This is a genomic window from Nonomuraea recticatena, assembly GCF_039533245.1.
In the GTDB taxonomy this organism is placed as follows: Bacteria; Actinomycetota; Actinomycetes; order Streptosporangiales; family Streptosporangiaceae; genus Nonomuraea; species Nonomuraea roseola.
Window position 1 is genome coordinate 54,708 of sequence record NZ_BAAATE010000005.1, and the last position, 54,702, is coordinate 109,409.

The 54,702-nt window shown below is 70.7% G+C and carries 57 protein-coding genes and 1 pseudogene (1 of these 58 cut by a window edge); 20 read left to right on the plus strand and 38 right to left on the minus strand.

Annotated elements, in window-relative coordinates:
- The first annotated feature begins 69 nt into the window (after positions 1-69).
- The 3 genes from ABFX50_RS11730 to ABFX50_RS11740 are packed head-to-tail and all read left to right on the plus strand — an operon-like array spanning position 70 to position 1,692.
- A complete protein-coding gene (locus ABFX50_RS11730; RefSeq protein ID WP_312895688.1) occupies positions 70-699 on the plus strand; it encodes an FMN-dependent NADH-azoreductase in 630 nt (209 codons plus the stop codon).
- Positions 696-1,010, plus strand: coding sequence for a DMT family transporter (locus ABFX50_RS11735; protein ID WP_346145806.1), 315 nt, complete (start codon positions 696-698; stop codon positions 1,008-1,010). The genes ABFX50_RS11730 and ABFX50_RS11735 overlap by 4 nt, the downstream gene beginning before the upstream one ends.
- Before the next feature lie 46 nt (positions 1,011-1,056).
- A complete protein-coding gene (locus ABFX50_RS11740) occupies positions 1,057-1,692 on the plus strand; it encodes a maleylpyruvate isomerase N-terminal domain-containing protein (RefSeq protein ID WP_346145808.1) in 636 nt (211 codons plus the stop codon).
- Positions 1,693-1,708: 16 nt separating this feature from the next.
- Here the strand turns inward: ABFX50_RS11740 and ABFX50_RS11745 are convergent, their stop codons facing one another.
- Together ABFX50_RS11745 and ABFX50_RS11750 are read right to left on the minus strand one after the other, a co-directional pair.
- Entirely contained in the window at positions 1,709-2,287 is a 579-nt protein-coding gene (locus ABFX50_RS11745) for a TetR/AcrR family transcriptional regulator (protein WP_346145809.1), read from the minus strand.
- A 9-nt stretch (positions 2,288-2,296) separates the two neighbouring features.
- A complete protein-coding gene (locus ABFX50_RS11750; protein WP_183651581.1) occupies positions 2,297-2,911 on the minus strand; it encodes a TetR/AcrR family transcriptional regulator C-terminal domain-containing protein in 615 nt (204 codons plus the stop codon).
- Positions 2,912-2,973: 62 nt separating this feature from the next.
- Between ABFX50_RS11750 and ABFX50_RS11755 the strand changes: the two genes are divergently transcribed.
- Entirely contained in the window at positions 2,974-4,386 is a 1,413-nt protein-coding gene (locus tag ABFX50_RS11755) for an APC family permease (protein WP_346145811.1), read from the plus strand.
- Complete coding sequence (locus ABFX50_RS11760; protein WP_346145813.1) at positions 4,379-5,953, plus strand: amidohydrolase; 1,575 nt, start codon at positions 4,379-4,381, stop codon at positions 5,951-5,953. The genes ABFX50_RS11755 and ABFX50_RS11760 overlap by 8 nt, the downstream gene beginning before the upstream one ends.
- 9 nt (positions 5,954-5,962) lie before the next feature.
- Here ABFX50_RS11760 and ABFX50_RS11765 read toward each other — a convergent pair whose 3' ends face one another.
- From ABFX50_RS11765 to ABFX50_RS11800, 8 genes are all read right to left on the minus strand, one after another.
- The gene (locus ABFX50_RS11765; protein ID WP_346145815.1) at positions 5,963-6,283 is read right to left on the minus strand and encodes a hypothetical protein; all 321 of its coding nucleotides are present in this window, start codon (positions 6,281-6,283) and stop codon (positions 5,963-5,965) included.
- 7 nt (positions 6,284-6,290) lie between these two features.
- Positions 6,291-7,136, minus strand: a complete 846-nt coding sequence (locus ABFX50_RS11770; RefSeq protein ID WP_346145817.1) for a CPBP family intramembrane glutamic endopeptidase — start codon at positions 7,134-7,136, stop codon at positions 6,291-6,293.
- A gap of 171 nt (positions 7,137-7,307) precedes the next feature.
- Positions 7,308-8,294, minus strand: a complete 987-nt coding sequence (locus tag ABFX50_RS11775; RefSeq protein ID WP_346145819.1) for an ABC transporter ATP-binding protein — start codon at positions 8,292-8,294, stop codon at positions 7,308-7,310.
- Complete coding sequence (locus ABFX50_RS11780; protein WP_379504845.1) at positions 8,291-9,466, minus strand: ABC transporter ATP-binding protein; 1,176 nt, start codon at positions 9,464-9,466, stop codon at positions 8,291-8,293. The genes ABFX50_RS11775 and ABFX50_RS11780 overlap by 4 nt, the downstream gene beginning before the upstream one ends.
- Positions 9,463-10,347, minus strand: a complete 885-nt coding sequence (locus ABFX50_RS11785; RefSeq protein ID WP_346145821.1) for an ABC transporter permease — start codon at positions 10,345-10,347, stop codon at positions 9,463-9,465. Before ABFX50_RS11785 ends, ABFX50_RS11780 begins: the two co-directional genes overlap by 4 nt.
- Positions 10,344-11,402, minus strand: a complete 1,059-nt coding sequence (locus tag ABFX50_RS11790; protein ID WP_379506609.1) for an ABC transporter permease — start codon at positions 11,400-11,402, stop codon at positions 10,344-10,346. The genes ABFX50_RS11785 and ABFX50_RS11790 overlap by 4 nt, the downstream gene beginning before the upstream one ends.
- Complete coding sequence (locus ABFX50_RS11795) at positions 11,399-13,228, minus strand: ABC transporter substrate-binding protein (RefSeq protein ID WP_346145824.1); 1,830 nt, start codon at positions 13,226-13,228, stop codon at positions 11,399-11,401. Before ABFX50_RS11795 ends, ABFX50_RS11790 begins: the two co-directional genes overlap by 4 nt.
- A 126-nt stretch (positions 13,229-13,354) precedes the next feature.
- Positions 13,355-14,992 carry an ABC-F family ATP-binding cassette domain-containing protein gene (locus tag ABFX50_RS11800; protein WP_346145826.1) on the minus strand — a complete coding sequence of 546 codons (1,638 nt, stop codon included), beginning with the start codon at positions 14,990-14,992 and terminating at the stop codon, positions 13,355-13,357.
- A 21-nt stretch (positions 14,993-15,013) separates the two neighbouring features.
- Here ABFX50_RS11800 and ABFX50_RS11805 point away from each other — a divergent pair, with 21 nt between their 5' ends.
- Positions 15,014-15,367, plus strand: coding sequence for a ribosomal maturation YjgA family protein (locus tag ABFX50_RS11805; protein WP_346145828.1), 354 nt, complete (start codon positions 15,014-15,016; stop codon positions 15,365-15,367).
- 71 nt (positions 15,368-15,438) lie between these two features.
- Here the strand turns inward: ABFX50_RS11805 and ABFX50_RS11810 are convergent, their stop codons facing one another.
- From ABFX50_RS11810 to ABFX50_RS11830, 5 genes are all read right to left on the minus strand, one after another.
- Positions 15,439-15,708 carry a heavy-metal-associated domain-containing protein gene (locus ABFX50_RS11810; RefSeq protein WP_192779385.1) on the minus strand — a complete coding sequence of 90 codons (270 nt, stop codon included), beginning with the start codon at positions 15,706-15,708 and terminating at the stop codon, positions 15,439-15,441.
- A gap of 125 nt (positions 15,709-15,833) precedes the next feature.
- Positions 15,834-17,018 carry an MFS transporter gene (locus ABFX50_RS11815; RefSeq protein WP_346145830.1) on the minus strand — a complete coding sequence of 395 codons (1,185 nt, stop codon included), beginning with the start codon at positions 17,016-17,018 and terminating at the stop codon, positions 15,834-15,836.
- 345 nt (positions 17,019-17,363) lie between these two features.
- The gene (locus ABFX50_RS11820) at positions 17,364-18,293 is read right to left on the minus strand and encodes a hypothetical protein (protein ID WP_346145831.1); all 930 of its coding nucleotides are present in this window, start codon (positions 18,291-18,293) and stop codon (positions 17,364-17,366) included.
- Positions 18,290-19,111 (minus strand): ATP-binding cassette domain-containing protein, encoded by an 822-nt coding sequence (locus ABFX50_RS11825; RefSeq protein ID WP_183651621.1) that lies wholly within the window; start codon positions 19,109-19,111, stop codon positions 18,290-18,292. Before ABFX50_RS11825 ends, ABFX50_RS11820 begins: the two co-directional genes overlap by 4 nt.
- Complete coding sequence (locus ABFX50_RS11830) at positions 19,108-19,515, minus strand: GntR family transcriptional regulator (protein WP_312895690.1); 408 nt, start codon at positions 19,513-19,515, stop codon at positions 19,108-19,110. Before ABFX50_RS11830 ends, ABFX50_RS11825 begins: the two co-directional genes overlap by 4 nt.
- A gap of 125 nt (positions 19,516-19,640) precedes the next feature.
- Between ABFX50_RS11830 and ABFX50_RS11835 the strand changes: the two genes are divergently transcribed.
- On the plus strand, positions 19,641-19,772 hold the full coding sequence (locus ABFX50_RS11835) for a hypothetical protein (protein WP_346145834.1): 132 nt from the start codon (positions 19,641-19,643) through the stop codon (positions 19,770-19,772).
- Here the strand turns inward: ABFX50_RS11835 and ABFX50_RS11840 are convergent.
- Positions 19,741-22,221 carry a GcvT family protein gene (locus ABFX50_RS11840; RefSeq protein WP_346145836.1) on the minus strand — a complete coding sequence of 827 codons (2,481 nt, stop codon included), beginning with the start codon at positions 22,219-22,221 and terminating at the stop codon, positions 19,741-19,743. The two genes, ABFX50_RS11835 and ABFX50_RS11840, sit on opposite strands and share 32 nt — an antisense overlap.
- A 57-nt stretch (positions 22,222-22,278) precedes the next feature.
- Between ABFX50_RS11840 and ABFX50_RS11845 the strand changes: the two genes are divergently transcribed.
- The 4 genes from ABFX50_RS11845 (at position 22,279) to ABFX50_RS11860 (ending at position 25,375) form a co-directional block, all read left to right on the plus strand.
- Positions 22,279-23,163, plus strand: coding sequence for a phosphotransferase (locus tag ABFX50_RS11845; protein ID WP_346145837.1), 885 nt, complete (start codon positions 22,279-22,281; stop codon positions 23,161-23,163).
- Between the two features lie 18 nt (positions 23,164-23,181).
- Positions 23,182-24,702 (plus strand): amino acid permease, encoded by a 1,521-nt coding sequence (locus tag ABFX50_RS11850; RefSeq protein WP_346145839.1) that lies wholly within the window; start codon positions 23,182-23,184, stop codon positions 24,700-24,702.
- Positions 24,703-24,764: 62 nt separating this feature from the next.
- The gene (locus tag ABFX50_RS11855) at positions 24,765-24,992 is read left to right on the plus strand and encodes a FitA-like ribbon-helix-helix domain-containing protein (RefSeq protein ID WP_183651633.1); all 228 of its coding nucleotides are present in this window, start codon (positions 24,765-24,767) and stop codon (positions 24,990-24,992) included.
- The gene (locus ABFX50_RS11860) at positions 24,989-25,375 is read left to right on the plus strand and encodes a type II toxin-antitoxin system VapC family toxin (RefSeq protein ID WP_346145841.1); all 387 of its coding nucleotides are present in this window, start codon (positions 24,989-24,991) and stop codon (positions 25,373-25,375) included. The genes ABFX50_RS11855 and ABFX50_RS11860 overlap by 4 nt, the downstream gene beginning before the upstream one ends.
- Here the strand turns inward: ABFX50_RS11860 and lipB are convergent.
- The 3 genes from lipB to ABFX50_RS11875 form a co-directional block, all read right to left on the minus strand.
- Positions 25,372-26,007 (minus strand): lipoyl(octanoyl) transferase LipB, encoded by a 636-nt coding sequence (gene lipB, locus ABFX50_RS11865; protein WP_346145843.1) that lies wholly within the window; start codon positions 26,005-26,007, stop codon positions 25,372-25,374. The two genes, ABFX50_RS11860 and lipB, sit on opposite strands and share 4 nt — an antisense overlap.
- Before the next feature lie 19 nt (positions 26,008-26,026).
- Positions 26,027-26,209, minus strand: a complete 183-nt coding sequence (locus ABFX50_RS11870; protein ID WP_183651642.1) for a PspC domain-containing protein — start codon at positions 26,207-26,209, stop codon at positions 26,027-26,029.
- Positions 26,210-26,270: 61 nt separating this feature from the next.
- Positions 26,271-26,780: an HAD domain-containing protein gene (locus tag ABFX50_RS11875; protein WP_183651645.1), complete on the minus strand. Its 510-nt coding sequence runs from the start codon at positions 26,778-26,780 to the stop codon at positions 26,271-26,273.
- 45 nt (positions 26,781-26,825) lie between these two features.
- Here ABFX50_RS11875 and ABFX50_RS11880 point away from each other — a divergent pair, with 45 nt between their 5' ends.
- Complete coding sequence (locus ABFX50_RS11880) at positions 26,826-27,392, plus strand: LURP-one-related family protein (RefSeq protein WP_346126601.1); 567 nt, start codon at positions 26,826-26,828, stop codon at positions 27,390-27,392.
- A gap of 84 nt (positions 27,393-27,476) precedes the next feature.
- Here the strand turns inward: ABFX50_RS11880 and ABFX50_RS11885 are convergent, their stop codons facing one another.
- The 6 genes from ABFX50_RS11885 to ABFX50_RS11910 are packed head-to-tail and all read right to left on the minus strand — an operon-like array spanning position 27,477 to position 33,704.
- Positions 27,477-28,265, minus strand: coding sequence for an ABC transporter ATP-binding protein (locus tag ABFX50_RS11885; RefSeq protein WP_346145846.1), 789 nt, complete (start codon positions 28,263-28,265; stop codon positions 27,477-27,479).
- The gene (locus ABFX50_RS11890; protein ID WP_346145848.1) at positions 28,259-29,218 is read right to left on the minus strand and encodes an ABC transporter ATP-binding protein; all 960 of its coding nucleotides are present in this window, start codon (positions 29,216-29,218) and stop codon (positions 28,259-28,261) included. Before ABFX50_RS11890 ends, ABFX50_RS11885 begins: the two co-directional genes overlap by 7 nt.
- A complete protein-coding gene (locus ABFX50_RS11895; protein ID WP_346145850.1) occupies positions 29,215-30,054 on the minus strand; it encodes an ABC transporter permease in 840 nt (279 codons plus the stop codon). The genes ABFX50_RS11890 and ABFX50_RS11895 overlap by 4 nt, the downstream gene beginning before the upstream one ends.
- Positions 30,051-30,977 carry an ABC transporter permease gene (locus ABFX50_RS11900; RefSeq protein ID WP_183651659.1) on the minus strand — a complete coding sequence of 309 codons (927 nt, stop codon included), beginning with the start codon at positions 30,975-30,977 and terminating at the stop codon, positions 30,051-30,053. Before ABFX50_RS11900 ends, ABFX50_RS11895 begins: the two co-directional genes overlap by 4 nt.
- A 1-nt stretch (position 30,978) precedes the next feature.
- Complete coding sequence (locus ABFX50_RS11905; RefSeq protein ID WP_346145852.1) at positions 30,979-32,586, minus strand: ABC transporter substrate-binding protein; 1,608 nt, start codon at positions 32,584-32,586, stop codon at positions 30,979-30,981.
- On the minus strand, positions 32,583-33,704 hold the full coding sequence (locus ABFX50_RS11910; protein ID WP_346145854.1) for a C45 family autoproteolytic acyltransferase/hydrolase: 1,122 nt from the start codon (positions 33,702-33,704) through the stop codon (positions 32,583-32,585). The genes ABFX50_RS11905 and ABFX50_RS11910 overlap by 4 nt, the downstream gene beginning before the upstream one ends.
- A 115-nt stretch (positions 33,705-33,819) precedes the next feature.
- Here ABFX50_RS11910 and ABFX50_RS11915 point away from each other — a divergent pair, with 115 nt between their 5' ends.
- Both ABFX50_RS11915 and ABFX50_RS11920 read left to right on the plus strand, forming a co-directional pair.
- Positions 33,820-34,704 carry a MurR/RpiR family transcriptional regulator gene (locus tag ABFX50_RS11915; RefSeq protein WP_346145856.1) on the plus strand — a complete coding sequence of 295 codons (885 nt, stop codon included), beginning with the start codon at positions 33,820-33,822 and terminating at the stop codon, positions 34,702-34,704.
- Positions 34,705-34,741: 37 nt separating this feature from the next.
- The gene (locus tag ABFX50_RS11920) at positions 34,742-35,566 is read left to right on the plus strand and encodes an undecaprenyl-diphosphate phosphatase (RefSeq protein ID WP_346145858.1); all 825 of its coding nucleotides are present in this window, start codon (positions 34,742-34,744) and stop codon (positions 35,564-35,566) included.
- On the opposite strand, the gene ABFX50_RS11925 is transcribed toward ABFX50_RS11920, so the two are convergent.
- Both ABFX50_RS11925 and ABFX50_RS11930 read right to left on the minus strand, forming a co-directional pair.
- A complete protein-coding gene (locus ABFX50_RS11925) occupies positions 35,529-35,885 on the minus strand; it encodes a hypothetical protein (RefSeq protein WP_346145860.1) in 357 nt (118 codons plus the stop codon). The two genes, ABFX50_RS11920 and ABFX50_RS11925, sit on opposite strands and share 38 nt — an antisense overlap.
- Positions 35,886-35,907: 22 nt before the next feature.
- A complete protein-coding gene (locus ABFX50_RS11930) occupies positions 35,908-37,053 on the minus strand; it encodes an MFS transporter (protein ID WP_183651669.1) in 1,146 nt (381 codons plus the stop codon).
- Between the two features lie 65 nt (positions 37,054-37,118).
- Between ABFX50_RS11930 and ABFX50_RS11935 the strand changes: the two genes are divergently transcribed.
- The 3 genes and pseudogenes from ABFX50_RS11935 to ABFX50_RS11945 form a co-directional block, all read left to right on the plus strand.
- Positions 37,119-37,427, plus strand: coding sequence for an ArsR/SmtB family transcription factor (locus tag ABFX50_RS11935; protein WP_183651672.1), 309 nt, complete (start codon positions 37,119-37,121; stop codon positions 37,425-37,427).
- On the plus strand, positions 37,427-39,916 hold the full coding sequence (locus ABFX50_RS11940) for an ATP-dependent RNA helicase (protein WP_346145862.1): 2,490 nt from the start codon (positions 37,427-37,429) through the stop codon (positions 39,914-39,916). The genes ABFX50_RS11935 and ABFX50_RS11940 overlap by 1 nt, the downstream gene beginning before the upstream one ends.
- Positions 39,917-39,925: 9 nt before the next feature.
- Positions 39,926-40,732, plus strand: a pseudogene (locus ABFX50_RS11945) (helix-turn-helix domain-containing protein); the annotation flags it as partial.
- A gap of 45 nt (positions 40,733-40,777) precedes the next feature.
- On the opposite strand, the gene ABFX50_RS11950 reads toward ABFX50_RS11945, so the two are convergent.
- The 8 genes from ABFX50_RS11950 to ABFX50_RS11985 all read right to left on the minus strand — a co-directional run bounded on the left by ABFX50_RS11950 (position 40,778) and on the right by ABFX50_RS11985 (position 48,993).
- Positions 40,778-42,166 (minus strand): MFS transporter, encoded by a 1,389-nt coding sequence (locus tag ABFX50_RS11950; protein WP_346145864.1) that lies wholly within the window; start codon positions 42,164-42,166, stop codon positions 40,778-40,780.
- 84 nt (positions 42,167-42,250) lie between these two features.
- On the minus strand, positions 42,251-43,330 hold the full coding sequence (locus ABFX50_RS11955; RefSeq protein ID WP_346145866.1) for an amidase family protein: 1,080 nt from the start codon (positions 43,328-43,330) through the stop codon (positions 42,251-42,253).
- A 55-nt stretch (positions 43,331-43,385) separates the two neighbouring features.
- Complete coding sequence (locus tag ABFX50_RS11960) at positions 43,386-43,541, minus strand: type II toxin-antitoxin system antitoxin (RefSeq protein ID WP_183651684.1); 156 nt, start codon at positions 43,539-43,541, stop codon at positions 43,386-43,388.
- The gene (locus tag ABFX50_RS11965) at positions 43,534-44,385 is read right to left on the minus strand and encodes an SPFH domain-containing protein (protein ID WP_346145868.1); all 852 of its coding nucleotides are present in this window, start codon (positions 44,383-44,385) and stop codon (positions 43,534-43,536) included. Before ABFX50_RS11965 ends, ABFX50_RS11960 begins: the two co-directional genes overlap by 8 nt.
- A 115-nt stretch (positions 44,386-44,500) precedes the next feature.
- Positions 44,501-45,346, minus strand: a complete 846-nt coding sequence (locus ABFX50_RS11970; protein WP_346145870.1) for an aldehyde dehydrogenase family protein — start codon at positions 45,344-45,346, stop codon at positions 44,501-44,503.
- A gap of 162 nt (positions 45,347-45,508) precedes the next feature.
- Positions 45,509-46,924, minus strand: a complete 1,416-nt coding sequence (locus ABFX50_RS11975) for an aldehyde dehydrogenase family protein (protein WP_346145871.1) — start codon at positions 46,922-46,924, stop codon at positions 45,509-45,511.
- A 5-nt stretch (positions 46,925-46,929) separates the two neighbouring features.
- On the minus strand, positions 46,930-47,871 hold the full coding sequence (gene deoC / locus ABFX50_RS11980; RefSeq protein WP_183651692.1) for a deoxyribose-phosphate aldolase: 942 nt from the start codon (positions 47,869-47,871) through the stop codon (positions 46,930-46,932).
- 81 nt (positions 47,872-47,952) lie between these two features.
- Positions 47,953-48,993 (minus strand): hypothetical protein, encoded by a 1,041-nt coding sequence (locus ABFX50_RS11985; protein ID WP_346145873.1) that lies wholly within the window; start codon positions 48,991-48,993, stop codon positions 47,953-47,955.
- A 164-nt stretch (positions 48,994-49,157) separates the two neighbouring features.
- Between ABFX50_RS11985 and ABFX50_RS11990 the strand changes: the two genes are divergently transcribed.
- Both ABFX50_RS11990 and ABFX50_RS11995 read left to right on the plus strand, forming a co-directional pair.
- Positions 49,158-49,310, plus strand: coding sequence for a hypothetical protein (locus tag ABFX50_RS11990; RefSeq protein WP_183651698.1), 153 nt, complete (start codon positions 49,158-49,160; stop codon positions 49,308-49,310).
- Between the two features lie 131 nt (positions 49,311-49,441).
- A complete protein-coding gene (locus tag ABFX50_RS11995; RefSeq protein ID WP_346145875.1) occupies positions 49,442-52,279 on the plus strand; it encodes an ATP-binding protein in 2,838 nt (945 codons plus the stop codon).
- Between the two features lie 7 nt (positions 52,280-52,286).
- Here ABFX50_RS11995 and ABFX50_RS12000 read toward each other — a convergent pair whose 3' ends face one another.
- Positions 52,287-52,853, minus strand: a complete 567-nt coding sequence (locus ABFX50_RS12000) for a TMEM165/GDT1 family protein (RefSeq protein WP_183651704.1) — start codon at positions 52,851-52,853, stop codon at positions 52,287-52,289.
- 187 nt (positions 52,854-53,040) lie between these two features.
- Here ABFX50_RS12000 and ABFX50_RS12005 point away from each other — a divergent pair, with 187 nt between their 5' ends.
- Entirely contained in the window at positions 53,041-53,421 is a 381-nt protein-coding gene (locus tag ABFX50_RS12005; RefSeq protein WP_346145877.1) for an ester cyclase, read from the plus strand.
- Here ABFX50_RS12005 and ABFX50_RS12010 read toward each other — a convergent pair.
- The gene (locus ABFX50_RS12010) at positions 53,418-54,437 is read right to left on the minus strand and encodes a UDP-N-acetylmuramate dehydrogenase (protein WP_346145879.1); all 1,020 of its coding nucleotides are present in this window, start codon (positions 54,435-54,437) and stop codon (positions 53,418-53,420) included. The genes ABFX50_RS12005 and ABFX50_RS12010 overlap by 4 nt on opposite strands.
- An 11-nt stretch (positions 54,438-54,448) precedes the next feature.
- Positions 54,449-54,702, minus strand: partial view of a glycosyltransferase family 2 protein gene (locus ABFX50_RS12015; RefSeq protein ID WP_346145881.1) — the end only. The gene runs 838 nt beyond the window's last position; 254 of the gene's 1,092 nt are visible here — the last part of the coding sequence; its start codon lies beyond the right edge, outside the window; its stop codon occupies positions 54,449-54,451.

Consider the following 54,702-nt stretch of genomic DNA (forward strand, 5'->3'; position numbering starts at 1 on the left):
TGGACATGGTGTCCGGTTATTGGGTACCTTCGCAAGTGGACACCGTGTCCGCTTAGTGAGGAGCCTCCCATGAACCTGTTGCACCTCGACGCCAGCGCCAGGCGCGCGTCCTTCTCCCGCGAGCTGTCCAGGATCTACGCCGACGCCTGGCGCGCCGCCAACCCCGACGGCGGCTACACCTACAGAGACCTGGCCGCCTCGCCCGTCCCCCACATCGACGAGGCCTGGACCGAGCTGTGCGACTACGTGCTCGCCCACGAGATCACCGAGATCGCGCGCTACCGCGAGGCGGTGCGCACCCCGGCGCAGGAGCGGGCATGGGCCGTCCTGGAGCCGCTGCTCGACGAGGTGGTCGCGGCCGACGTGATCCTCATCGGCACGCCGATGTACAACTACTCGATCCCCTCGTCCCTGAAGGCCTGGCTCGACCAGATCACCTTCCCGAAGATGTCGCTCAAGGGGCGCTCGTTCGTGGTGACCAGCGCGAGGGGCGGAGCGTACGGCCCCGGCACGCCCAAGGAGGCCGTGGACCACCAGGAGCGCTATCTGCGCGACTTCTTCCTCGGCCACTTCGCCGTGTCCGAGGTGAGCTTCGTCCACGCCGAGCTGGTGAACTCGCTGATCGATCCCGGGCTCGCGCACCTGCGTGAGCGGCACCTGGAGTCGGTCGCCAGGGCACGGAAGGAGGCGGGACGGTGAACTGGGTCTATCTCGCTCTCGCCGGCCTGGTCGAGGTGGCCTGGTCACAGAGCATCAAACCGACGCAGAACTTCACCAGGCCCGTGCCGACGGCGATCTCCCTGGTGCTGATGGCGGCGGCGGTGTGGCTGCTGTCCAAGGCGATGGACACCCTGCCCGTCGGCACCGCGTACGCCGTCTTCACCGGCATCGGCGCGGTGGGCGCGATCACGCTGGGCGTCGTGCTCAACGACGACCCCGTCACCGTGGGGCGCATGGCCGCGTTGTCGCTGATCGTGGGCGGCGTGGTCCTGGCCAGGGTCACCGCCTGACCCGTCCGAAGGGCGGCATTTCCGGCTGATGAGTAGGATCGCGGACGTGGCTGAAATCAGGGAGCTGTATCTGACTGCGGCGGCCTCGGCGGTGGCCCTGCTTCGCGACCAGGCGGTGGCGGCGGCCTGGGCCAAGCCCAGCGCGCTCACCGAGTTCAGCGTGGCGGGCCTGGCCGGCCACCTGGCTCAGCAGATCTTCAGAGTCGACCTCGCCCTGGACGCGGAGCCGAACGGCTCCGTCATCCCGCTCAGGGAGCACTTCGCCCGCTCCGCCTGGGTCACGGCCGGCCTCGAGCACGAGTCGAACGTCAGCATCAGGCGCGGCGGCGAGGACGCGGCGGCGGAGGGGCCAGGCTCGCTGGTGGCTCTCGCCCAGGCCGGCCTCGACAAGCTCACGGTCGCCCTGCGGGCCGAGCCCGCCGACAGGGTGCTCGGGCTGCCGTGGGCGCAGTGGTCGCTGACGCTCGACGACTTCCTGCTGACCAGGCTCATGGAGCTCGTCGTCCACTCCGACGACCTGGCCGCCAGCGTGGGCATCCCGACGCCCGAGCTGCCTCAGGACGTCATCGACCCGGTGGTCGACCTGCTGGCGCGCCTTGCCGTCCACCGGCACGGGCCGACGGCGGTGATCCGCGCGCTGAGCAGGACCGAGCGCGCGCCCGCGACGATAAGCGCCTTCTGAGCCCGCCGGAGGCCGATCAGGCGGAGGCCGAGTTCAGCAGGCGCATGGCCTCGGTCACGTCCTGAGCCGACGGCGCGGTGGCGGGATCGAGCAGCCACTGCGCCAGCAGTCCGGTGAGCATCGCCTGGTAGAAGGAGCCGAGCACGCGCGCCCGCTCTGGCTCGGCCTCGGGGTCGATCTCGCTGAAGATCTCCGCGAGCCCGAGCCGCGCGGACCGCACGCCCGCGGCGAGGTGCTCGCGCATCTCCGGCAGGTGGTCGATCTGCCCCAGGATCTCGAACTGCGTCGCCCACAGCGGCCTCAGCTGCTCGAAGGTGTCGATGACCCGCTTCCAGGCCGCCTCGAAGCGCCCCATGGGGCTCGCCTCGGGATCGAGGTCGCCCTTCAGCGCGATCTCCAGGGAGTCGCCCCACTCCTTCATCGACTCGAACAGCGCCTCGTTGAGCAGCGCCTCCTTCGACCCGAAGTGGTAGCCGATCCCCGCCAGGCTGACCCCTGAGGCGTTGGCGATGTCGCGTGCGGTGGTGCGCGTGTATCCCTTCTCGACCAGGCAGCGCTTGGCGCCCTTGAGCAGGTCTTCGCGATTTCCTCCCATCGTCCCAACCTAGCACAGTTGTCTAAGACGTTCATCCAAGCCGTGGACGAGCGCCGCCAGCCCCAGCTCGAAAGCGGCCATGGCCCGCGCGGGCGGCGCGTCCTTCAACGCCCCCGAGAGCAACGGGAGCTCCTGCGAGGAAGGATCGATCATGACACCGGGCGCGGCCAGGTCGAGCGCGGAGCCGATCGCGAACGACTCGATCGCGGTGAACACCGTGACCACCTGATCGCTCGGCCATCCCGCCCGCTCCAGCAGCGCCACCGCGCGCTCGTACATCGCCAGCGTGGCGGGCGACCTGATCGTGGTCGTGGACAGCAGCTTCGCGGTGTTGGGATGGCGGGCGAAGGCGGCCAGGTACGACCTGGCCCATACGGCGAGCGCCTCCTGCCACGGCTCCCCGTCCAGCGCGTCCACGTCCATCTCGGCCACGACCAGGTCGCGCACGCCCTCGACGATCTCCTCGCGGCCCGAGACGTGGTTGTAGAGCGAAGCGGCCTGCACGCCGAGCCTCCTGGCCAGACGCGTCACGGTCAGCGCCTCGGAACCGTCCTCGTCCACCAGCGCCAGAGCAGCGGCGAAGATGCCCTCTCTGCTCAGAATCGGCCGCCGCGGTCTTCCCATCACGTGCCCCCTTCGAGTACCGTCCCACCAACAAACTAACGCCTTTAGTTTCGGAGCCGGCCATGCCTCTGTCACGCAATGCCATCGGCACCGCTGACCTGGTCTTCTTCGTCGTGGCCGCGGCCGCTCCCCTCACCGTCATGGCAGGGGTGGCGCCGCTGGCGATCGGCATCGGCGGCGTCGCCGCTCCGCTCGGCTACCTGCTGTCGGGCGTGGTCGTCGGCCTGTTCGCGGCCGGGTTCACGGCGATGAGCGGGCACGTGCGCAACGCGGGAGCCTTCTACGCTTACATCGGCAGGGGCCTGGGCAAGGCGACGGGCCTCGGCTCGGCCTACGTCGCGGTCATCTCCTACAACCTCATCGGCATCGGGCTGATGGCCGCCTTCGGGGTGTTCGCCGCCTCGACGATGGCCGACGTCTTCGGGCTCGACGTGCCGTGGCAGGCCTGGACGCTGCTGTGCGTGGCGGCCGTGGGCGTGCTCGGCTACCTGAAGATCACGCTCAGCGCCAAGGTGCTGGGCGTGGCGCTCGCGCTCGAAGTGCTGATCCTGCTGGTCTTCGAGGTGTCGGTGCTGGTCAGCGGCGCGGAGTTGTCGCTCAGCCCGTTCAACCCCGCCGAGCTGTTCTCGGGCGGCGCGGGCGGCATGTTCGTGCTGTCGATCGGCGCGTTCATCGGCTTCGAGGCGACCGCGATCTACGCCGAGGAGGCCAGAGACCCTCAGCGGACGGTGCCGAAGGCGACCTACGCCGCCGTCGCCTTCCTCGCGCTCTTCTACACCTTCACCGTGTGGATGATCATCAACGCCTACGGTGCGGACAGGGCCGTCGAGGTGGCCAACGGAGAAGGCGGCGCGGACATGGTCTTCACCGCCACCGCCTCCTTCGCGGGCAAGTGGGCGGCGGACGCGATGCACCTGCTGATCGTGACGAGCTGCTTCGCCGCCGCCCTGGCCTTCCACAACGCCTCCACACGATACTTCTACGCCCTCGGCCGCGAGGGCGTGCTGCCCAGGCCGCTCGCCAGAATCTCGGCGCACAACGGCTCGCCGTACGTCGCGGTGATCACACAGGTCGTGCTCTCCGTGCTCATCATCGTGGCGGGCATCGTCGCGGGCTCCGACCCCTACACCGTGATCTTCCTGTGGACGAACGGCACCGGCATCATCGGGGTCATGGTCCTGCAGGCGCTGGCCGCGCTGTCGGTGGTGGCCTTCTTCAGGAAGGACCGCCGAGGCTTCAGCGCAGGACGCGTGCTCGTCGCGCCCTTCTCCGCCTTCGTCCTCCTCGCGGTGATCATCGTGCTCGTGGTGACCAACTTCGAGCTCATCACCGGGGCGACGGGCACCGTGAACGCCCTGCTCATCCTGCCCGTCCCCGTCGTCTTCGCGCTCGGCGCGCTGCTCGCCCTGCGCATCCGGCGCCACGACCCCGCCCGTTACGCCCGACTCACCACGGAGGAAGCCACCCGTGCCTGACCTGCACTTCACCAACGGCACCGTCTGGACGGGCACGGAGACGGCCACCTCGCTGGCCGTCTCCGGCGGAAGGATCGTCTCGCGACCCTCCCCCGACGCCACCGTGGTGGACCTGCAGGGCGGCCTGCTCATGCCGTCCTTCGGCGACGGGCACGCGCACCCGATGTTCGGCGGCCTCGAGGCGCAGGGTCCGCAGATCAAGGGTCTGACCACGGTGGCGGAGATCGTCGCGGAGGTGGGGCGCTACGCCGCGGAGCACCCGTCGCTGGAGTGGATCGTCGGGGGCAGCTACGACCCTTCCCTCGCCCCCTTCGGCGAGTTCGACGCGCGATGGCTGGACGAGGCGGTCGCCGACAGGCCCGTGGTGCTGCGCGCCTACGACTACCACACCGTCTGGTGCAACACCGCGGCGCTGGAGCGGGCGGGGATCGGCCCCTCGACGCCCGATCCCCGGCTGGGCTGGATCCTGCGCAGGCCCGACGGCAGCCCGCTCGGCACGCTCAGGGAGTGGCACGCCTGTGACCTCGTGCTCGACCTGGTGCCCGCCAAGTCCATGGACGAGCTGGTCGAGGGGCTGGCCGAGGCGGGCAGGACCATGGCCGCCGCAGGCATCACCTGGGTGCAGGACGCCTGGGTCGAGCCGTCCATGGTGGAGGCGTACCTGGAAGCCGCCAGGCGCGGCGCGCTGCGTTTCCGCGCCAACCTCGCCTTCCGCGCCGACCCCGACACCTGGACGGCACAGCGCCCCGCCTTCTCCTCCCTGCGCGAGACCGTCAAGCGCGCAGGGGAGGCGCTCGTCACCGCGAACACCGTCAAGTTCTTCGCCGACGGCGTCATCGAGGGCGGCACCGCGGCCATGCTGGAGCCGTACGTGGACGTGCCGCACTCCTGCGGCATGCCCGTCTGGGAGCCCGCCGCACTGGCCGAGGCCGTGGCCGCGTTCGACGCCGACGGCTTCCAGGTGCACATCCACGCGATCGGCGACGGCGGGATCAGGGCCGCGCTGGACGCCGTCGAGAGGGCGGCACGGGAGAACCCCGCATGGGACCGCCGACCCGTCATCGCGCACACCCAGCTCGTCGACCCCGCCGACCTGCCGCGCTTCGCCGAGCTCGGCGTGATCGCCAACTTCGAGCCGCTGTGGGCGCAGCTCGACCCGCTGCAGACCGAGCTGACCGTGCCCAGGCTCGGCCCTTCCCGCGCGGACCTGCAGTACCCGATGCGGACCCTGCGCGAGCTCGGCGTCGCGCTGTCGTTCGGCAGCGACTGGCCCGTCAGCTCGCACGAACCGCTGCTCGGCATCCAGATCGCGACGACCAGGCAGACCCTGGACGGCGCGGGCGAGGCGTGGACACCGGACGAACGGCTCTCGGTCGAGGACGCGCTCGCGGCCTACACCTCGGGAGTCGCCTACCAGGCCTTCGCCGAGGCCGACCGCGGAGCCCTGGACACCGGCAAGGCGGCCGACCTGGTGTGGCTGTCGGCCGACCCGCGCGCCGAGGACCCGCTGCGGCTCAGGCACATCAAGGTGCTCGGCACCTGGCTGGCGGGAGAGCGCACCTTCTGAGCGGCGGGGTCAGAGGATCCGGTCGGTGCGGTGGCGGTCGAGCGCCCTGCCGTACCGGCGGGAGACCTCCGGCATGATCGACTCACCGTCGGCGGCACGCGGCAGCCCGAAGACGCATCCGGGAAAGTCGAGCTCGCGCTGCACCGCCCAGATCCGTTCGTGCCGGTCGGGAGGGAACAGCTCGGCGGGGTCGCCCTCCGCGGTGAGAACCGCGCCGAACAGCACCCTGCAGCCGGGACCCACCCGGACGTCACCGCAGAGTGTGGCGGTCGGGGCGACGTAGGCCGTGGGATCGACGGCCGGGCTCAGACCCTGGTGTTCGAGCAGCATGCCTCCATCATGCGGACGGCCGGATCAGCATGTCCACGTAGACGAGGTTGACGACGACGTGGATGAGGATGATCACCCAGATGTTGCGGTAGCGGGCCCACAGATAGCCCTGCATCAGGCCGAACAGGCCCTGCGCGGCGACCACCGAGGCCAGGCCGATGCCGATCGCGTCGGGCCTGATGTGGCTGACGTGCATCGCGGCGAACAGCAGGGAGGTGACGAGGATGCCTGGCCAGGTGCCGTACAGGGCTTCCAGGCGGGTCTGCAGCCACCCCCTGTAGAAGATCTCCTCCAGCACGCTGGCGGTGAGCAGGGTGATCAGGGAGCCCACCGCGAGCGTGACGGGGTCGGGCAGCTGCTGGGTGAGCGGCGGCGAGAGCGGGCTGACCTCTGCCAGCAGGAACCAGGCCAGGACGGCGGGCAGCGGCGCCAGCCAGGTCACCGGCGCGGGCATGGACCTGGCGGCGGGGCCGCCCTTCCGCAGCAGCCTGAACCCCACCAGCGGCACCACCAGCAGGATGGCGACCTTGAACACAGGGTAGAGCAGGCCGCGTCCCACGAGCAGGACGGCGAGGGGGAAGACGAGCGCCGCGGCCACCAGCATCCGGCTCTCCGTGACCAGCCTGGGCCTCGGCAGCTCGGCCAGGGGCTGGGGCGGCGGCACGCGCGGCGGAACCAGGCGAGCCAGGATGATCGCTGCGAGCGGCGGCAGCAGCGTGGCCCAGAGGGTGACCCCCGCGGCGCCCGGATCGGCCGACATCCGGATCTCGGTGTTGCCGGTGAGGATCAGCGTCGCGTAGGCGACGACGAACGCCGCCAGGCCTACCCCCGTCACGATGGCGCTTCTGGACATGATGTTCATGATTGCCGGGCTTTCGCCCGCTTTCCTCCTGCGGGGGGACCAGGCGGATGTCATCCCTTAGATTTACTCGATCATGCCCATCTTCTGGTGGTCCCTGGCCACCGCCCTCCGGCTCGCCAGAGGGCGATCTCGTGTGGGACTGAGCTCCTGGCCCCGCGAGTCTCAGCGCACGACGGCCTCGTCCGCCGCCATCGTGTCCGCGTAGTAGCAGGCGGCCTGCGCCTCGGGTACGGCAGGCAGCACCTCCAGCAGCTCCGACCTGCACCGGGAGTCGACCCCTGCCAGGGCCGCCGCGCCCGAGGCCAGCACCTGGCAGCGGGCGTGGAAGCGGCAGCCACCGGGGATGCGCGTCGGGTCCGGCGGCTCGCCGCTCAGCACCACCCGCTCGGGCGACTCGGGCAGCACCGACAGCAGCGCCTGCGTGTAGGGATGCTTCGGCTCCTTCAGCACCTCCTCGACGGGCCCCGACTCCACGATCCTGCCGAGGTACATCACCGCCACCCTGTCGGCGATGTTCCAGGCCAGACCGAGGTCGTGGGTGACGACCAGGGCCGACAGGCCGAGCTCCTCGCGCAGCTTCAGCAGCAGGGCCAGGATCTCGCCCCTGACGCTGGCGTCGAGCGAGGCCACCGGCTCGTCGGCGACGAGCATGCGTGGGTTGAGCGCGAGCGCGCCGGCGATGACCACGCGCTGGCGCTGCCCTCCGGACAGCTGGTGCGGGTAGCGCAGGAAGAACCGCTCGGGAGGCCTGAGCCCCGCCCTGGACAGCGCCTCGGCGACGACCTGTTCCTCGTTGGCCATGCCGTGGATGCGCGGCCCCTCGGCGACCGCCTCGTAGACGGTGTGCCTGGGGTTCAGCGAACCCGTGGGGTCCTGGAGGACGAGCTGGGCCTCGCGGCGGTAGGCCTTGAGCGCCTTGCTGGTGTAGGTCAGGGGCTGCCCGCCGTACAGGACGGTGCCGCTGGTGGGGCGCTCCAGGCCGAGCAGGGTGCGCGCGAGCGTGGTCTTGCCGCAGCCGGACTCGCCGACCAGGGCCACGATCTCGCCCTCGCCCACAGCCAGGTTGACGCCGTCGACGGCTCGGGCGCGCCTGCCCCTGGAGGAGAACTCCACGTGCAGGTCGCGCGCTTGCAGGAGGGGGGTGCTCATGAGGTCTCCTTGGCGCGCTGGTCACGGGCGGCGGTCTCCAGCGAGGCCGCCGCGACCACCTCGCCCCTGCCCTGCCCGCGCTCACTGTCCGGGGAGGGCGCGGCCGGATCATCGCCGCCGGTCTCCGCGTCGGGTGAGGCGAGCTCGTCCGCGCCGGTCTCGGTGGCGGGCGAGCCGAGCTCGTCCGCGCCTGCCTTGAGGTCGGGGCGGACGTGCACGCAGGCGGCGGTGTGCGGTCCCTCGCCCTCGCGGCCCGCGGGCCACAGTTCCACGTCCAGCGACGAGCAGAGGTCCAGGGCGACGGGGCAGCGCGGATGGAACGAGCAGCCCGAGGGCAGGTCCATCGGGTCGGGCGGGTCCCCTCCGAGCCCCTTGGGCGCCATCCTGGAGACCGGGTCGCCGACCGTCGGGAAGGCCGCGGCCAGCGCGGCGCTGTAGGGGTGCCTGGCGGCGTGGAACACCTCGTGCGAGGGGCCGTTCTCGACCACCCTGCCCGCGTACATGACGGCCAGCCTGTCGCACATGTCCGCCAGGACCGACAGATCATGAGAAATCATGATCAGGGAGATGCCGTGCGAGGCGATCAGGTCCTTGATCAGGCTGAGGACCTGCGCCTGGACCATCACGTCGAGCGCGGTCGTCGGCTCGTCGGCGATGATCAGGCGGGGCGAGCAGGCCAGCGCCATCGCGATCATCACCCGCTGCCGCTGCCCTCCCGACAGCTCGTGCGGATAGCTGCGCGAGCGCCAGGCGGGCAGCCCCACCTGCTCCAGCAGTTCGGCCACGCGGGTGCGCGCCTGCGCGGGCTGGGCCAGGCCGTGCACGAGCAGCGGCTCGGCGATCTGCTCGCCGATGCGGCGCACGGGGTTGAGGCCGTGCTGGGCGCCCTGGAAGACGATGGAGGCCTCGGCCCAGCGCACCGCGCGCAGCCGTCCCCACTTCATGGCCAGGATGTCCTCGCCGTCGAGCACGATCCTGCCCTCGACGCGGGCGTCGCGGGGTAGCAGCCGCAGCAGCGCCATGGCCAGCGTCGACTTGCCCGAGCCCGACTCCCCCGCGATGCCGAGGGCCTCGCCAGGATCCAGCGTCAGCGAGACGTCGCGGACGGCCGGCACCTCGCCCGAGGCGATGGTGTACGTCACCGAGACGTCTTCGAGCGACAAGAGGTTCATCGGCTGACTCCCCGAAGGCGTGGGTTGAGCACGGCCTCCATCGCCCGTCCGCACAGCGTGAACGCCAGCACGACCGCGACGATGCAGAGACCGGGCGCGAGGATGTACCACCAGGCCCCGGCCGTGGCCGCGCCCCAGTCGTAGGACCCGCGCAGCAACTGGCCCCACGACGCCTGACCGGAGTCGGCGCCGAGGAAGGCGAGCGTCGACTCGGCGACGATCGCGCTGGCCACCTGCAGGGTGGTGTTGGCGAGCACCAGCGGCGCGACGTTCGGCAGCACGTGCCTGGTCATCACGTGCCAGTGCCCAGCGCCGAGGGCCTTGGACCTCTCGATGTACGGCCTGGCCTCGACCGCGAGAGTCTGGGCCCTGATCAGCCTGGCCGTGGAGGCCCACGAGGTGATGCCGATCGCCAGGATGATCGTCGAGGTGCTGCCGCCGAGGATCGCCGAGAGCACAAGCGCGAGCACCAGGGAGGGCAGCACCAGGAACCAGTCGGTGATCCGCATCAGCGTGGCGGAGGCCCATCCTCTGAAGTGTCCCGCCGCGATGCCGACGACGGTGCCGATCACCATGCTGAGCAGAGCGGACAGGAAGCCGATGAGCAGCGAGACGCGCGAGCCCCACAGGATCATCAGCAGGATGGAGCGGCCCGACTCGTCGGTGCCCAGCAGGAACTCCAGGCTGGGCGGGGCCATCTTCTCGCCGGTCGCCTTCGTGACGTCCATGCCGGTCCTGTCGGTGATCAGCGGAGTGATCACCGCGAGCACGACGAAGACCAGCAGGACGACGGCGCCGACCACGCCCGCGCGCTGGCGGCGGTACTGCTGCCAGAACCTGGCGAGCGCGGAGCGCTTGCGCGCCCACGTCACGGCGCTCATGCCGACCTCACCCTCGGGTCAAGGACGTGGTAGGCCACGTCGGCCAGCGTGTTCATGATGATCACCGCGACGCAGACGACCATGAACGTGCCCTGCATGACCGCGAAGTCAGGGCCCTTGATCGCCTCGTAGAACAGCAGGCCGAGGCCCGGCCAGGAGTAGACGGTCTCGACGGAGACCGCGCCGCCGACCACGAAGCCGATGTGGATGAAGACGAGCGTCACGGTGGGCAGCAGGGCGTTGGGGATGGCATGGCGTCGCCGGACCATGTCGTCGCGCAGGCCCTTGGCGCGCGCGGTCGTCACGTAGTCCTGGCCGATCTCGTCCAGCAGCGACGAGCGCATGACCAGCAGGTACTGCGCGTAGACCACCGCCACCAGCGTGAGGCAGGGCAGCACCATGTGGTGGGCGACGTCGAGCACGTAGCCGAAGCCGTCGGGCGCGTCGACGCTCTCCATGCCCCTGGTCGGGAAGAGCCCGGGGATCGGGCCGATGCCCGCGCCCAGCACCATGAGCAGCAGCAGGCCGAGCCAGAAGGTGGGAACCGACCACAGCACGAGCGAGACGCCGGTGGAGAAGCGGTCGAGGCGGCCGCCGTGGTGCCATGCGGCGCGGGTGCCCTGCCACAGGCCGAGGCTGACCGCGATGAACAGGCCGACGCCCGCGAGCAGCAGCGTGGGACCGACGCGCTCGCCGATGAGGTCGGTGACAGGCCGCTTGTACTCGTAGGAGGTGCCGAGGTCGAACTGGAGGGTCCTCAGCACGAAGTCGGCGAACTGCTGCAGGAGCGGCTTGTCCAGACCCATCTGCCTGCGCAGCAGCTCGATCTGGTCGGGGCTGAGCGGCACGTCACGCGTGTAGGCGATCACCGGGTCGCCGGGGATCAGGCGGAACAGGAAGAACGTCGCGACGATGACCATGCCGATGCTGAGCAGCGCCCCGCCGAGCTTGGTGAGGGCGTAGCGGAGCGTACCCCGGTAGGCGGGCCGGTCCTCGCCGGGGCCCGCCGCCGTCTGGACGGCGGCGGGCTCGGTTTCGAGCGGAGTGGCCATTATTCGCGTTCGTCCGAGGTGGTCTTACGCCGCCTGGCCAGGAGGAAACCACCGACACCGAGCACGACGACCGCGGCCGCCGCGATGCCGATGATCATGCCGGTGTTGGAGCCGCCACCCTCGGCCGAGGCGCCGGTGGCGACGGCGGGGGCGTCCAGGGTGATCATCGGGTAGCCGCTGGCGCCGCCGTACAGGATGCCCTCGCCCTGCTTGCCCGCCGGGATCGGGGTGATGCTGGTGATCCGATCCTTGCGGTACAGCTCGAGGTTGTTCGGGTAGTAGATCGCGATGACCGGCGCGTCGGTGTAGAGGCGCTGCTGCATCTGCTTGATCAGGTCGGCGCGCTTGGTGGCGTCGAGCTCCTTGAGCTGCGCCTGGTAGAGGTCCTCGTACTGCTTGTCGCAGTAGAAGGACTCGGTGCCGCCGCCCTCACCCGTCGGGGTCGGCCTGCGGCTGCACAGGTGCGTGGCCAGGACCTCTTCGGGGTCGGGGTTGACCGACCAGCCGCTGATCGCGATGTCGAACAGCGCGGTGCTGCCGGTCTCCTCGGTGAACTTGTTGGAGTCGAGCTTGCGCGTGGTCAGCGTGATGCCGATCTCCTTGAACCACCCGGTGAGGAACTGGGCCAGCTTGTCCTCGGTGGGGGTGTCGGTGTGGATGCTGAAGCGCATCTCGAGCTTCCGCTTGCCGTCAGGCATGGTGCGGACGCCGTCGTCGCCCTTCTTGTACCCGGCCTCGTCGAGGATCTGGTTGGCCTTGGCGAGGTCGAAGGAGATCTTGTCCGCGCCGGTGGCCTCCCAGAAGAAGTCGGTGTACATCGGCGGCACGATCGAGCCGTTGGCGGGGACCGCCAGGCCGTTCTGGACCTGGTCGACGAGGGCCTGCTTGTCGATCGCGTGGTGGATGGCCTGGCGCACCTTCAGGTCCTTCAGCGCCGGGTGCCCGTCGCCGATCGGCTTGTCGTCGGAGGTGGTGACGCCGTGGTTGATCTGCAGGTACGCGGCGCGGCGGCCGGGGGTGTTCCACTGCACGATGTTCGGGTCGCCCGCGCCGGCCTCGAACTGCGGCGCGGCCAGGCGGCCGATCAGGTCGATGTCGCCCTTCTTCAGGCCCGCGATGGCGGCCTCGGGGTTCTCGTAGAAGATGACCTGCAGCTCGTCGATCTTCGGCTTGCCCTGCCAGTAGTCAGGGTTGGCCTTGAGCTTGACGTAGTTGTCCTTCTTGTGCTCAATCGGGATGTAGGCGCCGTTGGTGACCGCAGGGTAGGTCTCGTTCTCGAACGTGGCCATGTCGCCGACCTTCTCCCAGATGTGCTTGGGCACGATCGGGATCGGGTTCGACAGCATCGACGCCTGCGGCGCCTTGGTCTTGATCACCAGAGTGCGGTCGTCCGTCGCGGTGACCGTCTCGAAGTTCTCCACGGCGGGACCGTTGCCGGTCTTGGCCGCGTCATCCGTCATGATCTTGTTGAACGTCCAGGCCGCGTCGTGCGCGGTGACCGGCTGACCGTCCGACCACTTGGCCTGCCGGATCTTGAAGGTCCAGGTCAGCCCGTCTTCCGACGACTCCCAGGACTCGGCCAGGTCGGGGCCAGGCTTCAGCGTCTTGGGGTCGGGCGCGGTGAGGAACATGTACGTCCATCGCTGGAGCTGGCCCGCGATCAGCCGTACCGCCAGGAACGGGTTCATCGAGTCGACCGACTGGATCGAGCCGATCCTGACGGTCTTCTTGCCCGTCGTAGCAGGGTCAGCGGCCTGGGCGGCGGTGACGGGTGCCGCCAGGACTAGAGCCACCCCGAGCGCCGTCAGGCGCGCGAGCCATTTACCCATTGTTGGTTGCCTCACTCTCAGGCAGGGGGAGACCTGTTAATAGAGAAAGGCACACCATCCCAACATCGCGTGTCAACGAGTGGCGGAAAATTGTTTCACTCTCGTTTCCATCCGCGATGTTATTTTTCACCCCTCTTCGGAAACTTGACCGTCCTTCACCCGCAACCTGCGATCTACCTGCACGGCTTCCAGCATCCTGCGGTCGTGCGTGACGAGCAGCAGCGTGCCGGGGTAGTGGGCCAGCGCCGACTCCAGCTGCTCGATCGCGGCCAGGTCGAGATGGTTGGTCGGCTCGTCGAGCACGAGCAGGTTGACCCCCTTGGCCTGCAGCAGCGCGAGGCCCGCCCGGGTCCGCTCGCCCGGCGAGAGCGTGGCGGCCGGCCGCAGCACGTGGTCGGCCCTCAGCCCGAACTTCGCCAGCAGCGTGCGCGCCTCGGCCTCGACCAGGCCTGACGCCTCGCCGAAGACGCCGAGCAGCGGCTCCTCGCCCTCGAACCGCCTGCGTGCCTGGTCCACCTCGCCGACCACGACGCCAGGGCCGAGCGCGGCGTGCCCCTCGTCGAGCGGCACCTTGCCGAGCATCGCGGCCAGCAGCGTCGTCTTGCCCGAGCCGTTCGCACCGGTGATCGCCACGCGCTCGGCCCAGCCGACCTCCAGGTCGACGGGGCCGAGGGTGAAGGACCCACGCCCGACCACCGCCTCACGCATCGTGGCCACGACGGCGCCGGCGCGTGGAGCCGCCGCGATCTCCATGCGCAGCTCCCACTCCTTGCGCGGCTCCTCGACCACCTCCATCCGCTCGATCAGCTTCTCGGTCTGGCGGGCCTTGGCGGCCTGCTTCTCCGTCGTCTCGACGCGGGCGTTGCGCCCGATCTTGTCGTTGTCCTTCTGCTTCCTGCGGGCGTTCTTGACGCCCTTCTCCATCCACGCGCGCTGCGTGCGGGCGCGCAGCTCCAGGTCGGCGCGGGTGTCGGCGTACTCCTCGTAGCGCTCGCGGGCGTGCCTGCGGGCGACCTCGCGCTCCTCCAGGTAGGCCTGGTAGCCGCCGCCGAACAGGCGGACCTGCTGCTGCACCAGATCGAGCTCGAGGACGGCCGTGGCGGTCCTGGCCAGGAACTCGCGGTCGTGGCTGACGACCACGGTGCCGGCGCGCAGCCCCTTGACGAACGCCTCGAGCCGGTCGAGGCCGTCGAGGTCGAGGTCGTTGGTGGGCTCGTCCAGCAGGAACAGGTCATAGCGGCTGAGCAGCAGCGACGCCAGGCCCGCACGGGCGGCCTGACCTCCCGACAGGGACGTCATCGCCTGGTCGAGGTCGATCATGAGGCCGAGGTCGGCGGCCACCTCCTCGGCGCGTTCCTCCAGGTCGGCGCCGCCGAGCGACAGCCAGCGCTCCAGCGCGAGGCTGTAGGCGTCGTCGGCCCCCTGCCGCGACTCGACGAGAGCCTGCGTCGCCTCGTCGAGGTCGCGCTGCGCGCCGGTGACACCGGTACGGCGGGCGAGGAACTCCCTGACCGTCTCGCCCTGCCGCCGCTCGGGCTCCTGCGGCAGATAGCCGACGACGGCCGAGGGCGGGTTGAGGCGGACCGAGCCGCCCTCCGGCTGGTCGATGCCCGCGAGCATTCTCAGCAGGGTGGACTTCCCCGCTCCGTTGACGCCGACGAGGCCGATGACATCGGAGGGAGCGACGACCAGGTCGAGCTCGGAGAACAGGACTCGCCCCCCATGACCTGCGGCAAGACCTTTTCCAACAAGAGTTGCACTCATATCAACCGCTAGCGTAATCGCATGCCGCGCTCCCGCATCGCGATTTTCGCCGCCGTAACGATCATCCTGGGGCTGGCGACGAGGCCGCTGTCGAAGTATGCGGGGGACGCCTTCTACACGGTGCTGCTGTACTGGGTCGTGCTGTTCGTCGCGCCGAGGGCGAGGCCGGCGGTGGCGGCCCTGATCGCTCTGGGCGCGAGCTGGGCGATCGAGTTCGCCCAGCTGCTGGACCTGCCGAGGGTCCTGGCGCCGGTGCTGGGCAGCACCTTCAACCCGCCTGACCTGTTCTGGTACGCCGTGGGCGCGGCGGGGGTCCTCGCCTTCGACCTCGCCCTGCGAAGCAGGTCAGGGCGGAAGTCCACGGCCGCGCCCTGAAGCGGCACGCGCGCGGTGCGCGAAGGGCCGCGCATCCCCTGGATGCGCGGCCCTTCGCGAAACGGCGACGGTCAGTGGCAGCCGCCGGAGCCGCAGCACGAACCGCCCGCCTGCGCCAGCATGACCCTGTCGGTACGGCCTGCCAGCTCGTAGCCCGCCTCGGTGACGGCGGCCAGCACCAGCGCGTCGTCCAACGGCGCCGCGCTGGTCACGGTGACGGCCTTGCTCGCCAGGTCCACCTGCACCTCACTGACCCCTGCCACCTTGCCGACCTCGGCGGTCACCGAGCTGACACAGTGGCCACAGGTCATACCCTCGACCTGGTACGTCGTGACGGTCATCAGTCTCTCCTCACAGCTCGGAAGCTCGTATCGCTCACTATATACCCCCCAGGGGTTTATGTGGCGCGGTGGACGACGACGTCCGGGTCGCCGACTTCGACGGGCTCGTGCCGCCTGGCGCGTCCTCAGCCCGCCAGGACCTCCGCGCGGGAGCCCGCGGCCCTGAGCAGGAGCAGGGCCGCGAGAGCGCCCGACGCGCCGAAGATCGCGATGGCGCCGCCGGCACCCGCGAACTCGGCCACCACCCCCGCCACCACCATCGCCAGGCCCTGTACGGCCGTCAGGGTGGCCGCGACGACGCCGATCGCGCCACCTCGCTGCTCGTCGGGGACCAGGGCGACGAACTCGGCGTTGGCCACGACCTGGTAGGCGGTGAGCGCCCCGCACACCACGAGCAGCGCCAGCATCACCGGCAGCGGCGGCACGAGGGCCGCGCCCATGAGGGGCAGGAAGCTCGCCAGCGCCATCGGCCCGAGCAGGCGTGGTCGCGCCTGCGGCCTGACCCGCCTGGTCAGCACGAAAGTGCCGGCCACGTATCCGGCGGGGATGGCGGCCATGAGCAGACTCGACAGATCCTCGTCGAGGCCGATCTGCCTGCCGTACGGGACGGCCAGCGCCAGCGGCGTCATGGAGAAGGCCGCCAGCATGGCCAGCATGGCCAGCCAGCGCAGGCGGGGCCTGGCCGTGATCGTCCTGACCCTGTCGCGCAGGCGGGCCTTGGCGGCCCGCTCGGGCTCGGCGGGAGCGTACGCGCCCAGCCTGGCGACGATGAGCGCGGAGACGAGGAAGGTCGCGGCGTCGATGGCGAAGGTGAGCCTCGGCCCCGTCGCCACGACGACGAGGCCGCCCACCAGGAAGCCCGCGACATAGGTGAACTGGTTGGTGACGTGGTAGGCGGCGACCCCGACGGTGTAACGCTCCCCCGCCAGCATCTGCGGCAGGATGGCGGCCCGCGCCGCGCGGGCGGGCGATTCGAGCGCCTGGACGGCGAAGAGCAGCAGGTAGAGCACGACGAGCGGCATCGCGGGAATCGCGAGGAGAAGCACGAGAATCGCGCGCAGCAGGTCCGCTGAGACCATCACGTTTCTGCGCGGATATCGGTCGGCGAGAACGGCCAGCAGCGAGCCTCCCATAATCGCGGGGAGATAGCTGATGGCGTAGGAGAGCGCGGTCAGCCAGGCCGAGGACGTGCGCTGGTAGACGAGGATGACGACGGCCACCCTGGCCAGCTGGTCGCCCAGCTCGGAGATGACGGTGGCGCTCCAGAGGCGGCGATATTCCGCGACGGCGAAGACGTCACGAAATCCCACGGACTGGTCGGTGCTCTCTGAGGGCTTCACCGTTCCGGCCATGGATCTTCGCCACCCGCGTCCATAGATCGCAAAACGGTTGCAACGTAACAAGATCCCCTGATGAGATCAAGGCTTGAAATACCGCAAACAATTTCAGATCATTACGAACGCGGCGTAGATCAATTTATCACCATAATGAGTGATAAATCCGATTCGCGCACCGCGTCCAAGGGGAAGGGGGTGGCACCGTGCAGCGCGGCGTCTCCTGGACCTGACCGGCGGCCCATCGCCACCGGTAACCACCTCGTACGGCTGGCCGACCGCCAGCCGTACTCGGACGCTTCCCAGGACGACGCGGCCCCCTCAAGAGGCCCTGCGGACAGCGCGGACGGTGACCAGCCCCAGCCCCGCGGCCCCGGCGAGCAGGATCGCCGCGTCGATGAGCTGGAAGCGCCAGAACCGGTCATGCCCGTGGAAGTAGACCACGTGCCGGTACCCCTTGCCGATCAGGCACTCCTCGTAGGCCGTCCGCGCGCTGTCGTTCCTCCCCGTGTCGACGCCGCGAGGGCACGCGCCAGGGGGCGTCTCGGCGATCTCCCGCCCTGCGGGGTCGAGCCACGCGTGCTCCACCAGCCGCACGTCCTGGCTCGTCACCGTGGTCTGGTCGGCCGTCACCACCCGGGACGGCGTGGCGTAGTGGTCGCTGAGGGTGAACAGCCCGAACGTCATGACCGCGAGCACGCCCACGACCACCGCCATCGCGGCCAGGGTGCGGCGCAGCACCGCCCCCGCCGCCGTCCCCAGCATGAACGCGAACAGCCACCAGGCCGCGGGCTCCACGCCGAGCATGTTGAAGATGCCGACGTTTCCGAAGGTGTCGGTGCGGAACCTCGGCCGCCACGCCGACACCATCGCCGACATGGCCAGCCCGCCCAGCGCGACCAGGCCGCCGAGCCCCACCAGCTTGACCGCGAGCCAGCGCCGCACCGGCACCGCCTGCGTCCAGACCAGCCGGTGGGTCCCTCTCTCGAACTCCCTGCCCAGCAGCGGCGCACCCCAGAACGCCCCGATCAGCGCGGGAGCCACGATCGGCAGCCATCCGAAGACGGTGTAGACGGCGTCGTAGCGCGCCCCCAGCGCCGCGTCGAGGTCGCCCTGCGCCAGGCCCGCGTTCGAGGCGACGAAGGCCGCCGCCTCCAGCCCTGACACCAGGAACATCAGCCCGAGCGCGGCCAGCAGCCCGAACGTCACCAGCAGCTGCCCCCTGTGCTGCCTCCAGGTCAGCCAGATCACGTCCGCACCCCCTCCAGCCTCGGCAGCGCGGCCGCCTCGGGGCTGCGCAGGTACGCCATCACCAGGTCGTCCAGGCTCACCGCCCGCACCCGCCAGCGCGGGTCGGCCACCGGCGCGCCGCGCACCAGCACCGTCTGCTCCTTGTCCGTACGGCTGCCGCCCACCACGTGCGCGTTCGGGGAGAGCCCGAGCGGCCCCGTCATCATCCTGTGCTCCGACAGCAGCTCGTCGATGTCGCCGCTGACCTGCACCCGCCCCTCGTTGAGCACGATCAGCCAGTCACAGGTGTCGACCAGGTCGGAGACCACGTGCGAGGAGATCACCACGCTCATCCCCGTCTCGGCGACCGCGCCCATGAGCGAGCGCATGACCTCGTGCCTGGCCAGCGGATCGAGGTTGGCGAGCGGCTCGTCGAGCACGAGCAGGTCGGGCCGCCTGGCCAGCGCGATCGTGAGCGCCACCTGCGCCTGCTGCCCGCCCGACAGCCTGCCGACCTTGCGGTCGAGCGGGATGCCGAGGCCGGCCAGGCGCTCGCGCGCGTACGAGTCGTCCCATCGGGTGTTGAGCCTGCGGCCGAGGGTGAGCATCTCGGCCACCCTGAAGCCGTCGTAGAGCGGCTTGTCCTGCGCCACGAAGGCGACCTCGCCCGCCGTCCTGACGGCGCCGCGCTCGGGGGTCAGCAGGCCGACGACCACGTGGAGGAAGGTCGTCTTGCCCGCGCCGTTGGGCCCGACCAGCGCGACCACCCTGCCGTCCGGCACGCGGACGGAGCAGTCGCGCAGCCTGCCGCCGATCTTCAGGCCGCTCGCCTCGATCATGCGCTCTCCTCACGGAAGGAGTCGGTGACGGCCGCGCCGAAGAGCGCGTGCAGGTCGTCCTGGTCGAGCCCCGCCTCACGCGCCTGCCCGATCCAGGACATCAGGGACCTGCGCAGCCGGGCGTGGTCGGCCAGGCCCGCGCCGCCGATCGAGCGCTCCACGAAGGTGCCCATGCCGGGACGGCCGATGACCAGGCCCTCGCGTTCGAGCTCGCGGTAGGCCTTGAGCACGGTGTTCGGGTTGATCGCCAGGCGCTCGACGACCTCCTTCGCGGTGGGCAGCTGATCGCCAGGACGCAGCGTGCCGAGGCGAAGAGCCTGCTTGACCTGGTGCACGAGCTGGAGGTACGTGGACACCCCCGACCCTCTGTCGAGATAGAAGTCGATCACTATCCGCCCTTTCACTATTCGAATAGTGAAAGAGTGATGGCTCAGGAAGTCAAATCGACGGCCAGCTCCCTGACCGAGCGCTTCAGCCGTTCGACGCCCAGGTGACGGACCAGCTCCCCGTCGAACGAGCCAAGGATGGTGTGGGCGAGGAAGTCCGCGTCGCGCCCGGGCCGTCCGTGGGCTGGCGGGGCTCGGGGGAGCGCGTCGGCGAGGCCGCCGACGCGCTCTTCGCGGGAAGGATCAGGGGGAAGATCGTGCTGGACGTGACCTGACGCGCTCGTGCCCGGGGTCGTACGGCGCGCGCTCCTCGACCCTGGCCTCCACCCACGTGCCGTCCACCCCCACCGTCACGTTCTCGGGGGCGCCGCGCAGATAGGCGTAGGCGATCGAGGCGTCCACCCTGTGGCCGTAGCCGCCGCTGGTCACCCTGCTCGCCGGCGCGCCGTCGACCCTGACGGGCTCGCCACCCAGGCACACCCGCCGAGGGTCGTCGAGCACCAGGCACCGCAGCGTCCGCTCGGGCTCGCGCGTGAGCGCCTCCTTGCCGAGGAAGTCCTTGCCCTCGTGGACGGCGAAGCCCAGCCCCGCCTCGTACGGCGTGGTCTCGGGGGTGATGTCCAGCCCCCAGACGCGATAGCCCTTCTCCAGGCGCATCGAGTCGATGGCCCGGTAGCCGCCCGGCCGCATGCCGTACGGCAGGCCCGCCTCCACGAGCGCGTCCCACAGGGTGAGGCCGTACTCCGCGGGGCAGTAGAGCTCCCAGCCGTACTCGCCCACGAACGTCACCCGCTGCGCCAGCACCGGCACGTGGGCGACGGCGATCTGCCTGGCCTGGAGGTAGGGGAAGCCCAGGTCGTCGTCGGACAGCCGCTCCAGGATCGCGGGCGCCTCGGGGCCCCACAGGCAGTAGCAGGCGTACGCGGAGGTGACGTCCATGACGTCGAGGCCGTGACGGCGCAGCCATGCGGCGTCGTGTGTGCCGTACGCGGTGCCGGTGACCAGGCGGAAGCGGTCCTCCGCGAGGCGGGTGACGGTGAGGTCGGCCTCGATGCCGCCCCTATGGTTGAGCAGCTGGGTGTAGACGACCGCGCCGACCTTCCTGTCGATCTGCCCCGCGCACAGGTGCTGGAGGGTCTCGAGCGCCTTCGGACCCGAGACCTCCAGCTTGGCGAACGAGGTCTGGTCGAACAGCCCCGCCGCGTCGCGGGTGGCCAGGCACTCCTCCCGTACGGCGGGCGACCACACCCGCCCAGCCCAGCCCAGCGGCCTGCCGTCCTTGCCTCTGTCCCTTTCCGCGACCGCGGCGGCAGGCTTGGCGGGCGGGGCGTCGAAGTCGAACCAGTTCACCCGCTCCCATCCGGCCTTCTCGCCGAACGAGGCGCGCAGGTCGGCGTGCCTGGGCCAGGCGGGCGAGCGGCGCAACGGCCTCGCGGCGGTGCGCTCCTCTCCCGGATAGACGATGTCGTAGTACTTCGAGTAGGAGTCGAGCGCCTTCGTCCTCGCCCAGCGTCCCGAGCCCGCGTAGCCGCCGAAGCGGCGCACGTCCATCCCGAACAGGTCGTACTCGGGCACGCCCTCGACGATCCACTCGGCCATCACCTTGCCGACGCCGCCGGCCGCCGCCAGCCCGTGCACGCAGAAGCCCGCCGCGACCCAGAACCCCCGCACGGCCGTCTCGCCCAGCAGGAACTCGCCGTCGGGGGTGAACGCCTCGGGCCCGTGCACGATCTTCGACACCTGTGACTCGTCGAAGTCGTCCGTGGTGCGCTTGGCGAGGACCGGCAGCCGGTGCCGCGCCGACGCCCACGACTCCCCGAACTTGGGCAGGTTCGGCTCGAACAGCCGCCTCGGCTCGGCCAGCGGGTCGGCGACGTCCCAGACCTCGGGGCTGCGGATGTAGCCGCCGACCAGGATGCCGCCGTCCTGCTCGCGGAAGTAGACGATGTTGTCGGGGTCGCGCACGGTCGGCGTGGAGGCGGGGATGTCGGCCGGGTGGGTCACGACGTACTGGTGCTTGATGGGGACGATCGGCACGTCCACCCCCGCCAGCGCGCCCACCCTGCCGGCCGCCGCTCCCGCGCAGTTCACCACGGTCTCTGCGGTGATCGTCCACTCCTGCGCCTCGGCCCCGGCCAGGCGGACGGCGTGGACGGCCCCGTCGGCGACGTCGATCCCGGTGACCCGCACCCCCGTCACGATGCGCACGCCGAGCTTGGCCGCCCCCGCCGCCAGCGCCCTGGCCAGCGACGCGGGATCGAGCCAGCCGTCGCCAGGCAGCCACAGCGAGGCGAGGATGTCCTCGTCGTTGAGCATCGGCATCAGGTCGTTGGTCTGCCGCCCCGACAGCAGCGACATCTCCAGCCCGTACGTCTCGGCCGCCCCCGCCTGCCGTACCAGCTCCTCCACCCTGGCGGGTGTGGTCGCGAGGCGCAGGCCGCCCACCCCGTGCCATCCGGGGTCGAGCCCCGTCAGCTCCGCGAGCTCGGCGTAGAGACCCGCCGAGTACATGATCATGCGGGTCTGGGTGACGGTGGAGCGGAGCTGTCCGACGAACCCCGCCGAGTGCCACGTGGTGCCCTCGGTCAGTTCGTGCTGCTCGACGAGCACGACGTCTCGCCAGCCGAGACGGGCCAGGTGGTAGGCCACACTGCAGCCCGCCACACCCCCGCCGATCACTATCGCCTGTGCCGAATCGGGTATTCCCATGATCGAAGAAGTCATGTAACACCTTGCCCGCAGGATCGGAATGGTCTAAATGTAGGCCAAAGGGAGTCGCGCATGCCAGACGTGATCGAGTTGGTCTCCGACTGGGCCGGGCGGCCGGTCAGGCAGACGCCCATCAAGGGCGGCCTCAGCCATCTGATCGCCAGGGTCGAGACCGGGGACGGCGAACGATGGCTGTTGCGCGTCCTCGACCCCGCCGTGTGCTCGGCCGGGCTGGGCATCCCGATGGAGCAGGAGATCGAGAACACCATCCGCGCCGCGGACACCGGTGTAGGGCCGAAGGTGATCCACCACTTCCCCGAGGTCCACGCCCTGCTCATCGAGTATCTCGACGGCGTCACCCTCAACGCCGCACAGGTGCCGCGCCATCTGGACGCGATCGCCACGGCTTGCCGCACGCTCCACGCAGGCCCCCGCTTCGTCAACGACTTCTCGATCTTCGACAAGCTCCGCGACTTCCGCCGCCTCTGCCGTACGAACGGGCTGGCCATCCCGCCCGGCTATGACGACATCCTTCCCACCGTGGCCGACATCGAGCGGGCCATGCCGGCGGTTCCCACCGTTCCGTGCCACAACGATCTGCTTGCCGAGAACTTCATCGCCCAGGGCGACGAGATCCGCATCGTCGACTACCAGCTCTCCGGCAACAACGACCCCGCCTTCGAGCTCGGCGACATCGCCGCGGAGGCGGACCTGGACCCCGACCAGACCGCGCGCCTGGCCAGGGCCTATTTCGCCACAGGCGAGCACGACTCGCGCGTGCGTCTCTTCCACATCATGTCGAACGTGACCTGGACGCTGTGGTTCTCCGTCCACCACGGCCTGCTCGACAGGCAGGCCGACTTCGACTACGCGGCCGAGGCCGCGGGGAAGTTCGCGCGAGCCGTACGAGACCTGGACGGCGTCGGCCGTCTGATCGACGACGTCCGGAGGCACTGACACCCCCCAAGGAGACCCATGACCTTAGACGAGGATTCCAGGCGGCTCGCCGAGCTCGGATACAAGCAGGAGCTCTCGAGGACCTGGAGCGGCTTCTCCAACTTCGCCATCTCCTTCTCCATCATCTCGATCCTGGCCGGCTGCTTCACCACCTTCGGCCAGGCCTGGAACAACGGCGGGCCCATCGCCATCTCCTGGGGCTGGCCGCTGATCTCCGCCTTCATCCTGATCATCGGCTTCTGCATGTCGGAGCTGGTCTCCGCCTTTCCCACGGCGGGCGGCATCTACTGGTGGGCCGCCACGATGGGCAAGCCGATCCACGGCTGGTTCACCGGCTGGCTCAACCTCATCGGGCTCATCGCCGTGACCGCCTCCGTCGACTACGGCTGCGCGACCTTCCTCAACATCACCCTCAACCGCCTCACGGGCGGAGCGTGGGAGGGCACGCTCTCCCAGGCGTTCGGGCTGTTCGTCGTCGTCCTGGTGCTGCACGCGCTGATCAACGTCTTCAGCCACAGCCTCATCTCGCTGCTGCAGAACGTCTCGGTCTGGTGGCACGTCGCGGGGGCGGCGATCATCGTGGCCATCCTGGTCTTCGCGCCGAGCGAGCACCAGACGCTCGGCTTCGTGTTCACCGAGACGATCAACAACTCGGGCTTCTCCGACTCCTCGTTCTGGTTCTACGTGCTGCCGCTGGGCTTCCTGCTCACGCAGTACACGATCACCGGCTTCGACGCCTGCGCGCACGTCTCCGAGGAGACGCAGGGCGCGGCCATGTCCGCGGCCAAGGGCCTGTGGCGCTCGATCTTCTACTCGGCCATCGGCGGCTGGATCCTGCTGCTGGCCTTCCTGTTCGCCGCCACGAACGTCGACGAGATCAACAAGCAGTTCGGCTTCGTCGGCGCGATCTTCGACACCGCGCTGCCCGCGAACCTCGCCACCGCGATCTTCGCCATCTCGACGATCGGCCAGTTCTTCTGCGGGATGAGCTGCGTGACGTCGATGTCGCGCATGATGTACGCCTTCTCCCGCGACGGCGCGGTGCCCGGCTGGAGGCTGTGGTCGCGCGTCAACCGCAACAGGACCCCGGTCAACGCCATCGTCGCAGGGTGCGCGGTGGCGGGCCTGATCACGCTGCCCGCGCTCTACGCCCCCGCGGGGCTCGGCACGCCCATCGCCTTCTACGCGGTGGTCTCGATCGCGGTGATCGGCCTCTACCTGGCCTTCCTCATCCCGATCTGGCTGCGGCTGCGCATGGGCGACCGCTTCGTGCCCGGCCCGTGGACGCTGGGCCCGAAGTACAAGGTGCTGGCCTGGATCGCCATCATCGAGATCGCGATCATCTCGGTGTACTTCATCATGCCGCTGTCGCCCGCGGGGATTCCCGGCAGCGCCGACTTCACCTGGACGGCCGTGAACTACGCGCCGCTAGCGGTGGGCGGGGTGCTGCTCGGCATCGCCCTGTGGTGGACGCTGTCGGCCAGGAAGTGGTTCACCGGCCCGCGCCGCACCGTCGACGTCGACGAGACCATCGGCTGAGCCAACGGGGGTACGGCAGGCATGCCGTACCCCCGTGCTTGCATCTTGCTAGCATGGAGCACGTGGCCACTCTCTACATTCGCGACGTCCCCGAGGCCGTTGCCGAATCCCTCAAGGAACGGGCGGCGGAAGCCGGAATGTCCCTGTCCGCCTACGTCGCCAGGGAGCTTGCCGATCTCGCCGCTCGACCGACCAACGCCGAGATCGTCAACCGCTTGAAGTCGCGAGACCGTAGCGACGGCCCCTCGACGGCCGACATCCTCGAAGCCGTCGCGGAGGGCAGGCGGTGATCGTCATCGACTCGTCGGCAATGGTCGCCGCCCTCACCGGCCGCGAAGCCGACGTTGAGCTCCTCGACGCTCTTCAGGGCAGCATCCACGCCCCTCACCTCCTGGACGTCGAGGTCCTCTCCACGCTGCGGGGGCTCGCACTGGGGGGAAAGCTCTCGCAAGCCTCTGCCGAACAGGCTCGCATCGACTACCTCGCCCTGAACATCTCCCGCTACGAGATCAAGGGACTAGCGGAGCGGGTGTGGGAGTTGCGGCATAACTACACCGCCCATGACGCCTGCTATCTCGCGCTCGCCGAGGCCCTGGAAGCGCCACTGATCACCTGCGACGGAAAGCTCGCAGGCAGTGCCCACGACGCCGACGTACGGGTGTTTCCGCGCTAGGAGGCCTGGAAGGCCTTCGCCACGACCGCGCGGACCTCGTCCATGTCGGCCGAGCCGCGCTCGCGCAGCAGCGAGGTCATGTCGGCCTCCGGCATGCCGCAGGGGATCGCCCAGTGCCACGGCTCGAGGTCGCCGTCGACGTTGAGGGCGAAGCCGTGGCTGGTGACGCCGCGCGACTGGCGCATGCCGATGGAGACGATCTTGCGACCCGTCTCGACCGTCCAGACGCCGGTGAGCAGTTCGGACCCGGGTGGCGTGTCGCGGCGCTCGGCGGACAGGCCGAGCGCGGCCAGCGCCTCGACCAGGCGCAGCTCCACCTCGCGGACGTAGTCGACGATCCCTTCGTCATCCCCCAGCTTGACGATGAGGTAGCCGACCAGCTGCCCTGGCCCGTGGTAGGTGAGCTGACCGCCCCTGCCCGTCTCCACCACGGGGATGCCGCGGGTGGGGTCGGGCAGGTGGTGCAGCGGTGTGCGCCTGCCGACGGTGAAGACCGAGGGGTGGCTGAGCAGCCACAACGTGTCGGGCCGCGCATCGCGTTGGCGTTCTGCGACCAGATCGGCCATGCGTTCCATGGCCTTCTCGTAGTCGACGAGTTCGTCCTGGATGAGCGTCAGCGACCGTTCCCTCATGCTTCGAGCATAGAACCCGTCAGTGACGCTGAGGGCCGTTGGGCATGATGACCCAGAGGACGACGTAGAGGATCCAGAGCGGGCCTGGGATCAGCGAGAGCAGCAGCCACACGATCCTGACGAGGGTGGGCGGCAGGCCCAGCCGGTCGGCGATTCCGCCGCAGACCCCTGCGATGATTCGGTGTTCTCTCGAGCGGTGCATCGAGCTCCTCCGTGTGGTGTCGATTCACCTTGTTCAACGGCTCTGCCCCGGATGGGCGTTCCTATCCGCGACCCTGATTGAACCCTGACAGGGTCAGCCATCTCTCGGCCAGCGCCAGATGTCGTGGGGTCAGGCCCCTGCGTGGCTCCACCGGGATCAGCAGGAACTCGTCGACACCCTGATGTCCCCTGAGGTACTCCTCGTCGGCCACCCACAGGTGGTCGTCGAACCAGACGAACGGCCTGCCGTCCACGTAGTCGGCGACGCAGGGCGTCTTGAACGACTCGCCCCGCTCGCTCGGTCCTCGGGGGGTCATCGGCACCACGGGCAGTTCGGGCAGTCCGAGGCGGGGCGCGATCCACTCGTTGGCGTTGTGCTCCCATGTGGTCGCCCAGACCAGCTCGGAGCCTGTCTTCAGGGCCAGCTCCATCAGCCTGGCCCCGTGGCGGAGGTTGAGGTGGACGGTGTAGGAGTCGGGGCCGATCGTGCACTCGTAACGTCTGAAGTCGGGGCTCGCGCGGCTGAAGGGGTTCAGCACGCCGTCGACGTCCACCAGCAGGAGTGGCTTCACCCAGCCAGACTAGTGACCATGGTGTGGGGCTCTATGGTGCTTTGCATGGATCTGCACTCCCTCCAGAACCAGCAACGCCTGCTGGTCCGCCAGAAAGTCACCATGATGGTGAACCGATATGTCGCCCACGCCGAGAACCCCGACGGGTCGGAAGGCCCGATGGTGGCCTTCGCCGAGCAGAAGCGGATGACGCTCAAGGAGCAGGTCACCCTCTACACCGACGAGTCCAGGAGCCAGGTGCTCGCCTCCTTCAAGGCGCGCAACATCATCGACCTCGGCAGCGGCTACGACGTCTTCGACGGGGAGGGGCGGCCGATCGGGGTCTTCCGCAAGGACTTCGGCCAGTCGCTGATCCGCTCCACCTGGCACCTCGACCAGCCCGGCCTGCCCACGGTCACCGGGCAGGAGCGCAGCATGCTGGTCAGCGTGCTGCGCAGGTTCGTCGACTCCCTCTCGTGGCTGCCCTACCACTTCGACTTCGGCGAGGTCTTCTCCGTGGTCAAGAAGTGGGGGCTGCGCGACCGCTACGTCGTCGACATCCGCGACCCCAGGACCGACCGGCGGCTGGTGATCGCCATGGCGGTCGCGCTCGACGCCCTTCAGTCCCGCTGACCGTCCTGCGGACGGCGGGCACCCGGCCGCGCTCGCCCTCCGCCACGCGGGCACGCCCCGGACGGCGCCGACCTCGCCGACCGGCTATGACGTCGCGGGCATGCCCTTCCTGATGACGGCGACCTGGGCAGGATCCCAGCCTGGCTGCGGCACCGAGGCCAGCAGCAGCCGGGTGTAGGGGTGTTCGGGCTCCTCGAGCACCCGGGCGACGGGGCCGCTCTCGACCACCCTGCCCCTGTGCAGCACCAGCGTGTCGTCGCACAGGTGCCTGACGACGGCCAGGTCGTGGCTGACGAACAGCAGCGCCACCCCCGACTCGCGGCGGACCTCGGCCAGCAGGTCGAGGATCTGGGCCTGGATGGAGACGTCGAGCGCGGCCACCGCCTCGTCGAGCACCAGCACCGAGGGCTCGACGGCCAGCGCCCTGGCGATGGCGAGCCGCTGGCGCTGCCCACCGCTGAGCTGGTGGGGCCGTGCGCCCGCCTCGCGGCTGCCCAGCCCGACTTGGTCGAGCAGGGCCGCCGCGCGCGAACGGTCCTTGCCGTGCAGCCTGAGCACCGCGTGCAGGCACTCGGTGGCGCTGAGCCGGGGGTCGAGGGAGACATAGGGGTCCTGGAAGACCATCTGGATCTCGCGGGCCCTGCGCAGCCGCGCCGTACGGCCCCGCTCGCGCAGCTCCCTGACCCGCCCGTCGACGGTGACGGTGCCCGAGTCGGGTGTGACCAGGCCGACGAGCATGCGGGCCACGGTCGTCTTGCCCGACCCCGACTCCCCGACCAGCCCCAGTGCACCGCCGCTGGGCAGGGAGAAGGAGACGTCGTCCGCGGCGACCGTGCCGGGGTAGGTCTTGCGCAGCCTCTCGACGGTCAGCATGCGGGCGCCTCCTCCTTGATCAGATGACAGGCCGCCGAGCCGCCCTCGACCGCCACGCTCGGCGGAGGCGAGGAGGCGCAGGCCGCCACGGCGTGCGCGCACCTGGGCGCGAAGGGGCAGCCGGCGAAGGCGTCGTCGAGCGAGGGCGGCCTGCCGGGAATCGGTTTGATCGGCCGGGGGTCGCCCAGCTCGGGGGTGCAGGCCAGCAGCCCTGCCGTGTAGGGGTGGCGGGGATCGGCGAACAGCGCGGACGCGGGCCGCGACTCCACCACGGTTCCGGCGTAGAGCACGTAGATCCGGTCGCAGTAGGCGGCGGCCAGGTGCAGGTCGTGGGTGATGAACAGCATGCCGAGCTCGCGCTCGGCCTGCACGCCGCGCAGCAGCGCCAGCGTCTCGGCCTGGGTGGTGACGTCGAGCGCGCTGGTGGCCTCGTCGGCCAGCAGCAGCGCGGGGTCGGCCGCCAGGGCCGCGGCGATCACCACCCGCTGGAGCATGCCGCCGGACAGCTCGTGCGGGTACTGCCGCATGCGCAGCTCGGGGTCGCGCATGCCGACGGCGGCCAGCAGTTCGAGCGCCCGCCCGCGCGCCTCCTTCCTGCCGCGGCCCAGGGTGTGGACCATGCGCTCGGTGAGGAAGTCACCGATCCTGCGCACCGGGTTCAGCGACGAGCGCGGATCCTGGTAGATCATCGACACCGTGGCGGCCCGTAGCGAGCGCAGCCCCCCGTCGTCGAGCGAGAGCACGTCCTGGCCCTCGACCAGCACCTGGCCGCGCGCCGCCGCGTTCTGCGGAAGCAACCTGAGCACCGCGCGGGCGATCGTGGACTTGCCCGAGCCCGACTCGCCGACCAGCCCGACGACCTCACCGCGAGCCACGCTCAACGCCACGTCGCGCAGGATCGGCCGGTTGCCGCCCGCCTCGATCGTGAGATTCCTGATCTCCAGCAGCATCATGGTCTCCTCGCGGCCAGCCGGTCAGCGAGCCTGACCCCGATCACGTTGAACGACACGACGACCAGCGCGATCGCCGCGCCGGGGACGAGCACGGGCAGGAAGGCGCCCTGCACCATCGCCGCCTGCCCCTCCTTGACCATCAGGCCCCAGTCGGAGGAGGGCGGCTGCGCGCCGAAGCCCAGGAAGCTCAGCGTGGCCAGGCTCATCAGCCCCTCGCCGAACAGCACGACGAGGTAGCCGACGATCGCGCGGGCCATGTTGGGCACCAGGTAGCGCACGCAGATCGTGAACCCGCTCATGCCCTGCACCCGGTAGGCGTCGATGTACGGCTTGGCGCACTCGGTGATGGCGATCGCCCTGGTGTACTTGGCGATCGTCGGCGTGTAGGCCAGGCCGAGCGCGACGACCGCCGTGGTGACGCCGTTGCCGAAGACCGCCACGACCAGCACCACGAACAGCAGCCCGGGGAAGGCGTACATCACGTCGGTCACCCGCGAGACCAGCGCGTCGACCCAGCCGCGCCACCAGGCGGCCGCGGTGCCGAGCGCGACGCCGAGCACCGAGGCGATGGCCAGCAGCGCGAGCGGGCCGATCAGCGAGGTCTGCGCGCCGTACAGGATTCTGGAGAGCAGGTCGCGGCCCGACTGGTCGGCTCCGAGCGGGTGCGCGGGCGACATCGGGGACAGCGTCGCGGCGAAGTCGACGGCGTCGGGCGCGTACGGCGCGGCCACGGGCGCCAGCGCCGCCCCCGCCACGACGAGCACCAGGAAGGCGGCGGCGAGCTGGAAGCCCAGCGGTCGCCTGGCCGCGGGCATGGTGGTCGCGACAAGGGTCATGACCTGCTCCTCGCTCGCGGGTCGATCAGCGGCTGGACGAGCTCGACCAGCGTGGTGACCGCGATGTAGGCGGTGACCATGAGCAGCAGCACCGCCTGGGTCACGGGGAAGTCGTGGGTGTTGATCGCACCCACCAGCAGCGTGCCGACGCCGCTCAGCTGGAAGGCGCTCTCGACGGTCACCGTGCCCGCGAGCAGGCCCGCGGTGACCAGGCCGCACATCGTGACGATGGGCCCGAGCGCGCCGCGGAAGACGTGGCGGACCACGATCAGCCGCTCGGACAGCCCCGAGGCGCGGGCGACGGTGACGTGGTCGAGTTCGCGCTGCTCGACCATCGCCTGGCGGGTCACCCTGCTGATGATGGCGAGCGCGCCGAGCGCCAGCGTGATCGCCGGCAGCGTGAGGTGCCACAGGGACCCTCCGCCGCCGACGGGGAACCAGCCGAGCTGCACGCCGAACAGCGAGATCAGCGCGGTGGCCGCCACGAACGGCGGCACCGAGGTGGCGAACGTGGTGCCGGCCACGACCGCCGCGTCGGTGCGGCCGCCGCGCACGGCGGCCAGCACGCCGAGCGCGACGCCGAACACCACGAACAGCACCGCCGCGTAGGCCACCAGGCCGAGCGTGGTCGGCACCCTGGCCGTCAGCAGGTCGCCCACCTGGTCGTTGTACTTCAGCGAGCGGCCGAGGTCGCCGGTGACCGCGTCGCCGAGCCACCTGAGGTACTGCACGAGGAAGGGGTCGTCCAGGTGGTACTGCGCCCTGATCGCCGCGAGGTACTCGGGGGTGAGGTTCTCCTTGCCGCCCGCCAGGAACGTGACGGGATCGCCGGGGGCGGCGTAGGCGGCCCCGAAGATCACGAACGACGTGGCCAGCAAGGTCGCCACCAGGCCCGCCACCTTGCGGGCCACGCGTGTCACCATGTCAGCCCTTCGCCCCCAGGTCGACGGCCCACGGGTAGCCGAAGTACGTCATGGAGGCGGGCGGGCCCGTCACCTTGCCGCCGAGCACGACCGTGGAGGGCACCTCGACCAGCGAGATCCACACCATGTCGGAGGTGAAGCGCTGCTGCAGCTCGATCACCTGCCTGGCGCGGGCCGCCGCGTCGGTCGTCTCCAGCGCCTTGGCCACCAGCGCGTCGTACTCGGGCGAGCTGAAGCCGACCCAGTTGTTCGACGAGCCGCTCAGGCCGTTGTCGTAGAAGCCGATGGGGTCGTTCTTGGTGATGTACCAGTCGTCGGGCACCAGGTCGACCTGTGCCCGCTTGTCCTTGTCGGTGTAGAAGGTGCCGAACTCGGAGCCGGGGATCGTCTTGATCTCCGCCTTGAGCCCGATCTTCGTGGCCGCGTCGACGACCGCGTTGGCGATCACCGAGCGGGCCTGGTCGCCGTCGGAGGCGACGACGATCGGGGTCTGCGGTGCGCCCGCCTCCTGCACGAGCTTCTTGGCCGCCTCGAGGTCGGGCGCGGCGGGCGCGCCCTGGAGCTGGTCGTAGGCGCTCTGGAAGCTCTGCTTCTCGTAGGACCATGCGCCCGCGCCGACGGGCACCTTCCACGGCCTGGCCAGCCCGGCGAAGCCCGACTTGGCGATGCCCGCCCTGTCGACGGCCAGCGAGAGCGCCCTGCGGATCTTCGCGTCCTTGAGGACGCCCCGATCGGTGGGCAGCAGCACGAACACCCTGGTCGTCGGTCCGTAGGCGACGTTGACCGCCGGGTTCTTCGCCAGCGCGACGGCGGGGCCCGTCTCCGCCAGGTAGGCGCCGTCGGCCGCTCCCGTGGTGAGGCTGTTGACCATGGCGCCGTCGTCGGCCCACCTGAAGGTGACGGCCTTGGTCAGCGGCTTGACGTCCTTGTTCCAGTAGCCGTCGAAGCGGTCGATCGTGATCTCGGTGCCCGACTTCCACTCGGCGAGCCTGTAGGGCCCCGAGCAGGCGTCGGGGTGGCCGGGCGTGCCGTAGTCCTTGCCGAGCCCGTCGACGACCTTCTTGTTGAGCACGATGCCCGCGTCGCCGGCCATCGCCTGGATGAACAGCGCGTTGGCCTTCTTGAAGGTGACCTTGACCTGGTCGTCGCCGACCTTGGCGACGGCGTCGACGTCCTCGAACTCGTCGGACTCGTTCATCCCCTCACCGGCGTGCCGCTGGAGGCTCCACACGACGTCGTCGGCCGTCAGCGGGGTGCCGTCGTGGAAGGTGACGCCCTTCCTGATCGTGAACACGAGGGTCTTGGGGTCGGGCTGCTCGGCCTTCTCCGCCAGCCATGGCTTGATCGTCATGTCGGGCTGGGTCTGCATGAGGCGCTCGCAGACGTTGGCCATGATCGTGCGGTTGGGCGTGCCGCCGTCGCTGTCGAGGTCGAGGGTGCCAGGCTCCTCGCCCAGCAGCCATGTGGCCTTCTCCAGCGCGCCCTTGGCCTTGGGTGTCTGGTCGACCAGGGTCAGCTTGGCCACGTCGGGCGCCTTCGTCGTGGCCGCGGGTGCGCCACAGGCGGCGGTGACGCCGATCAGGCCCACGAGGGCGAGAATCTTCTTCACAGGGTGTCTCCGTCGTAGAGGTTCCATGGGACGCGCTCGTACTCGTGGTCGCAGGGCGTGCCCGCAGCGATCAGGTAGTCGCCCGTGGTGAGGTCGACGCAGCTCGACAGCAGGGTGGCCCACCGCTTCACGGCGGGCTGGCCCTCATCGGGGTGGGTGCACAGCGACTCGGGGTGGCCGAGGTGGTCGGACATCGCGGTGTGGATGAGCTTGCGCGCCTCGTCGCGACCCGAGGCGTGCCGTACGGCCCGCAGCCCCGCCTCCGCGCGCGGCACCCGGTAGAGGGAGTCGGCCGAGCCCGGCCTGTAGGTGGCGGCCAGCTGCGGCGGCATGAACGCCTGGTAGTGGTTGCCGTGGACGAGCAGCCCCTCGGCCGGGTACATCCAGCCCACCGCGCCGGGCGTCGTCTCCAGGTCGATGGCGAAGCCGTCGCGGTGGGTGACCAGCGCGTTGCTGGCGATGTGGGCGCGTGACTTCGTCAGAGCCTCGAGCGCGGCGTTGAGGTTGTCGCTGTCGAGCACGCGCCGCCTGACGAGCGTCTGCGGCACCCCCACGGAGTCGTCGAACCTGCCGCCGAGCCCGTTGGCGTTGAGCGCGATGCCCGCCGAGTTGGCCCCCTGCCGCCCGACCTGCCCCGCCTCGACGTGCATGATGACCGTCGGCCTGCCCGGCTGGACCACGCGCAGGACCATGACGGTGTCGGCGACGCCGTTGCGCCAGTCCCAGTTCTGGCCCGCGTAGACGTGGCCGTCGCCCGACGCCTCGGGCAGCAGGGCGAAGGAGGTGCAGCCGTCGGGCTCCATCGAGCCGAAAGTGCTGTCGTAGATGATCTCGCCGCGCGCGTTGAGCGCCAGGATGTCGAGGAAGGAGAGGCCCGCGCCCTCGGCGATGCCCTCCATCTCCTCCACCAGCTCGGGGGCGAAGGCCCTGGACGGCGCGACCCAGCGCCCCGCTCGCTGCGTGACCTGCTCCCAGGTGAGGCCGCTGGAATGGGCGAACGCCTCCGCGTAGTAGGCCAGCGCCCTCTCGATCAGCTCGCGCGTCTGCTCGCCGTACTGGCGGCCGCGTTCTCGCGGTGCGCCCGAGATCTCGACGAGGGGCAGAGAGGTGAGGCTCAATGGTGCTCCTTGGACCTGGCAGGCCATGTAATGTGCGTTCCAGAGACCGCAGAACTCTGTAACGCGGGTTTCTGAAGCCAGGGTAATGAGCGTTACGCAGGAGTCAATAGCCGTAATGGAAAATTCACAGAGTCCGATCGAGCAGCTCAGAGCGGTGGTCCGGCGGGTGTGGGAGGAGCTGTCCCCCGCCGAGCGCGCGGTCTGCCACTACCTGATCTCCGCGGCGCCCGAGCAGATCCTCTTCGCCAGTGCCGCCGAGCTCGGCGCCGCCACGGGCACCAGCAACGCCACCGTGATCAGGACCATGCAGCGGCTCGGCTTCGGCGGCCTGCCCGGTCTCAAGCGGGCGCTGGCGGCCGAGTTCAGCTCGGCCGTCGCCCCCGACATACGGCTGCAGCAGCGCATCAGCCACGTCGGCCACGACCTGTCCGACATCTGGGCGAGGGTCTTCGACGAGGCCTTCGAGCGCATCGAGCACTGCAAGCGCCTGTTCGACCAGGAGGCCTTCACCCGCGCGGTCTCCGTCGTGGCGGCCGCGGGCTCGGTGCTCGTCTACGGCGCGGGGGCCTCCGAGCCCGCCGCCCGCCATCTGGCGCTCAAGCTCGGCCGCCGCGGCCACCGCGCCCGGCCCAGCTCGGCGACCGGCTTCGCGCTGGCCGACGAGCTGCTCTGGCTCGGGCACGGCGACGCCGTGGTCATCTTCCAGCCGGGGCGGCGGCTGCGCGAGATCGAGGTGCTGATCGACAGGGCCCGCGCGGTCGGCGCGGGCGTCGTGCTGGTCTCCGACGAGCTGGGCGCGGCTTTCTCCGGCAGCGTCGAGGCGGTCCTTTCGGCGCCCCACACCCCCACCGGCATCACCGCCGAGCCGCTGACCGGCATGATCGTGGCCGACGCCCTGCTCCTGGCCATCGACTCCCTCGACGAGAACCGATCCGTGGAGTATTCACACCAGTTGACCGCTCTGCGCGAGCAGCTCCGGGGCCCCCGAAAGGTCCAGTAGCCTCACCTCGTCGTCTTTTCAACGGAAGGTGCGTCTCGTGATCGGCTGGTTCGAAGCGGTGGTCCTCGGGTTGCTCCAAGGGCTCACGGAGTTCCTGCCGATCTCGTCGAGCGCGCACATCAGGGTCGTCTCGGCCTTCTTCGGCTGGGACGACCCCGGAGCCGCGTTCACGGCCGTCATCCAGCTCGGCACCGAGGCCGCGGTCCTCATCTACTTCCGCAAGGAGCTCTGGGAGATCATCTCCACCTGGACCCGCTCCCTGTGGACACCCTCGCTGCGCGGCGCCTTCCCCGCGCGCATGGGCTGGTACGTGATCGTCGGCACGCTGCCCATCGCCATCCTCGGGCTCACGTTCAAGGACCAGATCGAGACCGTCTTCCGCGACCTGCGCCTGATCGGCACCACGCTGATCGTCTTCGGCGTCATCCTGTGGATCGCCGACCGCACCGCCCGCACCAAGCTGACGCTCGAGAAGCACCTGTCCTTCACCCACGCCCTGCTCTTCGGCCTGGCGCAGTCGCTCGCGCTCATCCCCGGCGTCTCCCGCTCCGGCGGCACGATCACCGCGGGACTGCTGCTCGACTACCGGCGCGAGGAGGCCGCGAAGTACTCCTTCCTGCTGGCCATCCCCGCGGTGCTCGCGTCGGGTGCGCTGGAGCTGTTCGAGATCGGCGGCCACGGCACCCCCGACTGGGGCCCGACCATCCTGGCCACGGTCATCTCGTTCGTGGTGGGCTACGCGGCGGTGGCCTGGTTCCTGAAGTACATCAGCACGCACAGGTTCACCGGCTTCGTGATCTACCGCATCCTGCTGGGCGTCTTCGTCATCGCCGCGGTGTCGTTGGGCTGGATCCCAGCGTGACCCTGCTCGCCAGGCAGAAGATCACCGCGAACAGGGCCCACGCGGCCACGTAGGCCACCGGCTCCCCCACCATCTGCCGCCCCTCGAAGTAGACGACCAGGCCGACGACGGCGCCGGGGATCGCGCCCCACCAGCGCCGCCACCACACCTCGTGCACGACGACCTCGAACGCCACCAGGGCGATCGGCCCGAACAGCAGCATCTTCGTGTTCAGCTGCTGGGGCAGGAAGTGGTCGAGCGCCATCACCGCCACCGCCGACAGCGTCGTCAGCAGCACCACTGCGCCGAACGGGGCGGGCTCCTCACGTGGATCGGTCACGCTCTCATTCTGGGCAGGAGCCTCACACGGCGACATCCGTCTTTGGTCTACGCGTGACGGCCGGGTAGGTGGCCATCGTGAACAGCAGCGTCACCACGCCGAGGGCGCTGGCCAGCACGATCACGCCCGTCCTGCCGTACCACTCGAGGGCGAGCCCTCCGGCGATGCCCGCCACGAACAGTCCCAGATACTGGCTCGAGGCCAGCAGCCCGAGCCCGACCGGGACGTTGCCCGGCACCGCGGCGACCGTCCTGTACTGCTGCGAGGGACCGATCAACCAGCCGAGCGCACCCCAGACGAAGGCCCACACGAGGGCGACGCCGAGGTTGAGGTTGGCCACAGGGAGCAGGGCCATCAGCACGGTCGCCCCCGCGATGCCGAGGAAGACCATGCGGCGGGGACCGTAGGCGTCGGTGAGGCGTCCGCCGACCGCGTTGCCGACCACGCCGCCGACCCCCCACGCCCACAGCACCGCGGCCAGCGGCAGATCGATCAGCGAGCCGAGGTAGGTGTAGGCGCTGAAGCCTCCTGCGAAGATCAGCAGCTGCGTCAGCAGGACGGCCAGCACACCGCGGTCGGCCAGCGGCGTGAAGCGATCCCTGATCCTGGTGGAGGCGGGCAGGCGCACGTCGGGAACCACCAGGGCGACGGCGGCGAACCCGACGGCGGCCAGGCCGACCACCAGCCACAGCGCCGAGCGCCATCCCGCCACGTCGCCCATCCAGGTGCCGAGCGGGACGCCGATCGCCGAGGCCACGGTCAGCCCGCCCATCACCAGCGCGAGCGCGCGGCCCCGCCGTTCGGGGCCGACCAGGGCGGTGGCGACGGCGGAGGCCACAGGGGTGACCATCGCCGCGCCCGCCGCGGCGATCACCCTGGTGCCCAGCATGAGGCCGAAGGTGGGCGAGAGCGCCGTCAGCGCGTTGCCGGCGGCGAGCACGCCGAGGCCGATGAGCAGCAGCCGCCGCTTGGACAGCTTCGCGGTCAACGCCGCCAGCACGGGTGAGAGCAGGGCGTAGGCCAGGGCGAAGACGGTCATGAGCTGGCCGGCGGCCGACGGCGAGATGCCCAGGTCGCCCGCGATCGGCAGGACCAGCCCCGCCGTGACGAACATGCCGGTGCCCACGGCGAAGTTCCCAAGGGCCAGGGCGTAGAGCTTGGGGGTCATGAGGACAAAACTCGCCTATTGTTGGACTGTTGTCAAACTTTCAAATCGAGAGGCAGGCTGGAGAGATGCGCGTGTTCCCCCAACCGGCGACCGAAGACATCCAGCTCACCGAGGTGCTGCACGCGCTCTCGGATCCGGCGCGCCTCGAGGTCGTCACCCGCCTGGCGGTGGAGCGGGAGCTCACGTGCAGAGGGGTCGGCGACGAGATCGGACTGCACAAGTCGACGATGTCCCACCACTACCGGGTGCTGCGCGAGTCGGGGGTCGTCTCGAGCCGTCAGGAGGGCAGGCAGAAGTTCATGACGCTGCGCAGGGACGACCTCGACGCCCGCTTCCCCGGCCTGCTCGACTCGATCCTCGGCGCCACGCTCTGATGCTGCCCATCCACGCGGCCCTGCCGGACCTGATCGGCGCGCTGGAGAAGGGCGGCTGCGCCGTCCTGACCGCTCCGCCCGGCACCGGCAAGACGACCGTGGTCCCGCTCGCGCTGGCCGATGCGGGGCTGCGCGTCGTGGTCGCCGAGCCCAGGCGGCTGGCCGTACGGGCCGCCGCGCACCGGATGGACGTCGGCTACACCATCAGGGGCGAGCGCCGCACGGGGGCCAGGAAGGGCGTGGAGGTCGTCACCACGGGCGTGCTCCTGCAGCGCCTCCAGCGCGATCAGGAGCTTCCCGGCGTCGACGTGGTGATGATCGACGAGTGCCACGAGCGGCACCTCGACGCCGACACCGCGCTGGCGTTCCTGCTGGACGTCCGCGAGACGCTCAGGCCCGACCTGCGCCTGGTGGCCGCCTCCGCGACCGCCGACACCGCGCCGTGGTCGCGGCTGCTCGGCGACGCCCCCGTGGTCTCCGCCTCCGGCGTCACCCACCCCGTCGAGATCGTCTGGGCGCCGCCCGCCCGTCCTGTCGCGCCGCCGCACGGCCTGCGCGTCGATCCCGCGCTGCTGGCCCACGTCGCCGACGTCGTACGGCGGGCGCTGGCCGCCCACGAGGGCGACGTGCTGTGCTTCCTGCCGGGAGTCGGCGAGATCACCAGGGTCGCGGGGATGCTGCAGGACCTCAACGTCCTCCAGGTGCACGGCCAGGCCCCCGCCCGCGTCCAGGACGCCGTGCTCAGGCCCTCCCCCACGCGCAGGGTCGTGCTCGCCACCTCCGTCGCCGAGTCGAGCCTCACCGTGCCCGGCGTCCGCGTGGTGGTGGACTCGGGGCTGGCGAGGGAGCCGAGGACCGACCACGCCAGAGGGCTCGGCTCGCTGACCACCGTGCACGTCTCGCGGGCCTCCGCCGACCAGCGGGCGGGACGGGCAGGACGCGAAGGCCCCGGCACCGTCTACCGGTGCTGGACGGCCGCCGCCCACGCCCGCCTCGCGCCGCACGCGCCCCCCGAGATCGCGCTGGCCGACCTGACGGGGTTCGCGCTGCAGGCGGCCTGCTGGGGCGCGCCAGGCGCCACCGGCCTCGCGCTCCTCGACCCGCCCCCTCGCGCCGCGATGTCCGCCGCCACCCGCACACTGCTCACCCTCGGCGCCCTCACCCCTGTCTCCGCCACCCCTGCCACCGCCGCCCCGGCACCCGAGGCGCCTTCCGGGAGGGCAGCCTCTCCGGCAGGAAACGCGGGCTCTCCCGCCGAGGAGGCCTTCGGTGCGGGAGGCGGGCCCGCGGGCGACGACGTGACAGCGGTGCGGGTGACCGGGAGGGGGCGGCGGATGGCGCTCGCCGGGGTGCATCCCCGCCTGGCCAGAGCCCTCATCGACGGCGGCCCCCGTGCCGCCGAGGTCGTCGCGCTCCTGTCCGAGCAGCTGCCCCGCGACGCGGGCGACGACCTCGTCGAGATCTGGCGCAGAGCCAGGCGCGACAACGACCCCCGCTGGCTCCGCGAGGTCAGACGCCTGACCAAGGAGCCCGTCAAGGGGCCTGACGACGCCGCCGCCGGGCTGGCCGTCGCGATGGCCTTCCCCGAACGCGTGGCCCGCAGGAGGGGCGGCGGCTACCTCATGGCCTCGGGCACCCAGGCCCAGCTCCCTGAGGGCTCCAGGCTCGCCACCGCCGAATGGCTGGCCATCGCCGTCGCCGACCGTCCCACCGGCGCCGCCTCCGCCAGGATCAGGCAGGCCGTCGTCATCGACGAGCCGACCGCCAGGCTGGCCGTGCCGGTGACCGTACGCGAGGAGGTCGCCTGGCGCGTGCCGCCGGGCGAGCGGCGCGGCGACGTCTCCGCCCGCGTGATCGAGCGCCTGGGCGCCATCGAGCTGTCGGCGGCCTCGCTGAGGAACGCCGACGTCCGCGCGGCCCTGCTGGAAGGGCTGCGCACCGAGGAGATCCTCACCTGGACCCGCGAGGCCGTCGCGCTCAGGGACAGGATGGCCTTCTGCCACCGCGCCATCGGCGAGCCCTGGCCCTCCATGGACGACCTGATCGGCCTGGCCGACCGGTGGCTCGAGCCGGAGCTGTCCAGGGCCCGCCGCCGCGCCGACCTCGAACGACTCGACGTGGTGGCGGCCCTCAAGCGCCTCGTCCCGTGGAGCCGGCGGCTGGAGGACGACGCGCCCTCGCATCTGGAGGTGCCGAGCGGCTCGCGGATCCGCATCGACTACTCGGGCGAGCAGCCGGTGCTGGCCGTCAAGCTGCAGGAGCTGTTCGGCTGGCAGGAGGCCCCGCGCATCGCGGGCGTCCCTCTGCTGATCCACCTGCTCTCGCCCGCGGGCCGTCCCGCGGCCGTGACCGCGGACCTGGCCTCGTTCTGGCGCGAGGGCTACCGCTCGGTCCGCGCCGAGCTGAGGGGCCGCTATCCCAGGCACCCGTGGCCTGAGGACCCGCTCACCGCGCCCCCGACCCGCCGGGCCAAACCCCGCCAGCGCTAGAAGAGAGGCATGTATCCAAGCTCCGCCCTCGGCGAGTTCCTGCGTTCGCGCCGCGCGAGGGTGACCCCCCAAGCGCTGGGCCTGCCGGAAGGCGTCAGGCACCGCAGGGTCCCCGGCCTGCGCCGCGAGGAGCTGGCCCCGCTCGCCGGTGTCAGCGTCGGCTACTACACCCGTCTGGAGCAGGGCCAGAGCCCCAACGTGTCGGCCGAGGTGCTCGACGCCATCGCCCGCGTGCTCGACCTCGACGACGACGAGCTGGCCCACCTGCACCGCCTGGCCCGCGCGGCGGCCTCGGGTCCCAGGAGGGCCGCGCCCGAGCGGCTGCGCCAGTGGATCAGGCTGATGGTGGAGTCCATGACCGAGGTACCGGCATGGGCGGTGGGCCGCAGGGGCGACGTCCTGGCCTGGAACCGCCTCGCCCACGCCCTCTTCGCGCCGCACTGGGAGTTCGAGGGCCCCGAGCTGCCGAACTTCGTCCGCATGGACTTCCTCGACCAGGAGTTCACCCGCGGCCTCTACGCCGACTGGACGCAGAAGGCGCGCGACGACGTCGCCTACCTGCACGGCTCACTCGGCCGCTTCCCCGGCGACGAGGGCCTGACCGCCCTGGTCGACGAGCTGCTCGAGCTCAGCCCCGACTTCGCGCGCCTGTGGACCGAGCACCCTGTCAGCAACTGCGCCTCCATCGCGCGCGACCACCTGCATCCCGAGCACGGCGTCCTGTCGCTCACCGCCGAGTTCCTCCGCACGCCCGACGACGAGGGCCAGGGCGTCACGCTCTTCCAGCCGGCCCCCGGCTCTCCCTCCGCCGCCCGCCTCCGCGCCCTCGCCGCCGAGCTGACCCGCTCAGGCTCGATCCGCTCAGGCCGTCACGGGCCGGTCGGCGGGGCGGGCGAGCACCAGCGGAGCCGCGAGAGCGCCCAGCAGCGCGACCGCCCCCGCCACCAGGAAGGCCGCGTGCAGTCCGCCGAGCGTCGCCAGTGACGCCGGGGCCTCGGGCGCGAGCGCGGCCGAGCGGGCGGCGGCGACGGCGGTCAGCCCCGCCACGCCGATCGCCCCCACGAACGTGGGCATCTGCGCCAGGCTCCCCGCCACCCCCTGATCGTCGTCGGAGAGCCCCGAGGTGATCGTCGTGATGGTGGCCACCACCGCGAGCACGTGCCCGAACCCCATCGCGGCCGACGTCGCGAGCAACACTCCAACGCCACCGCTGACCGGCAGGAACGCCATCGCGGCCGTTCCCACGGCCTGGACGGCCAGCCCCGCGGCGAGCACCCGAACGGTGCCGATCGTGGACATCAGCCGGGCCGCGACGGCCCCCGCCGCCAACGCCGCGACGCCCTCCCCGAGGAAGCCCAGCCCCGTCTGCAGCGCCGAATACCCCAGGACGTCCTGCATGTGGATGCTGAGCAGCAACGTCGCCCCTCCGCACATCCCGAACGTGACGAGGCCGAGCGCCATCCCCCACTTCACCGTCGTACGGCGCAGCAGCCCGAGCGGCACGAGCGGGGCGACATGCCTGCCCTCGGCCACCAGGAACAGGCCGAGGAGCACGACAGAGGCCCCCACGGAGAGCCACGAGCCCGCCGAGATGCCGTAGACGAGCGCGAACAGCCCTGCGCTCGCCAGGACGGCGCCCGGCACGTCGAGCCTGGCGAGGCTCCTGCTCTCGCTCTCCCGTACGACGCTCACCGCGCCGAGCAGCACGAGGGCGCCGATGGCCATGAGGAGCAGCATCGTCCATCGCCAGTTCAGCCCCGAGGTGATGAGGCCGCCACCGATCGTGCCGATCACGAAGCCGAGGGAGAGCAGCGCGCCGTTCACCCCCATGGCCCTGGCCCTCCTCGGCCCCTCGGGGAAGGCAGAGGTCATCAGCGCGAGCGCGGTCGGGCCGATCATGGCCGCGGCCACGCCCTGCCCCGCCCTCGCGGCGACCAGCACGCCGGGGAGCTCGGCGAGCGCCGCCACCAGGGAGAAGGCCATGAAGGCGACCACTCCTGCCATGAACAGCCTTCGCCGTCCCACGACGTCGGAGGCCCTGCCGAACAGCGGCATCAACGCCGCCGTGGGCAGCAGGCAGGCCGTCACCACCCACTGCAGCCCCGAAGCGGTGGCGAAGCCGAGGTCCCTGCCGATCGCGGGCAGCGCCACGGTGATGATCGAGTAGTCGAGTCCTGTCATGAAGGTGGCGCCGCACAGCGTGGTGAGGACCAGCCGGCCGCGGGCGCCCAGTGAGGTGTCGTCCGTCATGCCGGCCAGCGTGGTGCGGACGCGATCGGCCGACCAGCGCCCTGCTGGAGGTACACCTGTCAGGTGCAGGCTGCCGTCCGGGGGTCAGGCGAGTTGGGCGGCGAGCAGCAGCAGGTGCGGCTCGGAGCCCGGAGGAGCGACGAGTTGCACGCCCCCGGGGCGGGCGCCGAAGGGCAGGGAGAGCGCGGGCCAGCCCGACAGGTTCCACGGAGCCGCGACGGCGATGTCGCGCAGGCGTGTCCTGCCCTCGGGCAGGGGAAGGGCGGCGAGCGCGGGCACGATCAGCACGTCGGCGTCGCCGAACCACTGGTCGGCGCCGTAGTCGCGCCAGCGCTCGCGACGACGGCGTCCCGGCCTGCCGTCCCTTTCTGGCGCGCGGCCAGGGGAGCGCCCGCCGGCGATCGTGGCGAGGACGAGGGAGGAGGGCAGCCTGGCGGGATGGTCGACGACCGTGTGCCCCGCCTCCCGCAGGCGTTCGGCTGCCGCCACGACCGCCGCCCCGAAGCCGGCTCGCACCCCGAGCCCTCGAGGCAGCGGCTGGGGAGCGGCGGCGACGCGCAGCCCCGAGCGCCTGGGCGGGACGCCACGGGGCGGCCTGAGCAGCCAGTCGTCGTCCTCGAAGTCGGGAAGGCCCCACTGCCCTGCGGGGCCGGGATCGCGCCAGGCCGAGGCCAGCTCGGGCTCGCCCGCGAGCACCGACAGCACCAGCGCCAGGTCCTCGGCCGTGCGGGCGAGGGGAGCCCACTCCCGCCACTCGCCGGTGGCCTCGGGGATCACTCCCCTTCCCGGCTTGAGCGCGAGCACCCCGTGACAGGCGGCCCGGATGCGCAGCGAGCCGAACTCGTCGCTCCCGAGCGCGAGCGGCACCAGCCCCGCCGCCACGTCCTCCGCGCAGGGCCGCCCCGTCTCGACGAGCAGCGCGCCCGCCGCCCGCAGCCTCGCGTGCGCGGGCCGCTCCCCGGCCGACGAGACGGCCACGGGCACCCCCGCCAGCGGCAGCTCATCGAGATCGGCCCTCTTCTGTACGGCACGCGCCTCGTCGGCCAGGCGCTCGCCGTCCGCGCCGACCGCGCGGAGAAGGTCGTCGGCGATCGCGGCGGCCGTGGCCTCCCCCTGGCGTACGGCCTCCGCGATCTCGATCGCGGACCTGCCTGCCCACACCATGAACCGATTCTGGCCCCACGGGGAGGCGTTCACCAGAGGCCGGGGCCAGGCCCGATCAGGATCTGGGCTCCCTGCCCGCCTGTTTGAGCGCGGCGCGCAGCGCGTACTCGATCTGCGCGTTGACGCTTCTGAGGTCGTCGGCGGCCCACTTCGCGATCGCCTCGTAGACCGCGGGGTCGAGGCGGAGCAGGAGCTTTTTCTTCTCAGGCATACAGGCTGCCGGCGTTCACCACCGGCTGGGTCGCCCGGTCACCGCAGAGCACGACCAGGAGATTGGAGACCATCTGCGCCTTGCGCTCCTCGTCGAGGTCGACGACCCCCTCGGCGGCGAGCCTGTCCAACGCGAGCTGCACCATGCCGACAGCGCCCTCCACGATCTTCGTGCGAGCCGCGACGACCTGGGCGGCCTGCTGGCGCACGAGCATAGCCTGAGCGATCTCGGGGGCGTAGGCCAGATGGGTGATGCGGGCCTCCAGCACCTCGACCCCCGCCAGCTCCGTGCGGTCGCGCAGCTCGGTCGTCAGCTCGGTGGCGACCTCGGCGCCGTCACGCAGGCTGGTGCGGGCCGGCTCGTGCGAGTCGTAGGGGTGGGTGGTGGCCAGGTGCCGCACGGCGGCCTCCGACTGGATCGCGACGTACTCCTCGTAGTCGTCGACCGAGAACGTGGCGCGCGCGGTCTCCACGACCTTGTAGACGACCACCGCGGCGATCTCCACCGGGTTGCCGTCGGCGTCGTTGACCTTGAGCTTGGTGGTCTCGAAGTTGCGCACCCTCAGCGTGATCTTGCGCTTGCTGGTGAAGGGCAGCACCCACTGGAAGCCCGCCTCGGCCACCGAGCCGACGTAGCGGCCGAGGAACTGCACGACCTTGGCCTCGTTCGGGTTGATCACTGTGAAGCCCGTCAGGATCACCACGGCGAGCACCACCCAGGCCAGGCCCAGGCCCATCAGCGCGATCTCGCCCGCGTTGACGCCCACGAGGCCGGCGGCCACGCCCAGCACGATCAGCGCGGCGAGGACGAGGAACCCGTTCAGCCGGAAGGCCCTTTTCTCCATCGTGTCCCCTTGCTATTGAAGTGATATCACTACGATAGCCCATGAAACCGGCGGAGAGAACGCCGAAGGGGACCGGCGGCGCCAGAGTCGCCGCCGATCCCCTTCGATGTGTCGATCAGACCCCGGCGGGATGCCAGACGGTCTTGGTCTCCATGAACGCCGTCATCCTGCCGATGCCGGGATCGGCCGACCAGTCGGGCGAGCTCGGGCGGATGACCCGCTTGAGGTTCTCGGCCGCCTCCTGCTCGCACTTCAGCGCCAGGTCGGGATCGGCGACCCCGGTGAGGTCGAGCCCGTTGACGTCCATGTGCGCGGCCAGCCACGGCGCCAGCTCGGCCTGGTGTCCCGTCAGGATGTTGACCACCCCGCCCGGCAGGTCGGAGGTGGCCAGCACCTCGGCCAGCGTGATGGAGGCGAGCGGCGAGCTCTCCGAGGCCACCACGACCGCGGTGTTGCCCGTGACGATGACGGGAGCCACGACCGAGACCAGCCCGAGCAGCGGATCCGAAGGGGCGATCACGGCCACCACGCCCGAGGGCTCGGGCGTGGACAGGTTGAAGTACGGCCCCGCCACGGGGTTGGCCGATCCGCGGACCGAAGCGATCTTGTCGGACCAGCCCGCGTACCAGACCAGCCTGTCGATGGCCGCGTCGACCTGCTCGAGCCCCGCCTTCTTGCCCAGAGGCAGCTCCTCGGCGAACTGGCCTCGGCGCCCCTCCAGCATCTCGGCGATCCGGTAGAGGATCTGCCCCCTGTTGTACGGCGTGGCCCCCGACCATCCGGGGAACGCCTTGCGCGCCGCCGTCACGGCGTCACGCGCGTCCTTGCGCGACGCCCTCGAGGCGTTGGCCAGGAAGTCGCCCTTCGGGGACGTCACGACGTACGACCTCCCGCTCTCGGAGCGCGGGAACGCCCCTCCGATGAACAGCTTGTAGGTCTTGCGCACGCTGAGCCTGCTCATCGCTTCTCCTCCGCCGGCCGTACGGTAACGAAGATCTGGCCGCAGCGGCTCACCCCGCAGCGGTGGGCGAACCAGCCGGTCCTGGTCGGGCGCCCGGTACGGGCGTAGGCATGGCCACGGGTGGCCTGGGCGCGCCTGGTCCGCCTCCTGGTCAGGCGATGATCACACGTCAAGGTAGGCCTCCAGCCCCGCGAGCCCGCCTTCCCGGCCGTAACCGGACTCCTTGTAGCCGCCGAAGGGGGACGTGGGGTCGAACTTGTTGAAGGTGTTCGCCCAGACGACCCCGGCGCGCAGCCGGTCGGCCATCCAGAGGATGCGCGAGCCCTTCTCGGTCCAGACGCCCGCGGACAGGCCGTACGGAGTGTTGTTGGCCTTCTCCACGGCCTCGGCAGGCGTGCGGAAGGTCAGCACCGACAGCACGGGACCGAAGATCTCCTCGCGCGCGATGCTGTGCGACTGCGCCACGCCGGTGAAGATCGTCGGCGGGAACCAGAAGCCCTTCTCTGGCAGCTCGCAGGCGGGAGACCAGCGGGAGGCGCCCTCCTGCTCACCGAGGTCCGACAGCTGCCTGATCCTCGCCAGCTGGTCGGCGGAGTTGATCGCGCCGATGTCGGTGTTCTTGTCCAGCGGGTCGCCGAGCCTCAGCGTGCTGAGACGCCTGCGCAGGGAGTCGAGCAGCTGGTCCTGCACGGACTCCTGCACCAGCAGGCGCGAGCCCGCGCAGCACACGTGCCCCTGGTTGAAGAAGATGCCGTTGACGATGCCCTCGACCGCCTGGTCGATGGCGGCGTCCTCGAAGACGATGTTGGCCGCCTTGCCGCCCAGCTCCAGCGTGAGCTTCTTGGACGTGCCCGCGACGGTCCTCGCGATGATCCTGCCGACCTCGGTGGAGCCGGTGAAGGCCACCTTGTTGACGTCGGGGTGCGCGACGACCGCGGCGCCCGTCTCGCCCGCGCCCGTCACGATGTTGACCACGCCGGGCGGCAGGTCGGCCTGCTGGCAGATCTCGGCGAACAGCAGGGCGGTCAGCGGCGTGGTCTCGGCCGGCTTGAGCACCACCGTGTTGCCGCAGGCCAGCGCCGGAGCGATCTTCCACGCGAGCATGAGCAGCGGGAAGTTCCACGGGATGACCTGGCCCGCCACGCCGAGCGGCCGGTCGCCGAACCCGGCGTAGGCCAGCTTGTCGGCCCATCCTGCGTAGTAGAAGAAGTGCGCGGCGACCAGCGGCACGTCCACGTCCCGCGACTCGCGGATGGGCTTGCCGTTGTCGAGCGACTCCAGGACGGCCAGCTCGCGGGCGCGCTCCTGGATGATGCGGGCGATGCGGAAGAGGTACTTGGCCCGCTCGGCCCCCGGCATCGACGACCAGACCCCGAAGGCCTTGCGCGCGGCCTGGACCGCGCGGTCCACGTCGTCGGAGGAGGCGACGGCCACCTCGGCCAGGACCTCCTCGTTGGCGGGGTTGACGGTCTTGAAGGAAGAGGAGCCGGGGACGAACTCGCCGTTGATGAACAGCCCGTAGGACGGCTTGATGTCCACGACATCGCGCGACTCGGGCGCAGGTGCGTACTCGAACATCTCGATCAGTCCAGGGTGAAGTAGTCGGGACCGGCGTACCGGCCTGTGGCGAGCTTCTGGCGCTGCATGAGCAGGTCGTTCAGCAGGGAGGAGGCGCCGAGCCTGAACCAGTCGGGGCTCAGCCAGTCGTCGCCGACGGTCTCGTTGACCAGCACCAGGTTCTTGATGGCGTCCTTGGTGGTGCGGATCCCGCCCGCGGGCTTCACGCCGACCTGGCGCCCCGTGACGTCACGGAAGTCGCGTACGGCCTCGAGCATGATCAGGGTGACGGGAAGCGTCGCGGCGGGCGACACCTTGCCGGTGGAGGTCTTGATGAAGTCGGCGCCGGCGATCATCGCCAGCCACGACGCCCGCCGTACGTTGTCGTAGGTCGCCAGCTCGCCCGTCTCGAGGATCACCTTCAGGTGCGCCTCGCCGCAGGCGGCCTTCACCGCGACGATCTCCTCGAAGACCTTCTGGTAGTCGCCCGACAGGAAGGCGCCCCTGTCGATCACCATGTCGATCTCGTCGGCGCCGGCCGCCACGGCCAGCGCGGTGTCGCTCACCTTGACCTCGAGGGAGGAACGGCCGCTGGGGAAGGCGGTCGCCACCGAGGCGACCTTCACCCCCGAGCCCTTCAGCGCGGAGACGGCGACGGCGACGAGGTCGGGGTAGACGCAGACGGCGGCCACCCGGGGCGCGCCCTCAGCGGTGTGCATCGCCTTGGCGCACATCGCCCGGACCTTGCCGGTCGTGTCGGCGCCCTCCAGGGTGGTGAGGTCGACCATCGAGATGGCCAGGTCGATGGCCTGAGCCTTGGCGGTCGTCTTGATGGAGCGGGTGCCGAGCATCGCCGCCCGCTGGTCCGCGCCCACCCGGTCGACACCTGGAAGGCCGTGCAGGAAGGCCCGCAGCGTGGCGTCCGAAGAGGCCACGTCCGCGAGCGAGGTAGTCACAGTTGACACCATCACAGCATCGCCGACCGGGATGGGTACTTCCAAACCGGAGCTGCCCGAATGTTCGCTCGTTTTTCGTCAGCATCATCTGTTTCACCTGTAGGTAAGCACCGCGCTCGTGCCGCCGGCGTCGACCGTGGCCCACATCTGGGAGGTGCCGGGAACGTTGGCCAGCCCCCGCACCTCCGCGTGCGTGGAGCCCTCGGGCAGGACGGAGATCTGCGACCAGGAGCCGTCCACGAAGCGCACGAGCGCGCCGGGGAGCCCCGTCCGCGCGGCGGCCAGCCACATCCCGCTGCCGCCGTCCGTGGTCACGTGGGTGTAGGCGGTCGCCGGGGGACGGTGAGGCAGCCGCTCCCACGCGGCGCCGTCCCAGCGCAGCACCACCGCCTCCAGCGGCGCGCCGCCCACCGTGATCGCCCCCACCGCGTAACCGAGACCGGCGTACGGCATGGCGAGGTCGTTGAGTTCCAGGTGGCCGCCCTCGGGCAGCGCGATCGCCGGGATCGGGGTGCGCAGCCACTCCCCGTCCGTCCAGCGCAGGATCGAGGCCGCGCGCTCGCCCCCGTAGCCGAGATTGGACACCCCCGGGCTGCTGAGCGCCCAGACCTGCCCGTCTGGAGCCGCGGCGAGGTCGCTGATCGGCAGCGGGGCGGCGACCGGGCGCCACGCCTGCCCCTCCCAGTGCCAGAGCCCGTCGGTCATGCCCTCGCGCGAGAGCCTGAGCCCCGCCGCCCAGCAGTCGTCGGCCCCCGTGGCCGCCGCCGCGGTCACGTGCGCGGACTCCGCCTCGATCGGCAGCCTGCTCCACCGGCCCTCCGTCATGCGCCGCACGTCCACGCGGGCGGGACCGTCGGTGAAGGTCCAGGTCACGCCCTGCCCCGCCTGCCTGACCAGGTACGGCCCCGCCTTACCCGTCGCGCCGTGCCACTCCACGCCGTTCCACCGCAGCGGCGGCAGCCCCGCGCGCACCACCCACGCGTCCTGCGGCCCGCCGGAGGAGACCTCGCGAAAGCCGCCCCACATACCGGTCTCGCCGACCAGCGAGACCTGCCACCCATACCTGTGAGCTGCGGCGGGAGCGTCCGCGATGAGGAGCACGCAGGCCGCCACGATGATCGTCCATAGCTTCACGGCGCACCATCGTCGCCGGTCTAAGGCGGCCCCCAGGCGTGTCCTAGGTAGTCGTAAGCCGATGGTTCGGCAGAGATAGGGCATCCGCCTGATGTGGCGGGGTGGGCCTTAGCCGGATTCTTGAACATGTCAGCAAGTCGCATGAAGAAACAGGAGATCCGGCCGTGAACCCGGAAATTGAGTACCAGCTCATGCAGTCCCATGCCAAGGAGCTTCGTCAGGCGGCGGCCATGCACCGCCGAGTACGCGAGGCGCAGAAGTCGGGTGAGTCCGAGCGTCGCCACCGCTCGCTCTTCAGCAAGTTCAGGAAGTCGTGACCGCCCCCAAGGAGCCCGGCCGCATCCTCCCTCGCGGCCGGGCCCCACAGCCCCCCTAAACCGGTCGTAACCTCTCTAAAGGGCATGCCATGCTTGAGGACGTGATAGGTCGATCGGTCAGTCCCGTCTTCGTGGGGCGGGAAGCTGAGCTGACCGTCCTGGCGGAGTCCTTCGACGAGGCGCGTAAGGGCGCGGCCACCGCCGTCCTGCTGGGCGGCGAAGCAGGGGTCGGCAAGACCAGACTGGTGCAGAGCTTCGCCGAGCGCGCGGCGGCCGACGGCGCGCACGTGCTGTTCGGCGGCTGCGTCGAGCTCTCCAGCGACGGCCTCGCCTACGCTCCGTTCACCGCCGCGCTCCGCCAGCTCGTCAGAGAGATCGGCACGGCCAGGATCGGCTCGCTGCTGCCCGAGGGCGCCGAGCGTGACCTGGCCAGACTGCTGCCCGAGTTCGGCGAGCCGAGCGCGGACGGCGACACCAACACCGGCAGGGCCAGGCTCTTCGAGCAGTTCCTCACCCTGCTCGAACGGCTGGCAGAGCCGCGGCCCGTGGTGCTGGTCGTGGAGGACATCCACTGGGCCGACAGGTCCAGCCGCGACCTGATCGCCTTCCTCAGCCGCAACCTGCGCGAGTCGCAGGTGCTCATGGTGCTGACCTACCGCTCGGACGACCTGCACCGCCAGCATCCTCTCCGCCCTGTCCTGGCCGAGCTGGGCCGGGTGGCGGGCGTGCTCAGGCTCGACCTGCCGCGCCTGTCGCGCGACGAGGTCGCAGGGCAGATGGCCGGCATTCTCGGCGTCCCGCCGCTCTACTCCCGCATCGAGACCGTCTACCAGCGCAGCCAGGGCATCCCGCTGTTCGTCGAGGCCCTGATGGAGTGCGACGACGGCGCGGGCGAGGTGCCCGACTCCCTCACCGACCTGATCCTCGGCTCGGTCGAGCGTCTTCCCGAGGAGACCCAGCGCGTCCTGCGCATCGCGGCCGCGGGCGGCATCCGGGTCGGCCACGCCCTGCTGTCGGCCGTCAGCGGCCTGTCGGAGCTCGACCTCGAGGCCGCGCTGCGCCCCGCCATCGCGGGCAACGTCCTGCAGATCGCCGACAACCGCGCCTACGTCTTCCGCCACGCGCTGATCCGCGAGGCCGTCCACGACGAGCTGCTGCCCGGCGAGCACCAGCGCCTGCACGGTCGCTACGCCGAGGAGATCTCCCGCGACCGCACCCTCGTGCCCCCCGGCAGGGCGGCGGTCGAGATCGCCCACCACTGGTACGGCGCGCGCGACGACCACTGGGCGCTGATCTCGGCGTGGGAGGCGGCGCAGAAGTCGTTCAAGGCCTTCGCCTACACCGAGGCCATCCCCTTGCTCGAACGCGTCCTCATGCTGTGGGACAAGGTGCCGGGCGCCTGCGGCGACATCGGCGTCGACCACACGGCGGTGCTGGAGCGCGCCTCCGAGGCCTCCCACGCCTGCGCCGACATCGACAAGGGCGTCAAGTTCGTCAAGGCCGCGCTCAGCGAGCTGGAGGAGTCGGCCGAGCCCGAACGGGTCGCCGCGCTCCTGGTGCGCTGGGGCAACTTCAAGCTGGCCAAGACCAAGCCCGGCGCCCTGGAGAACTTCCGCCGCGCTCTCAGCCTGGTCCCCGAGCCGAGCAGCACCCGCGCCGACGTGCTCGTCAAGCTCAGCCGCCACCTCATGCTCACCGGCCAGGTCGCCGAGGGCACCATGCTGGCAGAGGAGGGCCTGGCGCTGGCCAGACAGCTCGGCGACAGGGTCATCGAGGGCGAGCTGATCATCAACCGCGCCCTCGGCTACTCCCTCGACGGAGAGCTCGAGCGCACCTTCGAGGCCAACACGCGCGCCATGCGCCTGGGCGAGGAGGTCGGCTCAGGCCAGCTGATCCTGCGCGCGGTGGCCAACAACATCGACGCGCTCAACGAGCTGGGCCGCTCCCGCGAGGCCATCGAGCTGGGCCGCGAGGGCGAGGCGCTGGCCAAGAAGTACGGCAGGGTCAGAGCCTCCGGCGCCTTCATACTCAACAACCTGGCCGAGGCGCTGGAGAGCCTGGGCAGGTGGGAGGAGGCCGTCCAGGTCATCGACCACGCCCTCAGCCTCGGCCCCACCCAGAGCACCCGCCACCACCTCATGAGGGTGCGCGCCGACATCGCGCTGGCCAGAGGTGAGCTGGACCTGGTCGAAGGGATACTGTCCGAGCTCGGCGTCCTCAAGGACCGCCAGGAGGACTTCATCCAGGACATCACCAACAACAGCCGCCTGCACATCGGCTGGCACATGCTGAAGGGCGAGCCCGACCACGCGCTGGCCGTCGCCGAACGCCTGCTCAACAGGCCGAACCAGGCGCACAAGGCCGCACTGGCCTGGCGAACCCTCTCGATGATCCGCACCGTCTGCGACGCCGCCGAGCCAGGACTGCCCGAGAGGGCGGCGCGGGTGCGGGCGATGGCCGCCGAGCTGGCCGCCACGCTGGCGGTCAGCGGCCCGGTGTCCGAGGCCTACAGGCTCACCTTCGACGGCGACTTCGACGCCGCGGCGGAGGCGTGGGAGCGGCTCGAAAGGCCGCACGCCCGCGCGAAGTCGCTGCTCAGGGCGGCGACCGTACGGGCACGCGCGGGCGACAAGGAGGGGGCCGCCTCCCGGTTGCGCGCCGCCCATCCCCTCGCGACCGCGCTGCTGGCCGCGCCGCTGGTCGCCGAGGTCGAGGGACTGGCCCGCCGTCTCGGTGTCACGCTGCTGGAGGAGCCCACCGCGCCCTCGCCCGACCTGCTCACCCCGCGCGAGTTGGAGGTGCTGCGCCTGGTCGCGCTCGGCCGTACCAACAGGGACATCGCGGCCGAGCTGTTCATCTCGGCGAAGACGGTCAGCGTGCACGTCTCCAACATCCTCGCGAAGCTGCGGGTGGCGACGAGGGGCGAGGCCGCCGCCGCCGCACACAGGCTGGCGTTGCTGTCGGCGTGACGCCGTCCTAGAGCAGGGGTTCGACCAGCAGGGCGATGCCGAAGACCGCGAAGGCCGCTGCGGCGCCGTACCGGATGGCCTTCTCCGGCAGGTGCCTGCCGAGCAGGCGCCCGACCACGATGGCCAGAGCGTCGGCGGCGACCATGCCCACGGTGGAGCCGATCCAGGTGCCGAGCCATCCGTGCTGCGTGGCCAGCGTGATGGTGGCCAGCATGGTCTTGTCGCCCAGCTCGCTCAGGAAGAAGGCCACCGTCACGGCGATCACGGCGTTCCTGGTCGTCCGCTGGGCCTTGCGCGACTCCTCCTCGGTCAGCTCGTCGCCGCGCAGGGTCCACAGGGCGAAGCCGAGGAAGGCGATGCCCGCGACGATCGAGATGGCCGTGGTCGGCAGCGCGTCGCCGATCAGCCCGCCGACGGCCACGCTGGCCAGGTGCACTGCCGTGGTGGCGATGGTGATGCCGGCCAGCACGGGCCAGGTCTTGAAACGGGTGGCGAACGTCATGGCCATCAACTGGCTCTTGTCGCCCAGCTCGGCCACGAAAATCACGCCAAGACTGATCCAGAACGCTTCCAACGGTCCTCTTTCGTACAGCCGGACCTGAAGCGACCTGGGGGAGCACGACTTCGGCCCGGCATGGCTGCCAGGCCGAAGGTCTCGTCCGCCTGTTACAGGCTCGCGTAGCCGGGCAAAAGTGCCAGCATGTCGACCACGCGGATTGTGGACTACTCCCCTTCGGGCATATCGGACTGAGGATATCACCATGGTCAAGCTGTACAGACGCTGGCTGCTGGAGATGTGGAACGGCGACTTCGACCTGGCCGACGAGCTGGTGTCGGACGACTTCGTCGGCCACTGGCCCGGCATGGACGTGCACGGCCCCGACGGGCTCAAGCGCGCCCTGGAGCAGGGCCACGCGCCGTTCACGAACGTGATGGTCACGCTCGACGTCGGCCCGATCGTCGACGGCGACACCGTGGCCGCCCGCTGGACGTTCGAAGGCGACTACAGGGGCGGCATCCCCGGCGTGGCCCTGCCCGAGAACGCCCGCGTCGCCTTCAGCGGCCACGACATCCTGCGCGCCGAGAACGACAGGTTCGTGGAGTACTGGGTGATCTCCGACACCCGCTGGATGCAGGGCTAGAGCGCGCAGCCGACCATCACGGGCTCGTTGACCAGCGTGACGCCGAACTTCGCGAGCACGCCGTCGCGCACCTCACGGGCCAGCGCGATCAGGTCCGCGGTGGTGCCGCGGCCGTGAGGGTTGGTCAGCGCGAGCGTGTGCTTGGTGGAGATGCGCACGGGACCGCGCGTGTACCCCTTCGGGAACCCCGCCTGCTCGATCAGCCACGCCGCGGGCACCTTGACCGAGCCGTCCGGCATGTCGAACCGGGGCGATCCGTCGCCCAGCGCGGCGGCCTGCTCGGCGGAGACGATCGGGTTGGTGAAGAAGGAACCCGCGCTGCGGGAGTCGGGGTCGGCGGGGTCGAGGACCATGCCCTTGCCCCTGCGCAGCCCCAGCACCGCCTCGCGCACCTCGCCCAGCGCGGCCCGCTCACCCACGCGGTTCACCAGCTCCTGGTAGGTGAGCGGGCCCGACGTCTCCGAGACGTCCAGTGCGAAGGTGACGCCGAGCACGACGTAGCGTCCCAGGTCTCGCTTGAAGGCGCTGTCGCGGTAGGAGAACCCGCACCTGCGCGCCTCCACGTCGGCCACCTCGCGCGTGCGCCGGTCGAAGACCCGCACGCACCGCACCGTGTGGGCGACCTCCTGGCCGTAGGCGCCGACGTTCTGGATCGGCGTCGACCCGACCAGCCCAGGGATGCCCGACATGCACTCGAGCCCCGACCAGCCCTCGGCGACCGCCCGCGCGACCAGGGGGTCCCAGTCCTCGCCCGCCTCGGCCTCGACCACCACCTGGCCACCGTCGCGCGAGACCGTCACCCCGCGCGTGGCCACCTTGACCACCAGGCCGTCGAAGCCCTCGTCGGACACCACCAGGTTGCTGCCGCCACCCAGGATCAGCGTCGGCTCACCGCGCCTGTCGGCCTCGGCCACCAGCGAGACCAGCTCCTCGGCGGTCGTCGCCTCCTCGTAGGCGCGAGCGGGCCCGCCCAGGCCCAGCGTGGTGTACGGCGCGAGCAACCTCAGGTCTCCCATAAGCGACAAGCCTACGAGGAACGCAGCATGCGCAACACGGCCTCGTAGTTCCTGCGCGCCTCCCTGTCCCTGTATTCAGGGGAGACGTCGTGGTAACCGTGGTGACGCTCCTGCCGTACGGGCAGCCGCTCGTCGGGCACCACCAGCGGCCCCTCCAGCGCGAGCGACAGCACCAGGTCGGCGTTGCGGTAGTAGCGCACCTTCTCGGGGAAGGCCCGCAGCGCCGCGCCTCTCCGCACCGCCATCAGGTACCCGAGCAGCGCCC

What these genes read in the sequence shown, in the direction of transcription:
- ABFX50_RS11950 (WP_346145864.1), bottom strand. Translation starts at nt 42,166, where the DNA reads ATGACGGACGACACCTCACTGGGCGCCCGCGGCCGGCTGGTCCTCACC.
- ABFX50_RS11890 (WP_346145848.1), bottom strand. Translation starts at nt 29,218, where the DNA reads ATGATGCTGCTGGAGATCAGGAATCTCACGATCGAGGCGGGCGGCAAC.
- ABFX50_RS11930 (WP_183651669.1), bottom strand. Translation starts at nt 37,053, where the DNA reads ATGACCCCCAAGCTCTACGCCCTGGCCCTTGGGAACTTCGCCGTGGGC.
- ABFX50_RS11940 (WP_346145862.1), top strand. Translation starts at nt 37,427, where the DNA reads ATGCTGCCCATCCACGCGGCCCTGCCGGACCTGATCGGCGCGCTGGAG.
- ABFX50_RS11745 (WP_346145809.1), bottom strand. Translation starts at nt 2,287, where the DNA reads ATGGGAGGAAATCGCGAAGACCTGCTCAAGGGCGCCAAGCGCTGCCTG.
- ABFX50_RS11780 (WP_379504845.1), bottom strand. Translation starts at nt 9,466, where the DNA reads ATGAACCTCTTGTCGCTCGAAGACGTCTCGGTGACGTACACCATCGCC.
- ABFX50_RS11895 (WP_346145850.1), bottom strand. Translation starts at nt 30,054, where the DNA reads ATGACCCTTGTCGCGACCACCATGCCCGCGGCCAGGCGACCGCTGGGC.
- ABFX50_RS11850 (WP_346145839.1), top strand. Translation starts at nt 23,182, where the DNA reads ATGACCTTAGACGAGGATTCCAGGCGGCTCGCCGAGCTCGGATACAAG.
- ABFX50_RS11765 (WP_346145815.1), bottom strand. Translation starts at nt 6,283, where the DNA reads ATGCTGCTCGAACACCAGGGTCTGAGCCCGGCCGTCGATCCCACGGCC.
- ABFX50_RS11915 (WP_346145856.1), top strand. Translation starts at nt 33,820, where the DNA reads ATGGAAAATTCACAGAGTCCGATCGAGCAGCTCAGAGCGGTGGTCCGG.
- ABFX50_RS11775 (WP_346145819.1), bottom strand. Translation starts at nt 8,294, where the DNA reads ATGAGCACCCCCCTCCTGCAAGCGCGCGACCTGCACGTGGAGTTCTCC.
- ABFX50_RS11800 (WP_346145826.1), bottom strand. Translation starts at nt 14,992, where the DNA reads ATGAGTGCAACTCTTGTTGGAAAAGGTCTTGCCGCAGGTCATGGGGGG.
- ABFX50_RS11785 (WP_346145821.1), bottom strand. Translation starts at nt 10,347, where the DNA reads ATGAGCGCCGTGACGTGGGCGCGCAAGCGCTCCGCGCTCGCCAGGTTC.
- ABFX50_RS12010 (WP_346145879.1), bottom strand. Translation starts at nt 54,437, where the DNA reads ATGGGAGACCTGAGGTTGCTCGCGCCGTACACCACGCTGGGCCTGGGC.
- ABFX50_RS11770 (WP_346145817.1), bottom strand. Translation starts at nt 7,136, where the DNA reads ATGTCCAGAAGCGCCATCGTGACGGGGGTAGGCCTGGCGGCGTTCGTC.
- ABFX50_RS11810 (WP_192779385.1), bottom strand. Translation starts at nt 15,708, where the DNA reads ATGACCGTCACGACGTACCAGGTCGAGGGTATGACCTGTGGCCACTGT.
- ABFX50_RS11965 (WP_346145868.1), bottom strand. Translation starts at nt 44,385, where the DNA reads ATGGAGAAAAGGGCCTTCCGGCTGAACGGGTTCCTCGTCCTCGCCGCG.
- ABFX50_RS11955 (WP_346145866.1), bottom strand. Translation starts at nt 43,330, where the DNA reads ATGGTGTGGGCAGGCAGGTCCGCGATCGAGATCGCGGAGGCCGTACGC.
- ABFX50_RS11805 (WP_346145828.1), top strand. Translation starts at nt 15,014, where the DNA reads ATGCCGCGCTCCCGCATCGCGATTTTCGCCGCCGTAACGATCATCCTG.
- lipB (WP_346145843.1), bottom strand. Translation starts at nt 26,007, where the DNA reads ATGAGGGAACGGTCGCTGACGCTCATCCAGGACGAACTCGTCGACTAC.
- ABFX50_RS11935 (WP_183651672.1), top strand. Translation starts at nt 37,119, where the DNA reads ATGCGCGTGTTCCCCCAACCGGCGACCGAAGACATCCAGCTCACCGAG.
- ABFX50_RS11960 (WP_183651684.1), bottom strand. Translation starts at nt 43,541, where the DNA reads ATGCCTGAGAAGAAAAAGCTCCTGCTCCGCCTCGACCCCGCGGTCTAC.
- deoC (WP_183651692.1), bottom strand. Translation starts at nt 47,871, where the DNA reads ATGGTGTCAACTGTGACTACCTCGCTCGCGGACGTGGCCTCTTCGGAC.
- ABFX50_RS11975 (WP_346145871.1), bottom strand. Translation starts at nt 46,924, where the DNA reads ATGTTCGAGTACGCACCTGCGCCCGAGTCGCGCGATGTCGTGGACATC.
- ABFX50_RS11900 (WP_183651659.1), bottom strand. Translation starts at nt 30,977, where the DNA reads ATGGTGACACGCGTGGCCCGCAAGGTGGCGGGCCTGGTGGCGACCTTG.
- ABFX50_RS12005 (WP_346145877.1), top strand. Translation starts at nt 53,041, where the DNA reads ATGGTCAAGCTGTACAGACGCTGGCTGCTGGAGATGTGGAACGGCGAC.
- ABFX50_RS11885 (WP_346145846.1), bottom strand. Translation starts at nt 28,265, where the DNA reads ATGCTGACCGTCGAGAGGCTGCGCAAGACCTACCCCGGCACGGTCGCC.
- ABFX50_RS11845 (WP_346145837.1), top strand. Translation starts at nt 22,279, where the DNA reads ATGCCAGACGTGATCGAGTTGGTCTCCGACTGGGCCGGGCGGCCGGTC.
- ABFX50_RS11825 (WP_183651621.1), bottom strand. Translation starts at nt 19,111, where the DNA reads ATGATCGAGGCGAGCGGCCTGAAGATCGGCGGCAGGCTGCGCGACTGC.
- ABFX50_RS11750 (WP_183651581.1), bottom strand. Translation starts at nt 2,911, where the DNA reads ATGGGAAGACCGCGGCGGCCGATTCTGAGCAGAGAGGGCATCTTCGCC.
- ABFX50_RS11970 (WP_346145870.1), bottom strand. Translation starts at nt 45,346, where the DNA reads ATGAGCAGGCTCAGCGTGCGCAAGACCTACAAGCTGTTCATCGGAGGG.
- ABFX50_RS11795 (WP_346145824.1), bottom strand. Translation starts at nt 13,228, where the DNA reads ATGGGTAAATGGCTCGCGCGCCTGACGGCGCTCGGGGTGGCTCTAGTC.
- ABFX50_RS11755 (WP_346145811.1), top strand. Translation starts at nt 2,974, where the DNA reads ATGCCTCTGTCACGCAATGCCATCGGCACCGCTGACCTGGTCTTCTTC.
- ABFX50_RS11870 (WP_183651642.1), bottom strand. Translation starts at nt 26,209, where the DNA reads ATGCACCGCTCGAGAGAACACCGAATCATCGCAGGGGTCTGCGGCGGA.
- ABFX50_RS11880 (WP_346126601.1), top strand. Translation starts at nt 26,826, where the DNA reads ATGGATCTGCACTCCCTCCAGAACCAGCAACGCCTGCTGGTCCGCCAG.
- ABFX50_RS11840 (WP_346145836.1), bottom strand. Translation starts at nt 22,221, where the DNA reads ATGACTTCTTCGATCATGGGAATACCCGATTCGGCACAGGCGATAGTG.
- ABFX50_RS11730 (WP_312895688.1), top strand. Translation starts at nt 70, where the DNA reads ATGAACCTGTTGCACCTCGACGCCAGCGCCAGGCGCGCGTCCTTCTCC.